Annotated in this window: 51 protein-coding genes, 2 pseudogenes and 1 riboswitch (1 of these 54 only partly in view); of the genes and pseudogenes, 33 read left to right on the forward strand and 20 right to left on the reverse strand. The window is 63.8% G+C overall.

Annotated features, from left to right (window positions below; all coding sequences use genetic code 11):
• Window positions 1-365: 365 nt before the first annotated feature.
• Window positions 366-480: riboswitch (guanidine-I (ykkC/yxkD leader) on the forward strand.
• 99 nt (window positions 481-579) lie between these two features.
• The 6 genes from AC0L2V_RS15620 to AC0L2V_RS15645 all read left to right on the forward strand — a co-directional run bounded on the left by AC0L2V_RS15620 (window position 580) and on the right by AC0L2V_RS15645 (window position 5,770).
• Window positions 580-1,638, forward strand: a complete 1,059-nt coding sequence (locus AC0L2V_RS15620) for a putative urea ABC transporter substrate-binding protein (RefSeq protein ID WP_473520550.1) — start codon at window positions 580-582, stop codon at window positions 1,636-1,638.
• A 105-nt stretch (window positions 1,639-1,743) separates the two neighbouring features.
• Window positions 1,744-2,556, forward strand: coding sequence for an ABC transporter permease (locus AC0L2V_RS15625; protein WP_473520551.1), 813 nt, complete (start codon window positions 1,744-1,746; stop codon window positions 2,554-2,556).
• Window positions 2,553-3,362: an ATP-binding cassette domain-containing protein gene (locus AC0L2V_RS15630; RefSeq protein WP_473520552.1), complete on the forward strand. Its 810-nt coding sequence runs from the start codon at window positions 2,553-2,555 to the stop codon at window positions 3,360-3,362. The genes AC0L2V_RS15625 and AC0L2V_RS15630 overlap by 4 nt, the downstream gene beginning before the upstream one ends.
• A 12-nt stretch (window positions 3,363-3,374) precedes the next feature.
• A complete protein-coding gene (locus tag AC0L2V_RS15635) occupies window positions 3,375-4,583 on the forward strand; it encodes an agmatinase family protein (RefSeq protein ID WP_077381532.1) in 1,209 nt (402 codons plus the stop codon).
• A 2-nt stretch (window positions 4,584-4,585) separates the two neighbouring features.
• Entirely contained in the window at window positions 4,586-5,113 is a 528-nt protein-coding gene (locus tag AC0L2V_RS15640) for a hypothetical protein (RefSeq protein WP_473520553.1), read from the forward strand.
• 81 nt (window positions 5,114-5,194) lie between these two features.
• The gene (locus AC0L2V_RS15645) at window positions 5,195-5,770 is read left to right on the forward strand and encodes a HupE/UreJ family protein (RefSeq protein WP_473520554.1); all 576 of its coding nucleotides are present in this window, start codon (window positions 5,195-5,197) and stop codon (window positions 5,768-5,770) included.
• A 156-nt stretch (window positions 5,771-5,926) separates the two neighbouring features.
• Here the strand turns inward: AC0L2V_RS15645 and AC0L2V_RS15650 are convergent, their stop codons facing one another.
• On the reverse strand, window positions 5,927-6,640 hold the full coding sequence (locus AC0L2V_RS15650) for a GntR family transcriptional regulator (protein ID WP_473520555.1): 714 nt from the start codon (window positions 6,638-6,640) through the stop codon (window positions 5,927-5,929).
• Window positions 6,641-6,900: 260 nt separating this feature from the next.
• Between AC0L2V_RS15650 and AC0L2V_RS15655 the strand changes: the two genes are divergently transcribed.
• The 6 genes from AC0L2V_RS15655 to AC0L2V_RS15680 all read left to right on the forward strand — a co-directional run bounded on the left by AC0L2V_RS15655 (window position 6,901) and on the right by AC0L2V_RS15680 (window position 12,835).
• Complete coding sequence (locus tag AC0L2V_RS15655; RefSeq protein ID WP_473520556.1) at window positions 6,901-7,989, forward strand: ABC transporter ATP-binding protein; 1,089 nt, start codon at window positions 6,901-6,903, stop codon at window positions 7,987-7,989.
• A gap of 33 nt (window positions 7,990-8,022) precedes the next feature.
• Window positions 8,023-9,312, forward strand: a complete 1,290-nt coding sequence (locus tag AC0L2V_RS15660) for an ABC transporter substrate-binding protein (protein ID WP_473508929.1) — start codon at window positions 8,023-8,025, stop codon at window positions 9,310-9,312.
• Between the two features lie 223 nt (window positions 9,313-9,535).
• Window positions 9,536-10,420, forward strand: a complete 885-nt coding sequence (locus tag AC0L2V_RS15665) for an ABC transporter permease (protein ID WP_473508976.1) — start codon at window positions 9,536-9,538, stop codon at window positions 10,418-10,420.
• 4 nt (window positions 10,421-10,424) lie between these two features.
• Entirely contained in the window at window positions 10,425-11,243 is an 819-nt protein-coding gene (locus AC0L2V_RS15670; protein WP_023800164.1) for an ABC transporter permease, read from the forward strand.
• A complete protein-coding gene (locus AC0L2V_RS15675; protein ID WP_473508927.1) occupies window positions 11,215-12,000 on the forward strand; it encodes an aspartate/glutamate racemase family protein in 786 nt (261 codons plus the stop codon). The genes AC0L2V_RS15670 and AC0L2V_RS15675 overlap by 29 nt, the downstream gene beginning before the upstream one ends.
• Window positions 12,001-12,004: 4 nt before the next feature.
• A complete protein-coding gene (locus tag AC0L2V_RS15680; protein WP_473520557.1) occupies window positions 12,005-12,835 on the forward strand; it encodes a GNAT family N-acetyltransferase in 831 nt (276 codons plus the stop codon).
• Between the two features lie 10 nt (window positions 12,836-12,845).
• Here AC0L2V_RS15680 and AC0L2V_RS15685 read toward each other — a convergent pair whose 3' ends face one another.
• Window positions 12,846-13,385, reverse strand: a complete 540-nt coding sequence (locus AC0L2V_RS15685) for an Lrp/AsnC family transcriptional regulator (protein ID WP_123146884.1) — start codon at window positions 13,383-13,385, stop codon at window positions 12,846-12,848.
• A gap of 48 nt (window positions 13,386-13,433) precedes the next feature.
• Here AC0L2V_RS15685 and AC0L2V_RS15690 point away from each other — a divergent pair, with 48 nt between their 5' ends.
• Window positions 13,434-14,609: an MFS transporter gene (locus tag AC0L2V_RS15690; RefSeq protein WP_473508921.1), complete on the forward strand. Its 1,176-nt coding sequence runs from the start codon at window positions 13,434-13,436 to the stop codon at window positions 14,607-14,609.
• A gap of 125 nt (window positions 14,610-14,734) precedes the next feature.
• Entirely contained in the window at window positions 14,735-15,160 is a 426-nt protein-coding gene (locus AC0L2V_RS15695; protein WP_473508919.1) for a GNAT family N-acetyltransferase, read from the forward strand.
• Here the strand turns inward: AC0L2V_RS15695 and AC0L2V_RS15700 are convergent, their stop codons facing one another.
• Together AC0L2V_RS15700 and murQ are read right to left on the reverse strand one after the other, a co-directional pair.
• Window positions 15,161-16,291: an anhydro-N-acetylmuramic acid kinase gene (locus AC0L2V_RS15700; RefSeq protein ID WP_473508974.1), complete on the reverse strand. Its 1,131-nt coding sequence runs from the start codon at window positions 16,289-16,291 to the stop codon at window positions 15,161-15,163.
• 164 nt (window positions 16,292-16,455) lie between these two features.
• Window positions 16,456-17,379, reverse strand: coding sequence for an N-acetylmuramic acid 6-phosphate etherase (gene murQ / locus AC0L2V_RS15705; RefSeq protein ID WP_473508917.1), 924 nt, complete (start codon window positions 17,377-17,379; stop codon window positions 16,456-16,458).
• Between the two features lie 170 nt (window positions 17,380-17,549).
• Here murQ and AC0L2V_RS15710 point away from each other — a divergent pair, with 170 nt between their 5' ends.
• Together AC0L2V_RS15710 and AC0L2V_RS15715 are read left to right on the forward strand one after the other, a co-directional pair.
• Window positions 17,550-18,659 carry a carbohydrate kinase gene (locus tag AC0L2V_RS15710; protein ID WP_473508915.1) on the forward strand — a complete coding sequence of 370 codons (1,110 nt, stop codon included), beginning with the start codon at window positions 17,550-17,552 and terminating at the stop codon, window positions 18,657-18,659.
• Between the two features lie 31 nt (window positions 18,660-18,690).
• On the forward strand, window positions 18,691-19,617 hold the full coding sequence (locus AC0L2V_RS15715; protein WP_473508913.1) for a pseudouridine-5'-phosphate glycosidase: 927 nt from the start codon (window positions 18,691-18,693) through the stop codon (window positions 19,615-19,617).
• An 83-nt stretch (window positions 19,618-19,700) separates the two neighbouring features.
• Here the strand turns inward: AC0L2V_RS15715 and AC0L2V_RS15720 are convergent.
• Window positions 19,701-20,048: pseudogene (locus AC0L2V_RS15720) on the reverse strand (VWA domain-containing protein); the annotation flags it as partial.
• Window positions 20,049-20,193: 145 nt separating this feature from the next.
• On the opposite strand from AC0L2V_RS15720, the gene AC0L2V_RS15725 reads away from it, so the two are divergent.
• The 10 genes from AC0L2V_RS15725 (at window position 20,194) to AC0L2V_RS15770 (ending at window position 32,005) form a co-directional block, all read left to right on the forward strand.
• Window positions 20,194-21,168, forward strand: a complete 975-nt coding sequence (locus AC0L2V_RS15725; protein ID WP_287341386.1) for a sugar-binding transcriptional regulator — start codon at window positions 20,194-20,196, stop codon at window positions 21,166-21,168.
• 44 nt (window positions 21,169-21,212) lie between these two features.
• Window positions 21,213-22,658 carry an ABC transporter substrate-binding protein gene (locus AC0L2V_RS15730; protein ID WP_128167495.1) on the forward strand — a complete coding sequence of 482 codons (1,446 nt, stop codon included), beginning with the start codon at window positions 21,213-21,215 and terminating at the stop codon, window positions 22,656-22,658.
• A 198-nt stretch (window positions 22,659-22,856) separates the two neighbouring features.
• The gene (locus AC0L2V_RS15735) at window positions 22,857-23,780 is read left to right on the forward strand and encodes a carbohydrate ABC transporter permease (protein WP_091599904.1); all 924 of its coding nucleotides are present in this window, start codon (window positions 22,857-22,859) and stop codon (window positions 23,778-23,780) included.
• Between the two features lie 9 nt (window positions 23,781-23,789).
• Complete coding sequence (locus AC0L2V_RS15740; RefSeq protein WP_023800184.1) at window positions 23,790-24,647, forward strand: carbohydrate ABC transporter permease; 858 nt, start codon at window positions 23,790-23,792, stop codon at window positions 24,645-24,647.
• A 6-nt stretch (window positions 24,648-24,653) separates the two neighbouring features.
• Window positions 24,654-25,772 (forward strand): ABC transporter ATP-binding protein, encoded by a 1,119-nt coding sequence (locus tag AC0L2V_RS15745; RefSeq protein WP_473520558.1) that lies wholly within the window; start codon window positions 24,654-24,656, stop codon window positions 25,770-25,772.
• Window positions 25,769-26,893, forward strand: coding sequence for an ABC transporter ATP-binding protein (locus AC0L2V_RS15750; RefSeq protein ID WP_473520559.1), 1,125 nt, complete (start codon window positions 25,769-25,771; stop codon window positions 26,891-26,893). Before AC0L2V_RS15745 ends, AC0L2V_RS15750 begins: the two co-directional genes overlap by 4 nt.
• On the forward strand, window positions 26,893-28,446 hold the full coding sequence (locus AC0L2V_RS15755; RefSeq protein ID WP_473508909.1) for an FGGY family carbohydrate kinase: 1,554 nt from the start codon (window positions 26,893-26,895) through the stop codon (window positions 28,444-28,446). The genes AC0L2V_RS15750 and AC0L2V_RS15755 overlap by 1 nt, the downstream gene beginning before the upstream one ends.
• 10 nt (window positions 28,447-28,456) lie before the next feature.
• On the forward strand, window positions 28,457-29,497 hold the full coding sequence (locus AC0L2V_RS15760) for a 2-hydroxyacid dehydrogenase (RefSeq protein WP_473520560.1): 1,041 nt from the start codon (window positions 28,457-28,459) through the stop codon (window positions 29,495-29,497).
• A gap of 49 nt (window positions 29,498-29,546) precedes the next feature.
• The gene (locus tag AC0L2V_RS15765; protein ID WP_473520561.1) at window positions 29,547-31,064 is read left to right on the forward strand and encodes a glycerol-3-phosphate dehydrogenase; all 1,518 of its coding nucleotides are present in this window, start codon (window positions 29,547-29,549) and stop codon (window positions 31,062-31,064) included.
• Window positions 31,064-32,005, forward strand: a complete 942-nt coding sequence (locus AC0L2V_RS15770; protein WP_473508903.1) for a sugar phosphate isomerase/epimerase family protein — start codon at window positions 31,064-31,066, stop codon at window positions 32,003-32,005. Before AC0L2V_RS15765 ends, AC0L2V_RS15770 begins: the two co-directional genes overlap by 1 nt.
• 170 nt (window positions 32,006-32,175) lie before the next feature.
• On the opposite strand, the gene fba is transcribed toward AC0L2V_RS15770, so the two are convergent.
• The gene (gene fba / locus AC0L2V_RS15775) at window positions 32,176-33,240 is read right to left on the reverse strand and encodes a class II fructose-bisphosphate aldolase (RefSeq protein WP_473508901.1); all 1,065 of its coding nucleotides are present in this window, start codon (window positions 33,238-33,240) and stop codon (window positions 32,176-32,178) included.
• 291 nt (window positions 33,241-33,531) lie between these two features.
• Between fba and AC0L2V_RS15780 the strand changes: the two genes are divergently transcribed.
• The 3 genes from AC0L2V_RS15780 (at window position 33,532) to derI (ending at window position 35,920) form a co-directional block, all read left to right on the forward strand.
• Window positions 33,532-34,299, forward strand: coding sequence for a DeoR/GlpR family DNA-binding transcription regulator (locus AC0L2V_RS15780; protein ID WP_023800192.1), 768 nt, complete (start codon window positions 33,532-33,534; stop codon window positions 34,297-34,299).
• A 143-nt stretch (window positions 34,300-34,442) separates the two neighbouring features.
• Window positions 34,443-35,228: a triose-phosphate isomerase gene (locus AC0L2V_RS15785; RefSeq protein WP_473520562.1), complete on the forward strand. Its 786-nt coding sequence runs from the start codon at window positions 34,443-34,445 to the stop codon at window positions 35,226-35,228.
• Between the two features lie 248 nt (window positions 35,229-35,476).
• The gene (derI, locus tag AC0L2V_RS15790) at window positions 35,477-35,920 is read left to right on the forward strand and encodes a D-erythrulose-4-phosphate isomerase (RefSeq protein WP_027152577.1); all 444 of its coding nucleotides are present in this window, start codon (window positions 35,477-35,479) and stop codon (window positions 35,918-35,920) included.
• A gap of 112 nt (window positions 35,921-36,032) precedes the next feature.
• Here the strand turns inward: derI and dhaL are convergent, their stop codons facing one another.
• The 8 genes from dhaL to oiaX all read right to left on the reverse strand — a co-directional run bounded on the left by dhaL (window position 36,033) and on the right by oiaX (window position 45,583).
• Window positions 36,033-36,671 carry a dihydroxyacetone kinase subunit DhaL gene (gene dhaL / locus AC0L2V_RS15795; RefSeq protein ID WP_473520563.1) on the reverse strand — a complete coding sequence of 213 codons (639 nt, stop codon included), beginning with the start codon at window positions 36,669-36,671 and terminating at the stop codon, window positions 36,033-36,035.
• Between the two features lie 12 nt (window positions 36,672-36,683).
• Complete coding sequence (locus AC0L2V_RS15800; protein WP_473520564.1) at window positions 36,684-37,691, reverse strand: dihydroxyacetone kinase subunit DhaK; 1,008 nt, start codon at window positions 37,689-37,691, stop codon at window positions 36,684-36,686.
• Window positions 37,692-37,864: 173 nt separating this feature from the next.
• Window positions 37,865-40,150 carry a xanthine dehydrogenase family protein molybdopterin-binding subunit gene (locus AC0L2V_RS15805; protein WP_473520627.1) on the reverse strand — a complete coding sequence of 762 codons (2,286 nt, stop codon included), beginning with the start codon at window positions 40,148-40,150 and terminating at the stop codon, window positions 37,865-37,867.
• A 9-nt stretch (window positions 40,151-40,159) separates the two neighbouring features.
• Complete coding sequence (locus AC0L2V_RS15810; RefSeq protein WP_473520565.1) at window positions 40,160-41,146, reverse strand: FAD binding domain-containing protein; 987 nt, start codon at window positions 41,144-41,146, stop codon at window positions 40,160-40,162.
• A 3-nt stretch (window positions 41,147-41,149) separates the two neighbouring features.
• Window positions 41,150-41,803 (reverse strand): 2Fe-2S iron-sulfur cluster-binding protein, encoded by a 654-nt coding sequence (locus AC0L2V_RS15815; protein ID WP_473520566.1) that lies wholly within the window; start codon window positions 41,801-41,803, stop codon window positions 41,150-41,152.
• Between the two features lie 137 nt (window positions 41,804-41,940).
• Window positions 41,941-42,825, reverse strand: coding sequence for a helix-turn-helix domain-containing protein (locus tag AC0L2V_RS15820; RefSeq protein ID WP_473520567.1), 885 nt, complete (start codon window positions 42,823-42,825; stop codon window positions 41,941-41,943).
• Window positions 42,826-42,993: 168 nt separating this feature from the next.
• Complete coding sequence (locus AC0L2V_RS15825) at window positions 42,994-44,328, reverse strand: four-carbon acid sugar kinase family protein (protein WP_473520568.1); 1,335 nt, start codon at window positions 44,326-44,328, stop codon at window positions 42,994-42,996.
• A gap of 4 nt (window positions 44,329-44,332) precedes the next feature.
• Window positions 44,333-45,583, reverse strand: coding sequence for a 3-oxo-isoapionate-4-phosphate decarboxylase OiaX (gene oiaX, locus AC0L2V_RS15830; RefSeq protein ID WP_473520569.1), 1,251 nt, complete (start codon window positions 45,581-45,583; stop codon window positions 44,333-44,335).
• Window positions 45,584-45,724: 141 nt separating this feature from the next.
• On the opposite strand from oiaX, the gene AC0L2V_RS15835 reads away from it, so the two are divergent.
• Window positions 45,725-46,435, forward strand: coding sequence for a transcriptional regulator NanR (locus tag AC0L2V_RS15835; RefSeq protein ID WP_473520570.1), 711 nt, complete (start codon window positions 45,725-45,727; stop codon window positions 46,433-46,435).
• An 18-nt stretch (window positions 46,436-46,453) separates the two neighbouring features.
• Here AC0L2V_RS15835 and apnL read toward each other — a convergent pair whose 3' ends face one another.
• From apnL to AC0L2V_RS15865, 6 genes are all read right to left on the reverse strand, one after another.
• On the reverse strand, window positions 46,454-48,292 hold the full coding sequence (apnL, locus tag AC0L2V_RS15840) for a D-apionate lactonase (protein ID WP_473520571.1): 1,839 nt from the start codon (window positions 48,290-48,292) through the stop codon (window positions 46,454-46,456).
• A complete protein-coding gene (locus tag AC0L2V_RS15845) occupies window positions 48,289-49,323 on the reverse strand; it encodes a Gfo/Idh/MocA family protein (protein ID WP_473508886.1) in 1,035 nt (344 codons plus the stop codon). The genes apnL and AC0L2V_RS15845 overlap by 4 nt, the downstream gene beginning before the upstream one ends.
• Window positions 49,324-49,326: 3 nt before the next feature.
• Entirely contained in the window at window positions 49,327-50,391 is a 1,065-nt protein-coding gene (locus tag AC0L2V_RS15850; RefSeq protein WP_473508884.1) for an ABC transporter permease, read from the reverse strand.
• On the reverse strand, window positions 50,384-51,940 hold the full coding sequence (locus tag AC0L2V_RS15855; protein ID WP_473508882.1) for a sugar ABC transporter ATP-binding protein: 1,557 nt from the start codon (window positions 51,938-51,940) through the stop codon (window positions 50,384-50,386). The genes AC0L2V_RS15850 and AC0L2V_RS15855 overlap by 8 nt, the downstream gene beginning before the upstream one ends.
• On the reverse strand, window positions 51,937-52,611 hold the full coding sequence (locus AC0L2V_RS15860; protein ID WP_473520572.1) for a DUF2291 family protein: 675 nt from the start codon (window positions 52,609-52,611) through the stop codon (window positions 51,937-51,939). The genes AC0L2V_RS15855 and AC0L2V_RS15860 overlap by 4 nt, the downstream gene beginning before the upstream one ends.
• Window positions 52,612-52,704: 93 nt before the next feature.
• Window positions 52,705-53,646 (reverse strand): D-ribose ABC transporter substrate-binding protein, encoded by a 942-nt coding sequence (locus tag AC0L2V_RS15865; protein ID WP_031255363.1) that lies wholly within the window; start codon window positions 53,644-53,646, stop codon window positions 52,705-52,707.
• A gap of 654 nt (window positions 53,647-54,300) precedes the next feature.
• Between AC0L2V_RS15865 and AC0L2V_RS15870 the strand changes: the two are divergent.
• The 3 genes and pseudogenes from AC0L2V_RS15870 to AC0L2V_RS15880 form a co-directional block, all read left to right on the forward strand.
• Window positions 54,301-54,579 (forward strand): annotated as a pseudogene (locus AC0L2V_RS15870) (polysaccharide biosynthesis/export family protein); the annotation flags it as partial.
• Between the two features lie 591 nt (window positions 54,580-55,170).
• Window positions 55,171-56,007, forward strand: a complete 837-nt coding sequence (locus AC0L2V_RS15875) for a hypothetical protein (RefSeq protein WP_473508978.1) — start codon at window positions 55,171-55,173, stop codon at window positions 56,005-56,007.
• Window positions 56,008-56,069: 62 nt separating this feature from the next.
• On the forward strand, window positions 56,070-56,277 hold the 5' end (the start) of the coding sequence (locus AC0L2V_RS15880; RefSeq protein ID WP_473508880.1) for a hypothetical protein. 551 nt of this gene lie beyond the right edge of the window; the window shows 208 of its 759 coding nt (coding positions 1-208); the start codon lies at window positions 56,070-56,072; its stop codon lies off the right edge, out of view.

A 56,277-nucleotide genomic window follows, 5' to 3' on the forward strand; every position in this document is an offset into this window, starting at 1 on the left:
CCCTCAATGCGAGCGCGACGTCCGGTTCGTGATCTCTACCTCACCCCACGCGCCCATCCCGCGCAGCGGGTTCGTTCTTCGGCCCCACACAGGTCGTTCCATAACAGCGGCTTGAAGGATCACTCCTGGCGCACACGCGCCGTCGGAGAGCTGGTGAGTTAGGTGTCTCCTTCCCACCCTGAGGGGCTAACGGCCCCGGAAGCAAGCGTCAGATTTTGACCACGAGCGCTCAGGCAAACTGCCCAATCCGTCGGCGATGCGATGATTTTTGCGTCACTAATGCGAGTGCTCGAAGCCGCACTGTCCGCAAATGCCGGCCTTTGTGGCCTGTTCGGCATTGGCATGCTCCTTGCTTCGTTGGTGATGTGCAGAGCGTCTAGGGTTCCGGCCGCAACGCAGCGGTGCTGGTCCAAGAGATGCGACCGCCAGGGATGCACTGAGGCATCCGGCGGAACACGGCGGGCCAAAATCCCGGGAGAACCCTGCACGGGTTTGCTGGCGCGAACCTCTCCCGGATGCGCGCTCGCAAATCCCAACATTAAGTCCGGTCGCAATCCGGATCGCGAACAGGGGTACGCAATGCTTCGCAAGCTGGCCGCAATCATCCTAGCCGCATCACTTCCCATCGTTTCCGCCGCCGGCGCGGCGCCCAAGAAAGACTTCAAGATATGCTGGTCGATCTATGTCGGCTGGATGCCGTGGGGCTATCTCTCCGATAGCGGCATCATGAAGAAATGGGCCGACAAAAACGGCATCAATGTCGAGATCACCCGCATCAACGACTATGTCGAAAGCATCAACCAGTACACCGCCGGCGGTTTCGACGGCTGTTCGATGACCAACATGGACGCGCTGTCGATCCCCGCAGGCGGCGGCGTCGACACCACCGCCTTGATCATCGGCGACTTCTCCAACGGCAATGATGCGGTGATCCTCAAGGACAAGGCAGCGCTCGCCGACATTGCCGGCCAGAAGGTCAATCTCGTCGAGCTCTCCGTCTCGCATTACCTGCTGGCGCGGGCGCTGGACACGGTCAAGCTCGCCGAGAAGGACATCACCGTCGTCAACACCTCCGACGCCGACATGGTCGCCGCCTACGGCACCAGCGACGTCACCTCGGTCGTTACCTGGAACCCGCTGGTTTCCGAGATCGTCGCCATGCCGGGTGCGAAAAAAGTTTTCGATTCGTCGCAGATTCCCGGCGAGATCATCGACATGATGGTCGTCAACACCGAGACGCTGAAGGACAATCCGGCATTGGGCAAGGCGCTTGTCGGCGCGTGGTACGAGGTGATGGAGCTGATGACCTCCGACACGCCGGAAGGCAAGGCAGCCAAGGAGGAGATGGCCAAGGCGTCCGGCACCGACCTCGCCGGCTTCGACGCGCAGCTTGCCTCGACGGCAATGTTCTTCGACCCCGCCAAGGCGGTCGAGTTCACCAATGGCAGCGAATTGCCGAAGACAATGGATCTTGTCCGCAACTTCCTGTTCAGCCACGGCATTCTCGGCACCAATGCGACGAGTGTCGACGTCGTCGGCATGAGCTTTGCCGATGGATCGACGCTGGGCGACGCCAAGAACGTCAAGCTGCGTTTCGATCCAGCGTTCATGGCCGAGGCGGCAACCGCAACGCCCTGACCCGACATGCTGGCCAGGGGAATGAGTGCCAGGGGTGAAGCCTCCGCGACGGGCGGGGAGGGCATTAAGCGTCCTTCCCGGCCAAAGCCGAGGGTGCGCCTTCGCATGATCAATGCGAAGGTTTCGCGCGGCGGCGCCTTGTTCCTCGGCGGCTTGCCATTCCTGTTCGTGGCAATCGCCTATCTCTTCGCTTCGGCGCAACGACTGACGGTCAATCCCAGCGACAAGCTGCTGCCTTCGCCGGTACAGATGTGGTCGGCCTTTCTTGACCTTGCCACGGTGCCGGACAAGCGCTCGGGCGACCTCATCCTTTGGGTCGACACCTATGCCAGTCTCCTCAGGCTGTTCGCGGGCGTGGGCGTTGCCACGGTCGCCGCGCTTTCGCTCGGCATTGCCATCGGCTTCATCCCGCGGGTGCGGGCGTTCCTGCTGCCCTTCGTCACCGTCGTTTGCGTCATCCCTCCGCTGGCGCTGCTGCCGATCCTGTTCATCGCGCTCGGCCTCGGCGAAACGGCCAAGATCACGCTGATCGCCGTCGGCGTCGCGCCGGTGATGGTGCGCGACATCGCCAACCGGGTGATGGAACTGCCACCAGAGTTGGTGGCCAAGGCGCAAACGCTTGGCGGCAACAGCTGGACCATGGTCTTGCGGCTGGTGCTGCCGCAGATCATGCCGCGCCTCCTCACTTGCGTGCGGCTGGCGCTCGGGCCGGCCTGGCTGTTCCTGATCGCCGCCGAAGCCATCGCCTCGACCGAAGGGCTGGGTTACCGCATCTTCCTCGTCCGCCGCTATCTCTCGATGGACGTCATCCTGCCCTATGTCGCCTGGATCACGCTGCTTGCCGTGATTACCGACTGGCTGCTGGTGCGGCTGTCGCGGGCAATCTCCCCTTGGGCGCATCCGGTGGAGGCCAGATGAGCCGCATCGTCGTTCACGGGCTGGAAAAGAGTTATGGCGATGCCCGCGTGCTCGAGCGGGTCAACGTCACCGCCGAGGCCGGCGAATTCCTGTCGCTGGTCGGCGCCAGCGGCTGCGGAAAATCGACGTTCCTGCGCATCCTGCTCGGCCAGGAGCAGCAGAGCAGCGGCGTCGTCATCGTCGGCGATGGCCCGATCGTGCCCGAGCCGACGCCGCAGCGCGGCATCGTCTTCCAGCGCTATTCGGTGTTTCCGCATCTGACCGCCATCCAGAACCTGCTGCTGGTCGAAGACTTTCGCTCGGGCGGGCCGTTTGGCCGCGTCTTCGGCGCCAGGCGCAGAAACGCCAGGCAACAGGCCGAGGCCATGCTGGCGCGGGTTGGCCTTGCCCATGCGCGCGACCTCTATCCGGCATCGCTCTCCGGCGGCATGCAGCAGCGGCTGGCGATTGCGCAGACCTTGCTCGGCCGGCCGCAGATCCTGCTTCTCGACGAGCCGTTCGGGGCGCTCGATCCGGGCATTCGCGTCGAGATGCACGAACTGCTGACCGAGCTGTGGACCGAGCATGGCATGACGGTGGTGATGGTCACCCACGATATCGGCGAGGCCTTCAAACTCGGCACCCGCGTGCTGGTTTTCGACAAGGTGCGCCACGATCCGCAGTTCCCGTCGGCTTACGGCGCGACGATCACCTACGATCTGAGGCTCGATCGCAAGACCCGGGCTTCCTCTCATCACTTGGCCAAGGTGGCCGCGATGGTCGGGACGACCCGGCCGGATACAGCAATGGCGACGACGGCGTCGTAACGGAGAGCTTGAATGTCCAGAAATATCCCCGAACGCAGCCACCGCCGGGCAGGGCTCGTCGCCCGGGCGGCCAGGGAGCGTTTTCACCACCCCGATTTCGACGCCCGCGGCACGCAGGGCTGGAAGTCGATCGAGGCCGAGGGCAAGCTGCCGGAAAGCGGCTGGCGCAAGGAGCAGCAATGGGCGCTCGACATGGGCCTGCCGGGGTCGGAGTCGATCGTCGACAAATCGATCCCGACATTCGCGCGCGGCGAGCTGCCGCATTTCGCCGGCATCAACACCTTCCTCAAGGCGCCCTATGTCGAGAACGTCCGCGATGTCGGCAAATATGATGCTGCCGTCATCGGCATTCCTTTCGACAGCGGCACCACTTACCGGCCGGGAACCCGCTTCGGGCCGCAAGGCATTCGCCGCATCTCGGCGCTGTACACGCCGTACAACTATGAGCTCGGCGTCGATTTGCGCGAGCAGATGACGCTGTGCGACGCCGGCGACGTCTTCACCATTCCCGCCAACCTGGAAAAGAGCTTCGACCAGATCACCAAGGGCGTCAGCCATGTCGCTTCGTCCGGCGCGCTGCCGATCATGCTGGGCGGCGACCACTCGATCGGTTTCCCTTGCGTGCGCGGCATCGCCGACGTGACCTCGAAGCGCATCGGCATCATCCATTTCGACCGCCATATCGACATCCAGGAAAAGGATCTCGACGAGCGCATGCACACCACGCCCTGGTACTGGGCGACCAACCTGCCGAACGTCTCGGCGACCAATCTCGTGCAGCTCGGCATCGGCGGCTGGCAGGTTCCCCGCTACGGCGTCGCCGAGGCGAGGAAGCGCGGCACCAACGTGCTGACCATTGCCGACATCGAGCAGATGGGCCTCGAGAAGGCGGCGGAAATCGCGCTCGAACTCGCATGGAAAGATACCGACGCCGTGTACATCTCCTTCGACGTCGACAGCCTCGATTGCGGTTTCGTACCCGGCACGGGCTGGCCTGAGCCGGGCGGCTTCCTGCCGCGCGAGGCGCTCAAGCTGCTTGGGCTGGTGACGGCGCCTGGCATTTGCGGCCTGGAAGTGGTCGAGGTCTCGCCGCCCTACGACACGTCGGACATCACCGCACTGTTCGGCGTGCGTGTCGTCGTCGAAGCGCTCGGCTCGATGGTCGCCCACGGCAATCTCGGCAAGCACAAATCGATCATCGACAAACCGGTGAGTTTTTGACCATGCACGACGATCATCACCACAGTCATGGCCATGGCGACGGCCACCACGGGCCGAACGGTCATCATGACCATCCGCACCCCCCCGGCCACAACGGGCCCGCTGGCAAGCCGCTGCAATGGCAGACGCCGCATCTGCCGGACCAGGCTCACGAGTTGCCGGTTGATCCCGCATCGGTCGATCTCGACCTGGTCGAAACCGCCTTCCTCGAAGGCTTTGCGCGGGCGCCGGACCCATCCAGCTTTCTGCGCCTGGCCGGCATACCCTTTGTCGGCGAGAGGGCCGACGGCGTGCGGCTTCATCTCTTGCGCGTCGAAACCGAGGATCTGGTTGACGTCGGCGCGGTCATGCCGCTCGTCGGCGGCACCGGCGTCGCCTATCACCCGCTGCCGGCGCGCCTGACATCGCACCGCCGCCGCCTCGCTTTCATCTATCACGATGGCGCTGAGCAAAAGCCGCTCGGCTTCGCCGCGGCGCGCGCCCTTGCGGACCGTTCCGCCGCTTCGCAATTCACCGTTCCCGGGCATTGAAACCAAACCCGTCACTCTCATCGAGCAGGTACAACCATGAAAACATTGGCAAGCATGAAAACATTGGCAAGCATGAAAACAATGGCAAGATTTGGCACCCTTTCAGCTCTCGCCGCCGTCACACCGTCGCTGGCGTTTGCCCATAGCGGCGGCGCTCACGTCCACGGCTTTTTCGCCGGCCTCGAACATCCGCTGTTCGGCATGGATCACCTGCTCGCAATGGTTGCAGTCGGCATGATCGGCGCCCGTGCCGGCGGGCGCAGCATTGTCCTTGTGCCGCTGTTCTTTGTCTCGGCCATGGTCGCCGGGGCCTTGCTCGGCATGGCCGGCATCGGCCTGCCTTCGCTTGAAACCGGCATCGCGCTGTCGCTTGTGGTCTTCGGCGCGATGGTCGGCCTCGTCAGCCCGCTGCCACTGGCCGCCGCGGCGGCACTGGCGGTCCTGTTCGGCCTCTTCCACGGCAACGCCCACGGCCTTGAGAGTCCCGAGAGCGCCGGCGGCATCGCCTACGCCGCTGGCTTCATGCTCGCCACGTCGATGCTGCATGCAATCGGCATTCTGTCCTCTGTCAAGCTGGCTCGTTGGCCGACGACGGTCCGCACCGCTGGAATCGCCACCTCGCTGGTTGGAATGGCCATCGCGGCCCAAGCTTTTTGAGACGTAGGCAGTCGGCGAACAGAACTGGAAAGCAGATGAGCCAGAAGTGGTCGATGAGGCTGCGGCGCGTCCGCGATTTGCTGTACCAGATCCTGAAGGTCCGAGCCCAACGGCTTTGAGGGCGCGGCATTCGCGTCCCTCCGGTCGAATTGAGCGTCAGAACTCGAGCGCCTGCCTGAGCGCCGGACCGCTCCTGACACGCAGATCGAGGTCGGCCTCGATATGGTCGATGTGGTGCAGCATCAGGGCGCTGGCGCGTTCGGAATTGCCATTTTCCAGCGCCTCCAGGATAGTCATGTGTTCGCTATGGCCGCAGCTCGAGACGCCCGAGCGGCCGTAGAGCGCGATCACCAGCGATGACCGCGCCACCAGTTCTTCCATGAAGCGCTGGAGGATGGCGTTTCCGGCAACCGAAGCCAGCAGCAGGTGAAAATCGCCCGAAGCCTTGATTTCCGAGCGTCTTGCATTTGGTCCGCGTTCGGCAATGAAGCGGCCCTCTTCATCGAGCTGCGCCTTGAAGGCAGCGACATGGTCCGGCGTCATCCGCCCGGCTGCGGCAATCGCTATGCCGGGCTCGATCAGCCTGCGCGAAGCGAAGACCTGACGCGCTTCCTCCGGCGACGGGTTGGCGACGAAGGCGCCGCGATTGCGCTCGGTCCGCACCAGGCCTTCGAAGGAGAGCATCTGCAGCGCCGCGCGCGCCACGGTGCGGCTGACATCGAATAAAGTGCCGACCTCGCCTTCCGACAGCTTGGTCCCGGGCGCCAGCCGGCGATCGACGATCGCGTCGCGCAACTGGTCGCGGATCGCCTGGGCGCGATCCTCGTTGGCACTGTCGACAGCAGGGAAAGTCTGGTCGGCTATATTCATGATGGTGGTCCCTGCGCCTTTCTACCCTGAATCGGGTCGCTTGCACGAGGGGCAAAGTGAATACGATGCCGGAAAAGATTGCATACGATTGTTGCGAGAATCGCTAGCGATCGCCTATAATTTGTGCATTCTCAGGCATGCCGTTTCGAGGGGCAGCCGGAGGCAATTCTGATTTTCCCAAGGAATCAGCCGTTTGAGGCCGATCTGGGGCAACTGGCATGCATGATGCTTTGCTTAAGTTGATTTAGAGAGGAAGCCGGATGTCCAAAGCCGCCGAAATCGACATCGTGTCCGTTTCGAAAATCTATGGCGCAACGACCGCCGTCGAAGACATCAGCTTGAAAATCCCCGCGGGAACCTATTGCTGCCTGCTCGGGCCGTCCGGCTGCGGCAAGACCTCGACGCTGCGCATGATTGCCGGGCACGAAAGCATATCGAGCGGCGACGTGCGTCTCGGCAACACGGTGGTCACCGACCTGCCGCCGGCCAGGCGCGGCACCGCCATGATGTTCCAGTCCTACGCGCTGTTTCCGCATCTCGACCTGATCGACAATGTTGCGTTCAGCCTCAAGATGAAGGGCGTCGGCAAGGAAGAGCGCCGCGCCAGGGCGCTCGATATGCTGAAGCTGATGCAGATGGAGGGCTACGCCGGCCGCCGCCCGGCGCAGCTTTCGGGCGGACAGCAGCAGCGCGTCGCTCTGGCCCGCGCGCTGATCACCGACCCCGAAGCGCTGCTGCTCGACGAGCCGCTATCGGCACTCGATCCATTCTTGAAGATCCGCATGCGGGCGGAACTGAAGAAGCTGCAGACGTCGCTCGGCATCACGTTCGTCCACGTCACCCACAGCCAGGAGGAGGCGATGGCGCTCGCCGACCTGATCGTGGTCATGAATGACGGCCGTATCGAGCAGGCGGCGCATCCGCGCATCGTCTTCGAGCGGCCGGCCACCGCGTTCGTCGCCCGCTTCATGGGCGATCACAACGTCGTCTCCGGTCGCGTCAGCGGCAGCCGCGACGGCATGGTCGTCTTCGATGTGCCGGGTGGGGCCTCGCTTGCGGCCAGCGGCCAGGGCAGGGCGATCGGCGAGCCGATCGATATCGCCATTCGCACCGACCATGTGCGGATCGGCGACCCACTGGCCACCGGGCTCGGCTTCACCGGCATCGCTTCCAACGTCGAATATCGCGGCTCGACCGTAAAACTCTCGGTCAATGGCGCCGGCATTGAGGATTTTACCGTCATCGTCGACGACACCAGCTTCTTCGCCAAGCCGGTCGCCGTCGGTGACGCGGTACCGATCGCCTGGGACGCCGAGGACGCGATCGTCCTTGGTCGTCTCGATTCCTGAACCAGAACCATCAATCAAAACAGGGGAACTGACATGACCAACACCACCGACAACAAGACAGGAATTTCCCGCCGCTCGCTGCTCAAGACCGGTGCTGCCGCCGTCGGTCTTGCCGCCGGTTCGGGTGCCATATCAGGGTTTCCGACGATCTGGGCGCAGAACCCGATCACGCTGCGCCAGTTCGGCACCGGCGTGTCGAACCTCAACGCCATTGCCGACAAGTGTAAGGCCGACCTCGGCATCACGCTGGAAATGACCGCGACCGATTCCGACGCCGCCGCCCAGCGCGCGGTGACCCAGCCGGACAGCTACGACATCGCCGACATCGAATACTGGATCGCCAAGAAGGTGTATCCGTCCGGCGTGATGCAGCCGATGGATGTCAAGAAGCTGAAATATTACGACAAGATCGTGCCGCTGTTCATCACCGGCAAGCTGACGCCCGACAGCGTCATCGCCCAGGGCACCGCGCCGCATACCGTCGGCTTCGTCGAGGCGCAGGACGCCAAGACCTTCGCCAAGCAGCCGACCCAGTGGATGACGATGGTTCCGACCATCTACAACGCCGATACGCTCGGCATCCGCCCCGACCTTGTCGGCCGCGACATCACCACCTGGGCCGACATCATGGATCCGGCCTTCAAGGGCAAGGCCGCCATCCTCAACATCCCGTCGATCGGCATCATGGATGCGGCGATGATCATGGAAGCCATGGGCAACGTCAAATATGCCGACAAGGGCAACATGACCAAGGAGGAGATCGACAAGACGATCGACTTCCTGATCAAGGCCAAGCAGGACGGCCAGTTCCGTGCCTTCTGGAAATCGTTCGACGAGAGCGTTAATTTGATGGCTTCGGGCGAAGTGGTCATCCAGTCGATGTGGTCGCCGGCCGTCGCTGCGGTGCGCTCCAAGGGCATCGCCTGCAAGTACCAGCCGCTCAAGGAAGGCTATCGCTCGTGGGGCGGCGGCCTTGGCCTGGCGGCGCACCTCAAGGGCGCCGAACTCGACGCCGCCTACGAATACATCAACTGGTACCTCTCCGGCTGGGTCGGCGCCTACCTCAACCGCCAAGGCTACTACTCGGCCGCCATGGATACGGCCAAGCAGTTCATGTCCGAGGACGAGTGGGGCTACTGGGTCGACGGCAAGCCGGCCAAGGGCGACATCATGGCGCCGGACGGCAAGATCATGGAGAAGGCAGGCGCGGTGCGTGACGGCGGCTCTTTTGTCGAGCGCATGGGCAAGGTCGCCTGCTGGAACTCGGTCATGGACGAGGACCGCTACATGGTGAGGCGCTGGAACGAATTCATCGCGGCGTAGCGCCTTCTTGCCTTCTCCCCTTGTGGGAGAAGGTGGCCGAGCGAAGCTCGGTCGGATGAGGGGTGTTGGACGGATCGCCAACGCTGAGTTTCTTCCAACACCCCTCATCCGTCTTGCCGCTGCGCGCCAATCCACCTTCTCCCACAAGGGGAGAAGGGACGCAGCTCCGGCCGCCTCGCAGCCTACCGAGATGTTGATGACAGCAGTGCTCGAACGTCCTGGAATGATCAAGGCCAAACCGGCCAAACGCCGCCGCCTGTCTCTTGCCCGCCTCGTCCCCTACCTCCAGGCGGCGCCGCTGGCGCTGATCCTCGGCGCGTTCCTTTTGCTGCCGATCCTGATGATCGCCGTGGTCTCCTTCTGGGACTACGATTTCGCGGCGATGTATCCGGATTTCCTGACCATCAACTACGCCGACACGCTCGGCTCGTGGGTGACCTGGAAAACCTATCTGAACACGCTGAAATACGCTGGTATCGTCTGGGCACTGACGCTGTTCGTCGGCTTCTGGGTCGCCTATTTCCTCGCCTTCCATATCAGGACCACCGCCATGCAGATGGTGCTGTTCCTGGTCTGCACGGTGCCGTTCCTGACATCCAACATCATCCGCATGATCTCGTGGATTCCGGTGCTTGGCCGCAACGGCCTGGTCAACTCGACGCTGGTTGAGATCGGGCTGATCTCGAAGCCGATCGAATGGCTGCTCTATTCCGAATTCGCCGTGGTGCTGGCCATGGTGCATCTCTACACGCTGTTCATGGTGACACCGATCTTCAACACGCTGATGCGCATCGACAAGTCGCTGATCGAGGCTGCGCGCGATGCCGGCGCGTCCGGCTGGCAGGTGTTGTGGAACGTCGTCATCCCGCTTGCCAAGCCCGGCATGGCAATCGGCACCATCTTCGTCGTCACGCTGGTGATGGCCGACTTTTCGACGGTGCAGGTGATGTCCGGCGGACAGAGCGCATCCGTCGCGCTGATGATGAAGAACCAGATGTCGCTGCTGCAATATCCGGCAGCGGCCGCCAACGCGGTCGTGCTGCTGGTGCTGGTGCTGCTGATGGTCGCCGGCATCCTGCGCATCGTCGACATCCGCAAGGAGCTGTGAGGCGATGAGCCGGGACAAGCGCACCCTCGAATTCTACGTGCTGGCGGCCTTCTTCGCCCTTTTCGTGCTGTTTCTCTACGGCCCGCTCTCGGCGATCCTGATCCTGTCCTTCCAGGGCGAGAATGGCGGGCTGACCTTTCCGCTGAACGGCGTTTCGCTGCACTGGTTCGCCAATCTGTTCGAACGCCAGGCGGTCGGTGATTTCGGCGGCAGCTTCAAACGCTCCTTTATTCTTGGCCTGATGGTGATGATCGTCACCGTCGGCGTGTCGCTGCTTGCCGGTCTTGCCTTTCGGCAAAAATTTCGCGGCGCCACCGCATTGTTCTATCTGGCAGTCGCCAGCCTGGTCGTGCCGTCGATCATCATCTCGCTCGGCATCGGCGTCGTCTTCCAGCAGATCGGCTTTCGTCCCGCCTGGTACACCTCTGCTTTTGGTGCCCATCTGACCTGGACCTTGCCTTTCGGCGTGCTGATCATGTTCGCGGTCTTCAACCGGTTTTCGCCGGCCTATGAGGAAGCTGCGCGGGACTTGGGCGCGACCTCCTGGCAGACCTTCGCGCATGTCGTGCTGCCGATGATCGCGCCCAGCCTGATCGGTGTCGGCCTGTTCGGTTTCACCCTGTCCTATGACGAGTTCGCCCGCACCCTGATGACCTCGGGCACGTTCAACACGCTGCCGCTCGAAATCTACGGCATGACGACGAATGTGACGACGCCAGTGCTCTATGCGCTGGGCACCGTGACCACGGTATTTTCCTTCCTGGTGATTTTGGCGACGCTCGGCGCAATCGCCTATGTCGGTGGCCGTCGGCCGCGAGCTTGAGAGAACCGCAGTGCAGATCCTCGTCGTCAATCCGAACACCACCGCCAGCATGACCGAAACCATTGCAGCGGCGGCGCGGCTCGTCGCCGCCGCCGGAACGGAGATCGTCGCCGTCACCTCGTCGATGGGACCTGTGTCGATCGAAGGCTACTACGACGAGGCGCTTGCCGTGCCGGGCTTGCTGGTCGAGATCGCCGCCGGCGAACGCTCGGGCGCGCTGGCTGCGATCGTCGCCTGTTTCGACGACACCGGCCTGGATGCGGCGCGCGCCATGGCCAACATTCCGGTCATCGGCATCTGCGAGGCAGCGCTCAGCACGGCGTCTTTCATCGCCCAGCGCTTCACCGTCGTCACCACGACCGAGCGCTCGCGCGTGCCGGTCGAAGCGCTGGTGCAGCGCTATGGCATGGCGGGACGGGCACGCGTGCGCGCTGCCGACATTCCGGTTCTTGCGCTCGAAGACCCAACCTCCGATGCGATCCTGAAGCTGCGCGGCGAGATCGCGCGCGCGCTCGACGAGGATCGCGCCGAGGCCATCGTGCTTGGCTGTGCCGGCATGGCCGATCTCGCCGCCGCGCTGCGGCGGGAGTTCGGCGTTCCGGTCATCGACGGCGTCGGCGCCGCGGTCAAGCAGGCCGAGGCACTGATCGCGCTTGGCCTGTCGACGTCCAAGCGTGGCGCCTATGCAAACCCGCTGGCAAAGCCCTATCTTGGCGCATTGAAGTCCTTCGCCCCCGGTACCGTAGCCGCCGAGTGAGGCAATGCGCCGAACGATCAGAACGCTCGCACTTGAAGACGTAAAAATCCTTGTCGACTGGGCGGCAGCGGAGGGCTGGAATCCGGGCCTCGGCGATGCCATGGCGTTCCATGCGGCGGATCCGGACGGCTTCATCGGCGCCTTTGTCGATGGCGAGATGGTGGCCGGTATTTCGGCCGTCGCCTATGGCGACGATTTCGGCTTCATCGGTCTCTACATCTGTCGGCCGGACAGGCGCGGCGAGGGCCATGGCAAGGCGGTCTGGGATGCCGGCATGGGGCGGCTCGGCGACCGTACGGTCGGCCTCGATGGTGTCGTCGAACAGCAGGCCAATTACCGCAGCATGGGTTTTGCGCCGGTCTACCGGACGATCCGGTTCGTCGGATCGCCGAACGGTCCGGCAACTGCCGACAGCGATATTTGCGTCATAGGCCCGGAAGCCGATGTCCTGGACTACGACAGCCGGTTCTTTCCCGCTCCGCGGCGATCCTTCCTGGAACACTGGCTGCGCCCGCCGCACGTCGCGCTTGCGATCGTCAGGGATCGCGCCATCGAGGGGTATGGCGTCGCGCGCCGCTGCCGTGACGGTTGCAAGATCGGGCCGCTCTTTGCCAACAGCCTGGACGTGGCAAGTCGCCTTTTCACGGCGCTCGCCAACGCTTCCAGACCCGGCAATGTCCATCTCGACGTTCCCGAGACCAGCGGGCAATTTGCAGCCAGGCTGACGTCCGCTGGCCTTCAACCGGGCTTCGAGACGGCTCGAATGTATAGGGGAAAAGCGCCGCAGCTTACGCAGTCAGGTGTCTTTGCGATAACCACCCTGGAGCTTGGTTGACCGGACGGCGCTAATACAGCGGCTTAGCCATGTGCCGGGGCGCTGGCCATTCGGTCGTGATCCCGGGCTGCACCGGCCGCTCGAGATAGGTCGACAGAACCACATAGCTTCGCGTCGAGGTCACGCCAGGCGTTTCGTAAAGCCGCGACAGCAGCCCTTCGAGCGCCCTTGTGTCCTCGGTGCGGACCTTGATCAGCATGCATGTGTCGCCGGCCACCGAATGGATCTCCTCGACTTCGGGGTGCTCGGAAATCGCCATCAGTTCGGGGGTTTTTCCCCAGCCCTTGGTGTCGATGTGCACGAAGGCAAGCAGCGGCTTGCGCACCGCCTTGGGATCGATGATCGCCGCTGTGTTGCGAATGGCGCCGCTGCGCCGAAGCCGCTTCACCCGTTCATGCGCGGCCGGCGGCGACAGGCCGACACGATCGCCGAGCTCGGCATAGCTGACCGTGGCGTCGTCGACCAGAACGCCTAATATTTTTCGGTCGGTCGCGTCGACATCGCGGGCAGCAGGCCTGTTCTGCAGAATGCCATCTGTTTCTTCATCCATGGTGAAATTCCTTATTGATACAGAATTTAATACGGCGATTATCGGCATATGTCGAACAGTGATCAAGTCGCAACATTTACGGCAAGGCCGCCTATCCCGGCGCTCGCCTATCTCTTGACCGGATGCATCGCGGTGATCGGCTCGAACTCGCTGGTTCTCGGTCCGATAGCGCCGGCGGTGGCCGCGTCGTTTGCGACGAGCGTGCCGGCCGTCATGATCGCGTCCGCTGCGTTCGGGCTTGGCACGTCGGCAAGCGCCCTGTTCCTGGCCCGCCATATCGATCGGCTCGGCGCCCGCCGCATGCTGCAAGGGGCGTTGCTGCTGCTGGCGATCGCGCTTCTCGCCAGCGCCGCCGCGCCGACGGTAACGATGCTGGTTACGGCCCAGCTTGTTGCCGGCATCGCCGCCGGTATCGCCATGCCGGCAATCTATGCCAGCGCCGCGGCGATCGCGCCGCCTGGCCGCGAAAGTGGAACCATCGGTGTCGTGCTGACCGGATGGACCCTGAGCATGGTCGCCGGCGTCTCATTGTCGGCGGTGCTTGCCGATCTGGTGCATTGGCGCGCCGTTTTCGCAGCGGTTGCGGTGCTTGCGGCGCTCGCGTTGACCGGCCTTACGCTGACGTCGTTGAGCAACGTCAGGAAAAGCGGCCCGGCGCCGACGCCGCTCGGCGCCTTGGCCGTTCCCGGCATAGTGCCGCTCCTGGTCGCCTGCGGCGCCTTCATGACCGCCTTCTATGGCGTCTATGGTTATCTTGGCGATCACCTTCACAACGGCTTGGGACGGCCGGTCAGCGCCAACGGCTTGGCGGCGCTCGCCTATGGCGCCGGCTTCGGCATGGCGGCACTTCTGGACGGCGTGATCGATCGGCTTGGCGCGCGACGTGTCATGCCGTTCGCCTATCTCCTCGTCGCGGCCGTCTATGTCGCGCTCGCCGCGGCAGGCAGCAGTTTCCATCTGACCATCGCAATGATCGCGGTCTGGGGCCTTGCCAATCATTTCGGGCTGAACGTCCTGGTGATGCGCCTCTCGGCGCTCGATCCTGCGCGGCGCGGCACGATCATGGGCTTGAACAGCGCAGTGACCTATCTCGCGGTGTTTGTCGGCACCACCGCCTTCGGACCGCTTTATTCCAGCTTCGGCTTTGCGGCATCTGCAATGGTCGCCGCGCTGCTCATGCTGGTTGCCGCTTCGGCGGCGTGGCATTCGCCGCGGCCCGTGTAGTCGCGGAGCCACGCGGCGGCAGAGCTTGCGCTCCCCGCCTTTCCTTCGATAAATGCAAATGAAAGTGCCACGCGTCCGGAAGCGCTGTATACCGGTATCCGGCTGTGAGCCTGTCTGGACAAGCGATGAACATGACGCTTGAAATCACCGCCGACCCTTCGCCGAAAGAACTCGCTTTTCTCGCGGAGCGGCTCAGCGCGTTCAACGACGGCGAAGTCGGTCCGGCCAACAGGAAGGTGCTCGCCGTGTTCGTGCGCGACGAGCACCGTGCGGTTGTCGCCGGCATCTCGGGATACACCGCCTGGGGCTGGCTCTATGTGCAGTGGCTGTGGGTTGATGAGCGGCTGCGCGGCCAGCGCATGGCCGGCAGGATGCTGGACGCAGCCGAACAGGAGGCCGTCGCACGCGGCTGTCATGGCGCCTTGATCGACACCTTCAATCCCCAGGCGGCCAAGGCCTATGAGCGTCAGGGGTATCGGCTGTTCGGCGTGCTTCCCGATTTTCCCGCCGGTCGCAGCCGCGTCTTCCTGCAGAAAAAACTGCTGACTTGATCAGCCGGCAAGGCGCCCGCCGCGCATCGGCTGTGGCACACCGGTGGTGGTCGGAAAACTGATCGGCAGGCCCCTGAGCACGCGAACCGCCAGGAAGGCAAAGCACTCCGCCTCGACCGCGTCACCCTTCCAGCCGAGCGCCTCCGCCGGCACCGCTTCGACACCAGCGCGGCTGGCGAGCATGGCCATGATCGTCGGGTTGTGGCGGCCGCCGCCGCTGACCACCAGCCGCTTTGGCCGGTGCGGCAGGAGGTCGAGCGCCTTGCCGACGGCTGCGGCGGTGAAGGCCGTCAGCAGTGCGGCGCCATCCTCAGCGTTCATCCCATCCGCCATGGCCGCGCCGAAATCGAACCGGTCAAGCGACTTTGGATAGGGCTTGGCCAGGTAGGGATGCTGCAGGAGCTTGGCCAGCCGGTCTTCGTCGACGGTGCCGGTCCGCGCCAGCGCGCCGTCGCGATCCATTTCGCCCAGCCCTTTCGCCTTGATGAAATCGTTCAACGGCGCATTGGCCGGTCCGGTGTCGAAGGCGACGACATTGTCCTTGCCGTCCCACCAGGTGATGTTGGCGACGCCGCCGAGATTGAGCACCGCCGTGTCGCCGCTGATATCGGCATCGCGAAGCAGCGCGGCGTGGTAGGCCGCGGACAGCGGCGCCCCTTGCCCGCCGGCGCGCATGTCGGCCGAACGGAAATCATAGGCGACCTTGGTCCCCAGTATGGCATGCATCAAAGCCCCATCGCCGAGCTGGCGGGTCTGGCCGAGCCGGCCGGTTTGTGGGGCGCGATGCAGCACGGTCTGGCCATGGAAGCCGACGACGCCGATATTGGCCATCGTCAGCCCGTAGCTTTCGACCAGGTCCTTGACGGCTACTGACTGGGCGCGCGTCAGCGCTTGTTCAGCTTCGCGAAAGATCGCCGGCTCCGGTCCGGCAAAATTCCACGCCCTGGCCTGATCCAGCGTCTCCTCCAGCAGCGTCCGGATCGAGCCGGGGTAAGGCGCCAGCGTATAGGTGCCGAAATCCTCGATCCGCTCGCCGTCGGTCTTGATCAGCGCAACATCGATATTGCCGTCCAGCACGGTGCCGGTCATCAGGCCGACGGCCCAGATTGGTTCGCCACTTTTCGCAATCATCATTTGATAGGCTCCGTTGACGCGATCGCCGACCGATTGGCGAATCTCGATAATCCCGCTGTCGAAATGATGTGTCGGATGGATCCGTTTGGTGAGCAAGGTCCCATGCCTTGCCTTTGTCGAAGTCGATCCGCCCTGTATACTGGTATACCGGCATCCAGGGTTCACAGCGTCTTTTCGCCGATCGCCTTTCGCAAAAACCCGCCCGCATTGTCGAGCGCCTTGCGCGCCTCTTCGATGCCCATCCCGGTGATTGTCACCAGTATCGCCAGCTTGACGTCTTTGCCGGTCTGGTCGAGCGCCCGTCGTGCCTGCTGCGCTGTGCAGCCGGTGGTCTGCATGACGATCCCGACCGCCCTGGCGACAAGCTTCTTGTTGCTGGGATTGAGGTCGACCATCAGGTTCTGATAGCTCTTGCCGATCCGGATCATGCTGGCTGTCGTCAGCATGTTGAGAACCAGCTTTTGCGCGGTTCCCGACTTCAGCCGGGTCGAGCCGGCGAGAACCTCGGGACCGACAAGCGGAGAGATGGCAATGTCGGCAATTCCGGCAATGACTGACCTGGGGTTGCAGGAAAGCGCCACCGTCGTTGCTCCGACCTGCCTTGCATAGGTCAAGCCGCCGATGACGTAGGGTGTGCGGCCGCTGACCGCGATGCCGACCACCACATCGTCGGCGGTCAACTTGATGCCCTGCAGTGCCTTGATGCCTTGTTGCGGATCGTCCTCGGCGCCTTCCACAGCCCGCACCAGCGCTTTGGGGCCGCCGGCGATCAGGCCGAGCACCATGTCCTCGGGCACGCCGAATGTCGGTGGACACTCCGAGGCGTCGAGGACCCCCAGCCGGCCGCTCGTGCCGGCGCCCATATAGACAAGCCGCGCGCCTTTTTGAAACGCACTAACGATCCGGTCTACCGCGGCAGCAATTTCCGGAATGACCTTCTCGACGGCGGCCGGAACGCCGCTGTCCTCGTCATTGATCAGGCGCAGGATCTCAATGGTCGGCAGCAGGTCGATATCCATCGTCCTCGGGTTCCGATCCTCGGAAACCAACCGCTCCAGCTCCGACATCAACTCCTGTTCGTTCATCCGCCTGCTTTCAAACTTCTTGCCATCGGCAACAAGTAATGTGATGCGGCGCCGGGCGTTGACCAGTACCAGCGACTAGCATCGACAGGCTCGCCAGCCAAACAAATGTTGACAACATCATCTGTTGTTGTTCAAAGTTCAGCATGAATTGCGCGGACCGGGGTGAGGCGATGGACGACCTTGGAGCACAGGAACAGGCAGTGCTGGATCTCATTGCGGCGAACCCGTTCGCCGGCCAGCAGGATATAGCGACCGCGCTCGGCATTGCCCGCTCGACCGTCGCGGCCCACATCGTGCAGCTCGTCAACAAGGGCTACATTCTTGGCCGCGGCTATGTCTTGCCGGCGTCCAAGCGCATGATCTGCATCGGCGGCGCCGTCCTCGACCGCAAGTACCACGCCAGGAAGGATCTGATCTTCGGGACGTCGAACCCGGTCGCCGGCTACCGCAGCTTCGGCGGCGTCGCCCGCAACGTCGCCGAGAACCTCGTCCGCCTCGGCGTCGACATAAGCTTCGTTTCAATTGTCGGCGACGACGAGACCGGCCGCTCGCTGGTGCGGCATCTGCGCGACCTGGGCGCCGACGTCAGCCAGGTCATCACGTCAACGGAGCGGCCGACGGCGGAATATGCAGCGATCCTCGACCTCAATAACGATCTCGTGCTCGGCATCGCCGACATGGAGATCTTCGATCTGTTTTCGCCATCCTGTCTCGACCGTTTCTGGCCGCATCTGGCTTCGGCGACTTGGGTGTTCATCGACTGCAACCTGCCGGCCGCGACGATCGCGGCGCTGATGTCACGCAAGCAGGGCGCGCGCTTCAAGCTCGCCGTCGACACGGTGTCGTCGCCGAAATCGGCACGCCTGCCCAAGGACCTGTCCGGCATCGACCTTTTATTCACCAACCATGACGAGGCCAATACGATGCTTGGCATCACGGATGCCGACAAGCGGCTGAAGCCGAAAGAGGCCGCGGCGGCGCTGCGCGCGGCCGGCGCCAGCGAGGTGATCGTGACCATGGGCGCGCACGGATTTGCGGTCGCGACCGAAGGCGGCGTGGCAACGATGCGTTCTGTCCCGGCCCGCGCCGTCGACATCACCGGAGCCGGCGACGCAATGATTGCCGGCACCATGTACAAGGTGCTTTCGGGCGATCCCGTGCTCGACGCAGCGCGCACCGGCGCACTGCTCGCCACGCTGACCACCGAGAGCGAATCCAGCGTCCATCCCGATCTGTCGCCGCGCTTCCTCACCGCCGGCATGTACCGCATTCCCGCCTGAAAGCCAGACGACCCCTGAAAGCGAGATGACTATGAAACCTTCCCTTCTCCACCTGAACGACGAAGTCGCTGCAGCGCTTCGTGATGGCCGCGCGGTGGTGGGGCTGGAATCGACGATCATCACCCATGGCATGCCTTTTCCGGCCAATCTGGAGACTGCCCGCGGCGTTGAAACCGTGGTGCGCGAGAACGGTGCGGTGCCCGCCACGATCGCGGTGGTCGCCGGCAAGATCAAGGTCGGGCTCGATGACCGCGAGCTGGAGCAGCTGGCAGCGGCAAAGGACGTGGTCAAGGCGTCCGGGCGCGACCTCGCCGCCATTATGGTGGGCGGCGGCTCGGCCGGAACCACGGTTTCGGCGACGATGCGGATCGCTGCATTGGCCGGCATCGGTATTTTCGCGACCGGCGGCGTCGGCGGCGTGCATCGTGGCGCCGAGGCCAGTTTCGATATCTCGGCCGACCTGACCGAACTCGGCCAGACCGGCACGACCGTCGTCTGCGCCGGCGTGAAATCGATCCTCGATATTGCAAAAACGCTGGAATATCTGGAGACCCAGCGCGTGCCGGTGATTGCCTACCAGAGCGACGACTTTCCGGCTTTTTATACGCGCTCCAGCGGACTTAAAGCCGATCATCGCCTCGATACGCCGCAGGACATTGCGCAGGCCATGCTGCTGCACGAGCAGATCGGCTCGGGCACAGGCATCCTCGTCGCCAATCCAATTCCGCAACTGGATGCGCTCGATCCAGCCTTCATCGATGGCACGATCGCCGCGGCGGTGGCGGAAGCCGAAAAACGCGGCATCGGTCGCAAGGAACTGACGCCGTTCCTGCTCGCCCGCATCAACGAGCTTTCGCAGGGCCGCAGCCTGAAGGCCAACATCGCGCTGGTCCGCAACAACGCCGCGCTTGCCGCTCGCATCGCAGTGGCGCATGCGGGATTGAAGGACATGAAATAGCGGAACTGCCGGCCACAATCGCTGACCTGTCCAGCCGCTTTCCAGCCGCGACAGGGGTTCGGCAATCCTCTGGAACATGGGGCTCAGTCGTCCGCCCTGGCAGCCTCGGTCTCGGCGCGAACCAGCTTGATGTCGGCGCCCGCCGCCCAGGCACCGATATCTTCCCGGCGCAATGCTGCCGCCATCATGTCCGGGAACAAATCCGGCGTGCAGGCGAAGACCGGAATGCCAAGTGCTGCGACCGAACCTGCCATTGCCGGATCGTAGCCGGGCCGGCCTTGGTCGGTCAGTGCCAGAAGCACGACGACATTGACGCCGGATCGAACCAGCGCCGCCAGCCGCCGCAGCAATTCCTGGCCATTGCCGCCCTCGTAGAGGTCGGTGATCAGCACCAGATGCGACTTGGTTGGCCGCTCGATACGGTCGGCGCATTTCAGACTGGCACCGCCCTGCACGATGGCTGCTTCAGCAGGCCTTTTTTGCCCTCTCAAGGTGATTTGAACGCTGCGGCGCTTGACTCCTGCGACACCTTGTGAAAAATTTTGCATCACCTGATAAAAATATCTTAGGGCGGAAATGGTTGGTTTTGGAAACGGCCTCCTGCGCGACGATGAAACCAGTATGGCGACGCGCGCCGCCTGGCTCCATTATGCTGGCGGCCTGACCCAGTCGGAGGTCGCCAAGCGGCTTGGCCTGACCAGCCTCAAGGCGCATCGCCTTATCACCAAGGCCAATCAGGAAGGGCTGGTCAAAGTCTATATCGACGGCGAAGTGTCGGAATGCGTCGCGCTTGAGGACGATTTGTCCAGCCGCTACGGCCTCGATTATTGCGAGGTCGTTCCCGACTTCGATGGCGAGGACTTGCCGCTCAAGGCGCTCGGCATCGCCGGCGCGCAGTTCCTCAAACGTGAGATCGAGCGCGGCGAGGATACGCTGATCGGCGTCGGCCATGGCCGCACGCTCGCCGCCTGTGTCGAATATCTGCCGCGCATATCGGCCGAAAAGACCCGATTCGTCTCATTGCTCGGCGGCCTGACGCGCAAGTTCTCAGCCAATCCGCACGACGTCATTCACCGCCTGGCCGAACGGACCGGCGCCGAAGCCTATGTGATGCCGGTGCCGATGTTCGCCAACACGGTCGAGGATCGAACCGTGCTGCTCGGGCAGAAGGGCATCAGCGAGGTTTTCGATCTCGGCAAGTCCGCCGACCTGCTCATCGCCGGCATCGGCACTGCCGAGCGCGAGGCGTCGCTGGTCGCCACCGGCATGATCGAGAAGGGCGAAATGGAGGAGATCCGCCGCAACGGCGGTGTCGGCGAACTGCTCGGCCATTTCTTCGACGATGCTGGAAAGGCAGTCGAGACGACGCTTTCCAACCGCGCGCTGGCGCTGGCGCGCGAAGACATCAGCAATCGCAGGATTGTCGCCGTTGCCGGCGGCAAGGTGAAGGTTCGTGCCATCAAATCGGTGTTGGAGGGCCGCTATCTCAAGGGCCTGGTCACCGATGAGCGGACGGCGCGAAAACTCGTGGAGCAGACGCCGGTCGGGTAGCCGGCAGCCATTCGATTGAAACTACCCTGTGGAGGAGAAGACAAATGCATGAGAAAGAAAAAGACCTGATCGACGCGTTCCTGCGCGGACAAGTCGATCGTCGTGGGCTGATCAAGGGCCTTGGCGCGATGGGCCTTGCCGCCGGCACGGCCGGAACGCTGCTCAATCTGGGGCAGACCCGTGCGCTGGCGGCGGACTTCGACTGGCAGGCGCACAAGGGCAAGACCATCAAGCTCTTGCTCAACAAGCATCCTTACGCGGATGCGATGATCGCCAACCTTGAAAACTTCAAGAAGTTGACCGGCATGGAAGTCGTCTACGACGTCTTCCCGGAGGATGTCTATTTCGACAAGGTCACCGCTGCGCTGTCGGCCAGCTCGCCTGAATACGATGCCTTCATGACCGGCGCCTACATGACCTGGACCTACGGCCCGGCCGGCTGGATCACCGACCTCAACGAATGGATCAAGGATCCGACCAAGACCAATGTGAACTATGCCTGGGACGACTTCCTGCCCGGTGTCAGGAAGTCCTGCGCCTGGAACGGCCAGCCCGGCGGCGTGCTCGGTTCCGACGACGCCAAGCAGTGGTGCATTCCGTGGGGCTTCGAACAGAACAACATCACCTACAACAAGGGCATGTTCGACAAGGTCGGGGTCAGCGTTCCCGGCAATATGGACGAGATGGTCGCTACGGCGGCCAAGCTCACCAAGGATGTCGGCGGCGGCGTCTACGGAATCGGCGTGCGCGGCTCGCGCTCCTGGGCGACGATCCATCCCGGCTTCCTGTCGGCTTATGCCAACTTTGACCAGAAGGACCTGAATGTCTCGGCCGACGGCAAATTGTCGGCCGCGATGAACACCGCCGAATCCAAGGCCTTCCACAAGCAGTGGGTCCAGATGATTCAGGAGAGCGGCCCCAAGGACTGGTCGACCTACACCTGGTATCAGGTCGGCACCGATCTTGGCGCCGGCGCCTCGGCGATGATCTTCGACGCCGACATCCTCGGCTATTTTATGAATGGCGGCGACAACAAGATGGCCGGCAAGCTCGCCTTCTCCGCCTTCAAGGCCAATCCCGCCGCCAAGGCTCCGACGCCCAACATCTGGATCTGGTCGCTGTCGATGTCCAATTTCTCGAAGGACAAGGACGCCACCTGGTACTTCATGCAATGGGCATCCGGGCCCGAGCATGCACTGTTCGGTGCGACTGAGATGGACTTCGTCAATCCGGTGCGTCAGTCGGTCTGGAACGACCAGATGTTCCGCGAGAAGCTGAACAAGAGCTATCCGGGTTATGTCGAGATGTTCGACGTTTCGGCGCCCGGCGCCAGCATCAAGTTCACCCCGCAGCCGCTGTTCTTCGATCTGACCACCGAATGGGCGGCGACGCTGCAGAAGATGGTGGCCAAGGAAGTGCCGGTCGACGAAGGCCTCGACATGCTGGCCAGCAGCGTCGACGGCCAGCTCAAGGAAGCCGGGCTCGGCTGAGTCCTGGCGGCCGGCCGGCCCGCTGCTGCGGGCCAGCCGGCCATTCCACTGCGAAGCGGCGCCTGGAGCATCGGACCCAAATCGGTTTTGGGAAATTCCGATGTTCAAACAACGGCGGTGCCGCCACTCGCCCAACCGGCCGCCTAGCTCCCTGGGCGGCCGGCAGGGCGAAGCAACAGAGATGACGGGTGAGCCACGATGACTACGGCGACAATGCAAAGAAACAGGCCTTCCGGCTTCAGGATCAGCAAGAAAGTGCTGCCCTATGTGCTCAGCCTGCCGGCCTTGCTCGTCTGCATCGGCATCCTGATCCCGTTCTTCACGTCGGTCGTCTACTCGTTCCAGCGCTACCGGCTGAGCCAGCCCTGGGCGCGGCAGTTCAACTGGGGCGACAACTACATCTCGTTTTTCACCGACCCGAGGTTCTGGAACACGCTGGAGATATCGCTGCTCTATGCCGGCATCACCGTGCTGCTTGAACTGCTTCTCGGTCTCGGCATCGCCATGCTGCTGCAGAAGCGCTCGACGCTGAACAACTTCATCTCGATCATGCTGTTGATGCCGCTGATGACGGCGCCGGCGCTTGCCGCGCTGATGTGGAAGCTGATGACCAATCCCGGCTTTGGCGTCCTGAGCTACCTCGCCAGCCTGATCGGATTGCAGGATTTCCGCTGGGCTTCGTCGCCGTCGACCGCGCTTTTCACGGTGGTGCTTGTCGATATCTGGGTCTACACGCCCTTCATCATGATCCTGCTGCTTGCCGGCCTGCGCAGCCTGCCGACGCAGCCCTTCGAGGCGGCGGCACTTGACGGCGTGCCGCGGAGTTTTGTGTTCTTCCGCATCACCTTGCCGATGCTGACGCCCTACATCCTGACGGCGACGCTGTTTCGCCTGCTGGATTCCATCCAGCAGTTCGACATCATCTATGCCATGACCCAAGGCGGTCCGGGCGACACGCTGACCGTCTTCCAGGTCGAGGCCTACCTCAACTTCTTCCAGTCGACCAATGTCGGCCGCTCGGCGGCGCTGATGATCATCCTGTGGGCGATCACCTATTTCCTCTCGAACATCTTCATCAAGAACTGGCTGCGGCTGCGCGAACGCGCCCGCGGCCTGGCATAGGAGGCCGGGATGGAACACACCTCGCTTCTCGAACGCATCCTGCGTGGCATAGCGCTGACGCTGGTCGTGATCTTCTTCATGTTCCCGATCGTCTGGATCCTCATGATGTCGTTCCAGACCAACGAGACCATCCTGCGGATTCCGCCGCAGCTTGTCTTCAAGCCGACGCTGGCCAACTACACCGCGCTGATCACCGGCAAGCTGACCACGGCGGCCGGCACGCTCGACATCGCCTTCATGCGCAACCTGTGGAATTCGGTGTTCCTGTCGGTCACCTCGGTCGCCGTCGCGCTGCTGCTCGGCGTCCCCGCCGCTTACGCCTTTGCCCGGCACAAATTCCGCGGCTCGGAGGACATCGCCTTCACGCTGCTGTCGTTCCGGTTCGCGCCGGCGCTGCTGGTGCTGCTGCCGCTCACCCTCTATTTCCAGAAGCTTGGACTGGCCAACACCTATATCGGGCTGATCTGGGTCTATCAGCTGATCTGCCTGCCGCTGATCCTGTGGATCGTGCGCGGCTATTTCGAGGACATCCCGGCCGATATCGAATACGCCTATCGCATTGCCGGCCATTCCTGGTTCGCCACCTTCCGCAAGATCGCGCTGCCGCTCGCCGGCCCCGGCATCGCGGCTGCCGGCCTGCTCGCCTTCATCTTCGCCTGGAACAATTTCATCTTCGCGCTCGTGCTCGCTTCGGCCGACAAGCAGCCGGTGACGGTCGGCGCGCTCGCCTTCATCACCTCCTCCGGCATCCAGTACGGCCAGATCTCGGCAGCGATCGTGCTGTCGATCACCCCGACGCTGGCGCTCGCCCTTTACGCGCAGCGCTATCTCGTCGAAGGCCTGTCGCTCGGCGCGGTGAAAGGATAGCTCCCGATGGCCAGCCTCGAATTGCGAAATGTCGTCAAGCACTACAAGAGCCAGACTGTGCTCGACAATCTGTCGTTGAGCGTCGCCGACGGCGAAACCCTGGTCCTGTTCGGACCGTCCGGCGCCGGCAAGACGGTGCTGCTGCGGCTCGTCGCCGGCGTCATCGACCCTGATGAGGGAAAAATCTTCATCGGCGGCGAGGACATGACCGAGCTTGACGCCGAGTTCCGCGGCGTCGGCATGGCATTCCAGAATTTCGCGCTGTTTCCGCACATGACCGCCTTCGACAACATCGCCACGCCGCTTCAGGCCAAGCGATCGTCGCAAAGCGCGATGAAGGCGGGTGTCGAGAGCGTCGCCAAGCTGCTGAAGATCGGCCACGTGCTCAGCCACAAGCCACGGGCGCTGTCCAACGGCCAGAAGCAGCGCACCGCGCTCGCCCGCGCTCTGGTCGGCTCGCCGCCGGTGCTGCTGCTCGACGATCCGCTGCGCAACGTTGATGCCAAACTGCGCTTCGAGATGCGGCTCGAACTGCCGAGGCTGCTGGCAGATCGCGGTGCGACCGTCGTCTACGTCACCCAGGACTACAAGGAGGCCATGGCGCTCGGCGATCGCATCGCGGTGATGTCGCAAGGCGTCATCAAGCAGCTCGGCACGCCCGAGCAGATCTATCGCGAGCCGGCCAACATCGAGATCGCGCGGCTGTTCGGCGATCCGACAATCAACCTGCTCGACGTCAAGCCGTCGCGGGATGCCAAGGGCATCTATGTCGGTCTGTCGAATGTCCAGGTCCATCTGACCGGCGCCTATGACGCCACGGTCGGCCGCGATTGCGTGATCGGCTTGCGGCCCGAAGCGCTGCGCTTCGTCGACGAAGGAACACCCGCGGCCATTCCGGTGACCGTCGAGGCGGAGACGCCGCTCAACGAAAAGATCGTCACGCTGGTGCGCACCGTGCGCGGTCGCGAAATCCTGGTCTCCCGGCCGGCCGGAACAGCGGGTCAAACCGAGGGCAGGGCCCATATCGCCGTCGACGGCAAAAGCGCCCTGCTGTTCGATCGTGCCAGTGGCGACCGCATCGGCTCGAAAAACGTCGTCAATTTGCGCAGCGGAGAAGCGGCATGAGCCAGAGCGCACTCACCATTTCCGGCGTCGACAAATTCTACGGCCCGATCGACCGAGGTGTGCACGCCGTTCAGAATCTGACGATGGAAATCGACAAGGGCGAGATCGTCGCACTGCTCGGCTCGTCCGGCTGCGGCAAGACTTCGACATTGCGCATGATCGCCGGCTTCGAAGAGGTCTCGCGCGGCAGCATTTCGGTTGCCGGCCGCAAGGTGCACACGCTGCCGCCGGTCAAGCGCAATGTGGCGATGGCGTTCGAGGGCTATTCGCTGTATCCGCCGCTGACCGTGCGCGAGAACATGGCGTTTGCGCTGAAGGCGGCCAGGCTGCCGAAAAGTCAGGTCGACGCGAAAGTTGCCAGCATCGCCAAGCTGCTCGAGATCGAGGACATTCTTGAGCGCTATCCGAGTTCCATCTCCGGCGGCCAGCAGCAGCGCGCCAGCCTCGGCCGGGCACTGATCCGCGAGGCCGACCTGCATCTGCTGGACGAACCGATGGGCCAACTCGAGCCGCAGCTTCGCGCGGTGCTGCGCGGCCGCATCAAGCACTTCATCAAGGAGCGCGGCTTGACGGCGATCCTGGTCACCCACGACCAGACCGAGGCCAACGCGTTGGCCGACCGGATCGCGGTAATGGAAGGCGGCGTGCTGCAGCAGTTCGATACGCCCGATATGCTCAAGCAGCGGCCGGCCAACCTGTTCACCGGCACGTTCGTCGGCGAGCCCCCGATGAATGTCTTCGAGGCCTATGTCGGCACGGCCGCCGACAAGATCAATCTGCGGCTGCCCGACGGACTTTCACTCGACTATGACAAGGACGCGTTCAGCGGCTCGGTTCGCGACGAATTGCTCAAACGGCAGCGGGTCGTCATCGGTGTCAGGCCCTATGCGGTTCGCCGCACGAAGGACGGCGTGCCGGCGACGGTTTCGGCCAACCAATGGCTCGGCGACCAGACCCATATCGCGGCGGATTTCGCCGGCGGCTCGCTGGTCCTGGTCGAACATGACCGGACCCGGCTGGAGCTTGGCGCGCCGATCAACATAAGCATCGATCCGAAAAATCTGCACGTCTTCGATCAGTCCAGCGGCATGGCCATTTCGCACGGCATGGAGCTTGCCTGATGCGGGATGTGCTGATCGGCATCGACGCCGGCACGTCTGTCATCAAATCCGTCGCCTTCGACACGGCGGGCCGGCAGCTCGCGGCCGCGGCGGTACCGAACCGGTACGAGACCTTGCCGGGCGGCGGCGCCGAGCAGGATCTGGCACGCACCTGGACCGATACGGCGACCACATTGCGACAGCTTGCCGACAAGGTGCCGGACCTCGCCAGCCGCATCATTGCGATCGCCGTGACCGGGCAGGGCGACGGCACCTGGCTGATCGACAAGGACGGTGAGCCGGTCGCCAAGGGCTGGCTGTGGCTCGACGCGCGCGCTGCCGCCATCGTCGAGGAGATCCGCGCGCGCCCCGATGACCGGCTTCGTTTCGAAAAGACCGGCAGCGGGCTCGCCGCCTGCCAGCAGGGGCCGCAGCTTGCCTTCATGAAGCGCAACGCGCCTGACAGGCTTGCCGGCGCCGCGACAGCGTTCCATTGCAAGGACTGGCTCTATTTCAACCTGACCGGCGAACGCGCCACCGATCCTTCCGAGGGCACCTTCACCTTTGGCGACTTCCGCACCCGCGGCTATTGCGACGAGGTGCTTGAGGTGCTCGGCGTCGCCGACCTCAGGCATCTGCTGCCGCCGATCGTCGACGGCACCAGGCATAGCGCCGGCCTGTCGGCGGCGGCTGCTGAAGCGACCGGGCTGCTTTCCGGTACGCCGGTGGTGCTGGCGTATGTCGACGTGGCCTGCACCGCGCTCGGCGCCGGCCTGCTCGACCGCGAGCGCAAGCCTGGCTGCTCGATCATCGGCTCCACCGGCATGCATATGCGGCTTGCTCAGACGCCGGACGAGGTGCTGCTCAACGAGGCCCGGACCGGCTACACGATGACGATGCCGGCGCCCGGCGTCTTTGCGCAGATGCAGTCGAACATGGCAGCGACGCTCAACATCGATTGGATCCTTAGCCTCGCCTCCGGCATACTCGCCTCGCAAGGCATCACCCGCAGCAATGGCGAGATGATCGCGCTGGTCGACGAATGGATATCGTCATCGGAGCCGGCCTCGCTGCTCTATCAGCCCTATGTGTCGGAGGCCGGCGAGCGCGGGCCGTTCGTCGATGCCAGTGCCAGGGCCGGTTTCGTCGGCATTTCGTCGCGGCACGGTTATGCCGATATGGTTCGCGCTGTTTTTGAGGGGCTGGCATTCGCGTCGCGCGATTGCTACGCCGCCATGGGGCCGCTGCCGAGCGAAATCCGGCTGACCGGCGGCGCCGCCAGAAGCCCGGCTCTGCGCAAGATCCTCGGCGCTGTCGTCGGCGCCGACATTCGCACCAGCCAACGCGAGGAAGCCGGTGCCGCGGGCGCCGCAATGATCGCTGCGGTCTGCGTCGGCCAATACAGTTCGATGGACGAATGCGTCGGCGAATGGGTCACGCCGCTGCTGGGCGCGGCGGAACCGAGCGACCGAAAACTTGCCGCGATCTATGAGCGGGCGGTTCCGTCCTACACATTGGCGCATGAGGCGCTGCGGCCGGTCTGGCGGTCGATGGCCGCATCCAGGGCAAACTGAGAAGTCGAGCATGCGTAAGAAGATTGCAATCATTGGCGACCGCTTCATGCTTCCCGAGGTCTTTCGCGAGAAAATCGAGAAGGCCTGCGGCGCCGATCTCGACATTCGCACCCTTGAGGCGGCCTGGCCCGACGAGCCGATGGAATTCGGCAATGCAGCGCTCGGCCTCGACAAGGTGAAGGAGTATCTTGGCGATCCGGACGAGGTGGTCGATTTCATTGGCGACGCCGAGATCTTCGTCACCCAGCTTGCGCCGCTGTCCGAGACCATGATGCAGCGTCTGCCTGCGCTGAAGCTGGTTGCGGTCTCGCGCGGCGGCCCGATCAACATCGACATGGTTGCCGCCAGGGCCCACGGCATCACCGTCGTCAACGTGCCCGGCCGCAATGCAAGTGCTGTGGCCGAGTTCACCATCGGCGCGATCCTTGCCGAGACGCGGCTGATCCGGGTCGGGCACGAGGCCTTGCGCAAAGGGGAATGGCGCGGCGATCTCTACCGGGCCGACCGCACCGGCCGCGAGCTCAACGAAATGACCGTCGGCGTCATCGGCTACGGCAATATCGGCACCAAGGTTGTCCGCCTGCTGCGCGCCTTCGGTTGCCGCATCCTGGTCACCGATCCCTATGTGCAATTGAGCGCCGAAGACCGCAATGCCGGCGCCGAACTAGTCGCACTGGACGATCTCCTGTCCCGCTCCGACGTGGTCACGCTTCATCCCCGGGTGACCAAAGAGACCCGCGGCCTGATCAACAAGGACACCATCGCTCGGATGAAGCCGGGGGTGATTTTCGTCAACACCGCGCGCGGGCCGCTGGTCGACTACGACGCGCTCTACGATGCGCTGGTCCCTGGCCATATCGGCAGCGCCATGCTGGAGACGTTTGCGGTCGAGCCGGTGCCTGCCGACTGGCCGCTGCTGCAGCTTCCGAATGTCACCTTGACGCCGCATATCGCCGGCGCTTCCGTGCGCACGGTGACCTATGCGGCCGAGCAAGCGGCCGAAGAGGTGCGCCGCTTCATCGTCGGGCTCCCGCCGGTCAACCCGTGCTGAAGGTCGCGGCAGCCATGAAACGCAATCTAGGCATAGAGGATCCGGCGAGATGAGCGGCGCCACTGAAATCGTCGATCTGTTCGTCATCGGCGGTGGCGTCAATGGCGCCGGCATCGCGCGCGACGCAGTCGGCCGCGGGCTTTCCGTCATCCTGTGCGAAAAAGACGATCTCGCCGAAGGCACCAGTTCGCGATCGGGAAAGCTCGTCCATGGCGGCCTGCGCTATCTCGAATACTACGAATTCCGGCTGGTGCGCGAGGCGCTGATCGAACGCGAAGTGCTGCTTGAATCGGCGCCACATATCATCTGGCCGATGCGCTTCGTGCTGCCGCACAGCCGGGACGACCGGCCGGCCTGGCTGGTCAGGCTCGGTCTGTTCCTCTACGATCATCTTGGCGGCCGCAAGCGGCTGCCGGGCACCCGCACGCTCAACCTGCGCACCGCGCCCGAAGGCGCGCCGATCAAGGATGCGTTCAAGCGCGGTTTCGAATATTCCGATTGCTGGGTCGACGACGCCCGTCTCGTCATCATCAATGCGCTCGACGCTGCGGAACGGGGAGCCAGGATCTTCACCCGGACCGCCTGCACCGCCGCCCGCCGTGAAAACGGCCTGTGGTCGGTCGAGATGCGCGACAGCCGAACCGGCGTCAGGACCACGGTTCGGGCGCGTGCGCTGATCAACGCCGCCGGTCCCTGGGTCAACGACATCATCAACCGCGTGGCTGGCCAGAACTCCAAGCGGAATGTCCGGCTGGTCAAGGGCAGCCACATCGTCGTGCCGAAATTCTGGGAAGGGCGGCAGGCCTATCTGGTCCAGAACAGCGACAAGCGCGTGATCTTCATCAATCCCTACCAGAACGATCTGGCCCTGATCGGCACTACCGATATTCCCTATGAGGGGCGGCCGGAAGACGTGGCGGCGGATGCCAGCGAGGTCGACTACCTGATCAAGGTGGTCAACCGCTACTTCAAGCGCGAACTTGCCCGCGACGATGTCATCTACTCGTTCTCGGGTGTCAGGCCGCTCTATGACGACAACGCCGACAATCCGAGCGCGGTGACGCGCGACTATATTTTCGAACTCGACGCATCATCCGGGCAGGCGCCGCTGCTCTCCGTCTTCGGCGGCAAGATCACCACCTTCCGCAAGCTGGCCGAGCATGCGCTGGACCGGATCGCGCCGTTCTTTCCGAAAATGGGCAAGCCGTGGACGTCGAAAGGACATCTGCCGGGCGGCGATATCGCCAACGCCGACTTCGAGCAGTTTCTCGGCGACCTCGGCCGCGAATATCCCTGGATGCCGGCATCGCTGGTCAAGCAGTATGGCCGGCTCTACGGCACCAGGACGCGCGTTCTGGTCGGTGCGTCCAGGTCGCTCACCGAACTGGGCCGGTGCTTCGGCAAGGATTTTTTCGAACGCGAAGCCAGTTATTTGTTCGAGCATGAATGGGCGCTGACCGCTGCCGATATTCTCGAACGGCGCACCAAGCACGGCCTGCATCTGTCCGCCGCGGAAAGAGCCGCCTTCGAGGACTGGTGCGTTGGCCGACTGGTGAGGGCAGGCTGATGACTTTTACGCTTTCCCTCAACACCAATCCGCTGGTCAACCGTTTTGCCGAACCGGACGATCTGATCGACGCGATCGCCTACGACATCGGCATCCGGGACGTGCAGCTCACGCATGAATTCGTCAATCCCGGCTGGCCGGCGGCGACGATCTCGAAATTCGTCCGCCTGTTCCGCACGGCGCTCGACCGCACCGGCGTGCGCGTGACGTCCGGGATGACCGGCCCTTACGGGCGGCTCAACCATTTCGGCCATCCCGACGCCGACGTGCGCCGCTACTACGTCGATTGGTTCAAGACCTTTGCCGACATTTCGGCCGAGCTCGGCGCCAGCGGCATGGGCACGCAGTTCGCGATCTTCACGCACCGGGATTTTGACGATCCCGAGCGTCGCGCGCGGCTTTTCGACATCGCGCTGGAATGCTGGCGCGACGTCGCCGAGCACGCCAGGGCGGCCGGTTTGACCTATCTGTTCTGGGAGCCGATGTCGGTCGGCCGCGAATTCGGCCATACGATCGAGTGCTGCCGGTCCCTGCACAACGAGATCGAAGCGGCCGGCATGGCCATCCCGTTGAAGATGATGGTCGATATCGACCATGGCGACGTCACCTCGAGCAACCCGGCCGACATCGATCCCTATGCCTGGGCCGAAGCCTTTCCCACGGTATCGCCGATCATCCACATCAAGCAGTCGTCGATGAACAAGGGCGGCCATTGGCCGTTCATCGCCGCCTACAACAAGGACGGCCGCATCACGCCGGAAAAATTGTTGGAGACGGTTCGCCGCGGCGGCGGCGTCGACAACGAGATCTGCCTCGAACTGTCGTTCCGCGAACGCGAGCCGGTCGACCACCAGGTCGTCGCCATGATCCGCGAGTCGGTCGACTACTGGGCGCCGTTTATCGAGACCGGCAGGGCGGCGATTTTGCCGCGAACAGGATAGAACCGGCGGCGAGTCCCCCTCACCCGGATTGCCAACCGAATTGCAAAGGGCAATTCGGGGCAATCCGACCTCTCCCCGAGGGGAGAGGAGATCGCCAGCGTTGGCGCTAAGCCTCTTCTCCCCAGGGGGAGAAGGTGGCCGCGAAGCGGCCGGATGAGGGGGAGCCTCACTCAGCCGAATTTCGGGTCGAGACTGCCCGACTTGTAGCGCTTGGCCATTTCCGAGACCGGCAGCGGCTTGATCCTGGGGGCGTTGCCGGCGGTGCCGAACTGCTCGAAGCGCTCCTTGCACAGCTTCCTCATCGCGGCCATTGCCGGCATCAGATATTTGCGCGGGTCGAACTCGCTCGGGTTCTCGGTCAGCACCTTGCGGATCGCGCCGGTCAGCGCCATGCGGTTGTCGGTGTCGATGTTGATCTTGCGCACACCGTGCTTGATGCCGCGCTGGATCTCCTCGACCGGCACGCCCCATGTCGGCTTCATCTGGCCGCCATATTTGTTGATGATCTCCTGCAGCTCTTCCGGCACCGAGGACGAGCCGTGCATGACCAGGTGCATGTTCGGCAGGCGGCGGTGGATCTCCTCGATCACGTTCATGGCGAGCACCGCGCCGTCCGGCTTGCGCGAGAACTTGTAGGCGCCGTGGCTGGTGCCCATTGCGACGGCCAGCGCATCGACATGCGTGTCCTTGACGAACTGCACCGCCTGCTCCGGATCGGTCAGCAGTTGGTCGTGGCTGACGGTGCCCTCGACGCCGTGGCCGTCTTCCTGTTCGCCGCCCCCCATCTCCAGGGATCCGAGAACGCCGATCTCGCCTTCCACCGACACGCCGCCCCAATGCGCCATGTCGACGACGCGTCGCGTGATGCCGGAATTATAGTCGTAATCGGCCGGCGACTTGCCGTCCTCCTTCAGCGATCCGTCCATCATCACCGAGGTGAAGCCGTACTGAATCGCGGTCACGCAGGTGGCTTCGTTGTTGCCATGGTCGAGATGCATGCAGACCGGGATATCGGGATGGATCTCGACCAGCGCGTCGATCAGCTTGGCCAGCACGACGTCGTTGGCATAGGCGCGGGCGCCGCGGCTCGCCTGCAGGATAACAGGCGATTTGGTCTCCTCGGCCGCCTCCATGATGGCAAGGCCCTGTTCCATATTGTTCATGTTGAAGGCAGGCACGCCATAGCCGTGTTCGGCGGCATGGTCGAGCAATTGTCTCAATGTGATGCGAGCCACCCAATGGTCTCCCGTATTTGGTTTCAAGCCTATGGTTTGCGAGCTGTCCGGTCGTCATTCAGCCCATTGATGCTTCTGGCCGGATTTCCGGAGAACCGCAACCTCTGGCCATGCCGGCGAGAGCAATTCTTGTTACAAGGCAGCGATCAGAAGCAACGAACATCCCAGGGAAACATAACACCATCACAAAAAATTTGGCATGCATGCGATTTTATCTGTTATAATAGCTTCTGTCAGCCGTTTCTGCCACGGCGGACGCGGCGACGCGAATTAAAGGAAACAGGCTGGACGATGAAGAGCGACGGCCGGCGGCAAGGCATCATGGATTTTCTGATGGACACCGGCACGGCCAGTGTCGATGACCTTGCCTCGCGCTTCGGCGTGTCGAAGATGACCGTCCATCGCGACCTCGACGAGCTCGAGGAAAGCGGCTTCCTGCGCAAGATACGCGGCGGCGCCTCGATTCAGCCGAGCGGCCTGTTCGAAAGTGATTTCCGCTACCGTCAGAAGCAGGCCGCCGAGGAGAAGCAGCGCCTGGCGGTTGCCGCCGTGGCTGTCATCGAACCGGGCCAGACGGTGATCATCGACGACGGCTCGACGGCGGGCGGCATTGCGCGCCACCTTGCGGATCTGCGCCCGCTGACCGTGATCTCCAACAATCTGGCCGTGATACAGGATCTGGCCGGCGTTGCCGGTATCACCCTGATCGCGCTCGGCGGCCAGTACAGCAAGAAATTCCACGGTTTCTTCGGCCTGCTTGCCGAGGACACGCTGAGATCGTTGCGCGCCGATGTCGCCTTCCTGTCGTCGTCGGCCATCCACGGCGTTTCCGCCTTCCACCAGGACCAGGAAGTGGTCCATACCAAGCGGTTGATGATGGCCGCGGCCGCCCGCAAATATCTGCTGGTCGATCACGGCAAGTTCGGCCGCACCGCCCTGCATTTCCTGACCGATCTCAAGGCGTTCGACGCCGTCTTCACCGGTCGAGAACTGGGACCGCAGATGCGCGAGGCGCTGGATGGCGCCGGCGTTTCGCTGACACTGGTCGAGAAGGACTAGACCATGATCCCGAAAAGTGGGAACCGGTTTTCGGAAAAGATCATGGTCAAAGAAGAAGATAGAACCATGATCCCGAAAAGTGGGAACCGGTTTTCGGAAAAGATCATGGTCAAAGAAGATAGAGCCCCATCCCGCCTCGCGGGATGGAACAGGCTCTAGAAGGAGGACGCGTGGTCTACTGGGTCGGCACGAGCTGGAAAATGAACAAGACGCTTGCAGAAGCGACTGACTTTGCCAGGGCGCTGGCGGGGTTCGTCCCCGGTTTCGACGACCGTATCCAGCCCTTCGTCATCCCGCCCTTCACGGCGGTCCGCGAGGTCAAGAAAGCGCTGGCATCGACACGGATCAAGGTCGGTGCCCAGAACATGCACTGGGCCGACGCCGGCGCCTGGACCGGCGAGATCTCGCCGGTGATGCTGACGGACTGCGGGCTCGATCTCGTCGAGCTCGGCCATAGCGAACGGCGCGAGCATTTCGGCGAGACCGACAATACGGTTGGTCTCAAGACCGCAGCGGCGGTGAAGCACGGGTTGGTGCCGCTCATTTGCGTCGGCGAGACATTGGCGCAACGCAACAGCGGCCAGGCCGATGCGGTGCTGGCCTTGCAGGTGCACGGCGCGCTGCAATACCTCGAAGGCCAGGCCAAGGCGGCGACGATCCTGTTTGCTTACGAACCGGTCTGGGCGATCGGCGACAAGGGCATTCCGGCAAGTGCCGACTACGCCGACAGGCAGCAGACGCTGATCAAGAAGATCGCCGGCGATCTTCTGCCGGCCATGCCGCCGGTGCTTTATGGCGGCAGCGTCAATCCGCAAAATGCCGCCGAGCTGATCGGCCAGCCTCATATCGACGGGCTGTTCATCGGCCGCTCCGCCTGGCAGGCGGAAGGCTATATCGACATCCTCGAACGCGCCTCGGCGGCGATCTAGAGCATGATCCCGAAAAGTGGAATCCGGTTTTTCGGAAAAGATCATGCTCAAACAAAAGACAGCATGATCCCGAAAAGTGGAATCCGGTTTTTCGGAAAAGATCATGCTCAAACAAAAAGATAGCATGATCCCGAAAAGTGGAATCCGGTTTTCGGAAAAGATCATGCCCAACAAAAGTTAGAGCCCCATCCCGATGCCATCGGGATGGAACAGGCTCCAGAGCAATCGAACAGGAAAGGACAGAAAAAATGAAAATAGCCATTGGGGCCGACAGCGCCGGCAAGCCGCTGCTCGACGTCATTGCCGCTCACCTGGCCACCAAGCCCGGCCTCTCCGTCAGCGACGTCAGCCAGGCCGGCTACTATGCCGACCTGTCGCAGAAGCTCGCCCAGACCATCCTCGACGGCGAAAACGATCGCGGCATCTTGTTTTGCGGCACCGGCATCGGCGTTTCCATCTCGGCCAACAAGGTGCCCGGCATTCGCGCCGCACTCACCCATGATACCTATTCGGCGGAGCGCGCGGCGAAATCCAACAATGCCCAGATCATCACCATGGGCGCCCGCGTTATCGGCCCGGAACTGGCCAAGTCGATCGTCGATGCCTGGCTCGCATCGGAGTTCGACGAAAACGGGCCATCGGCCGGCAATGTCCAGGCGATCGACAGGCTCGACGCGGCGAAGCTGGGCTAATGCATGTCGCCCAAAAGCATGCCCTCGGGCGTGAACCGAGGGTGCGCAGCGGTTTTGGGATAATTACATGTATAAAACAGGAGCTTAAGCGCGTCGCATTGATGCGATGCGCTTAAGCCAGGCTTTTTCGCATCGCGCCGATAACGGTGACCGCCGACGCCGCGCCGGGGTCGATGTGTCCGAGCGACCGCTCGCCGAGCCGCGACGAGCGGCCCTTCGCGGCGATCATATCCTTGGTCGTCTCGGCGCCCCGTTCGGCTGCTTCGAGGGCGGCTGCCAGGCTTTCGGACAGGGTCTTGCCGTCGGCATGGGCAGCGGCCGCGGCTTGCGCCGCCGGCAGCCAGGCGTCGACCATCGTCTTCTCGCCGATCTCCGCCTTGCCGCGATCCTGGATGCCTTGCGCCATCGCCTGGAACAGGGCAACGACATCGGCGCCCGCCAAGGTCGCCTTGCCCTTGACGGCAGCCGCACCACGCATGAAGGCCGTCGCGTAGAGCGGGCCCGACGAGGCGCCGACGGCGTTGAGGAACGACTTCGCCGCAGTGTTGAGGAGAACAGTCGGCTCGGTTGCCGTGAGCTCCAGCGGCGCCAGCGCATCGCGCACCGCCCCAAAGCCGAGCGCCATGGCGATGCCATGATCGGCGTCGCCGATGACCCCGTCGAGCTGACAGAGCCTGTCCTTGTCGGCTTCGATCGCCACCGCGATCGCATCGAACATTCTTTTCAGATCGGCTGCATCGATGGATGTCATGGATGCACCCTTTCAGCCGGCGCGGAACATGGCGCAGTCGCAAGGATGGTCGAGCATCGTCTGCAATTCGGCGTCGAGATGCATCAGCGTCACCGAGGCGCCGGCCATTTCGAGCGAGGTGCAATAATTGCCGACCCAGGTCGCGTGAACTGACACGCCGATGTCATCGAGCCGCTGTTTGACGCGCCGGTTCATGATGTAGAGCTCCATCAGCGGCGTCGAGCCGAGCGAATTGATGAGCACGGCGACCTTGTCGCCGCGTGACGGCGCCATCTCGTCGACGATCTTGTCCAGCATCTCGTCGGTGATCTCGTCGGCGGTTTTCAATTTTCCGCGGGCGATGCCCGGCTCGCCATGGATGCCCATGCCGATCTCCATCTCATCCGGTCCGATCTCAAAATTCGGCCGGCGGGTCTGCGGCAGCGAACAGGGCGACAGCGCCACGCCCATGGTGAAGGTGTGATCATTGGCCTTCCTGGCGATACGCTCGCATTCGTCGAATGACAGCATCCGCTCGCAGGCGGCACCAGCGGCCTTGAAGATGAAGAAATTGCCGGCGACACCACGGCGCTTTTGCCTCTGGTCGCGCGGCGCCGATGCCACGTCGTCGGTGGTCAGCACGGTGCGCACTTCGATGTCATCCATCGCCGCCATCTCTGCGGCCATGTCGAAGTTCATCACGTCGCCGGCATAGTTGCCATACATGAACAGCACGCCGGCGCCGCCGCTGGCCGCCTTGGCGCATTCAAGGATCGGGTCCGGCGGCGGCGAGGCAAAGACATTGCCGATCGCCGCCGCGTCGGCCAGCCCCTTGCCGACGAAACCGAGGAAGGTCGGCTCGTGGCCGGAGCCGCCGCCGATGACGAGGCCAACCTTGCCCAGGCGCGGTCCATCGCGGGCGACAATCGAGCGTGGGCTGCCCTCCGCGCTTTTGAGATGGCGGGGATGCGCGGCCAGAATGCCTTCCAGCATCTCGTCGACAGTGCGGTTGCCGTCGTTGATGATCTTCTTGGTCTGCACCGGCAGCCTCCCGATTTCGGTAATTTCGCAGATAGTACAGCGTGTTACCGGAATTTCCACCCGGGGAGGGAGATTTCACGCGGCAATATGTTCCGGCGCGGCCAGGACCTGCACGCAGGGATTGGCAGCCGCTTTGTCCTTGAGCTTGAAATGCCCGAACAAGACTTGCCGCGTCAAATGGCGATCACCGGCAAGGCAGGCAGCAGCTTGTCCAGGGTGATGGGAAAGTCACGCACCCGCACGCCGGTCGCGTTGTAGATGGCGTTGGCAACAGCTGCCCCCGCACCGCAGACGCCGAGTTCGCCGATCCCCTTCGCGCCGAATGGATTGGCCTTGTCGTCATGTTCCTCGAGGAAGACGACCTCCATCTCCGGGACGTCGCCGTTGATCGGGACGTGATACTCGGCAAGATCGTGATTGACGAAGTTGCCGTAGCGCCGGTCGAGCACCGTCTGCTCCATCAGCGCCGCACCGATTCCCCAGGTCATGCCGCCGATGATTTGCGAGCGCGCGGTCTTGGGGTTGAGGATACGGCCAGCGCCCATCACCGCCAGCATCCGGCGCATGCGGATCTCACCGCTATCGCAATCGACAGCGACCTCGGCGAAATGCGCGCCATAGGAATGCTGCGAGTAAGCCTTGTATGACGGGGTGGCTGCGCCGGCGGCTACGGAACCCTCGGCCTCGAACCCGTCGGGAGCGATCCGCCGGACGAGGTCGGCCAGGCTTACCGAACGCTGGCCGAGCCTGACCTCGCCGTCGGCAAAGCTCGCTTCGGTGGCGCCAGCGCCGCGCAACGGCGAGGCTTCGCTCGACCGCGCCGCCTGCAATATCCGTTCCCTAAGGGCGTTGCAGGCGTTGTGCAGCGCCGACCCTGCACTTGCCGCGCCCCAGGACCCGCCGGAGCCGGCGGTACGCGGGAAGCGGCTGTCGCCAAGCTCCACTTTGACGGACGAGATCGGCACGCCGAGGCTGTCCGCGGCGATCTGGGTCAGGATCGTATAGGTGCCGGTCCCGATATCGGTCATGTCGAGCCGCGCCGTCACCCGACCGTCGCGGTCGATCGCAACCCGCGCCGTCGCCGCGCCGATGTAGTTCGGACGGATCGCCGCCGCCATGCCGTAGCCGATGAGCTTGCGGCCCTCTCGGGCGCGGCCCGGCGTCGGGTTTCTTCGCTGCCAACCGAAACGGCGGGCGCCTTCCTCCATGCAGGCGACGAGGTTGCGGGTGGAGAACGGCACGCCGCGCTCGGGATCCTGGGCCGGTTCATTGCGGATCCTGAGTTCGATCGGGTCCAGTCCGAGCCGCTCGGCGAGTTCATCCATGGCGCATTCGAAGGCCAGCATGCCGGGGGCTTCGCCGGGCGAGCGCATCCATTCGCCGCGGTTGATATCCAGCGGGACCAGGCGATGGCGGGTGACACGGTTCGGCGCCGCATAGAGCGAGCGGGCAAAAACTGCCGTTTGCTCGCAGTACTCCTCGAAGCTGGACGTTGCCGACCAGACGTCGTGCGCGATCCCGGTGAGCCGCCCGTCGGTGTCCGCGCTGAGACGCACCTGTTGGATCATCTCTGCGCGATGACCGGCATTGGCGAACATCTGTTGTCGCGTCAGCGCGATCTTGACGGGACGCTGCAGGACCTTTGCCGCAAGCGCGGCCAGGATCGTATCGGCATGGGCAATCAGCTTGGAGCCGAAGCCGCCGCCGATGAACGGGCTGATGATGCGCACACGCTCGGGCGGGATGCGGAGTGTGCTGGCGACCCCCGCCCGGAAATTCGCCAGGGTTTGCGCCGATGTATGGATCGTCAACTCGTTGCCTGACCAGGCGGCGAGCGTCGCATGGGGCTCCATCGGATTGTGATGTTCGAAGGGCGTCCGGTAAGTGGCATCGACCTTGACCGGAGCTGCGGCAAAGGCGCTCTCGAAGTCGCCGATCACGCTGTCGGTCTCGAAGCCGGCATTGGTCCGCTTTGGTGCGTAGGCGTCGGCCACATGTCCCGACAGATCGTAGAGTCCCGGCTCCTCGTCGTAGCGCACTTTGATGAGGCCGGCGGCAGCACGTGCCGCCTCGAACGTCTCCGCAACGACCAGCGCGACGGGCTCGTCGTAATAGCGCACCCGCTCGCTGTTGAGCGCGGGCCGGGCGCGCGTGAAGACCTCCGGCACCGTCGGCGTGACCGCCGGGCCGAAATCCGGCTGGGCCGGCGCATTCCGGTGCGTCATGACGAGCAGCACTGCCGGCGCCCGTTCGGCTTCGGCCGTGTCGATCTCGGCAATGCGCCCCTTGGCGACGGCAGCGCCGAGAATATAGCCAAAGGCTGTACCCTCCAGCGTATTCTCGTAGGCGTAGGTGGCATCGCCTCTCACCTTGAGCGGACCATCGATGCGATCGAATGGACGCCCGATGATGCCGCTGCGTGTTTCGCGAGGACGGCTTGAGGTCTTCGTCTCTGTCATCATGTCACCTCATGCACTCTCGGCGGCAGCAGCGAGCGTGTGGCGCATCGTCCGTTTCGCCAGCGGGATCTTGAAATCATTGCCGCCATATCCGACGGCTTCGGCGAGCGCGGCTTCGGCCGCGTCGGTAAAGGCGCCGTCGGACGCCGCCGCTCGAGCGAGGGTGCGCTCTGCCTCCGTCGCGCGCCAGGGCTTGGCGGCCACGCCGCCCATGGCGATCCGAGCGCTTTGGATACGATCGCCGCTTTTCTCGACGACTGCCGCCACCGATACCAGCGCGAAGGCGTAGGAGGCACGGTCGCGCACCTTGCGGTAAACCTGCCGGCCGGGCGGTGGCGGCGGCAGGGTGACGGCGGCGATCATCTCGCCGTGGTCGAGCACGGTTTCCACATGCGGCGTCGCCTCAGGCAATTGATGGAGATCGCCAATCGGAATCGTGCGGGTCCCGCCGCCGGGCGATATGGTCTCGATCCTGGCGTCGAGCCCGGCCATGGCGACCGCCATGTCGGAGGGATGGACCGCGATGCAGGCCTGGCTGGCGCCGAGCACGGCGTGCATGCGATTGAAACCCTGCAGCGCCGCGCAGCCCGAACCTTGCTCGCGCTTGTTGCAAGGCATGTTGCGGTCGTAGAAATAGGGGCAGCGCGTGCGCTGCAGGAGATTGCCGCTGGTCGAGGCCTTGTTGCGTATCTGGCCGGACGCTCCCGCCAGCAGCGCTTGCGTGAGCATCGGATAGCGCGATCTCACCCGCGGATCGGCGGCAAGATCGCTGTTGCGGACCTGGGCGCCAACCCGAAGCCCGCCTGCCGCCGTCTCCTCGATCCGATCGAGCGGCAGCCGGCTGATGTCGACGAGATGCGCAGGGCGCTCGATCTCGAGCTTCATCAGGTCGAGCAGGTTGGTGCCGCCGCTGATGAACTTGGCGTCCGGCCGCTCCGCGACCGCGGCGGCTGCCTGCTCGGCACTTGCCGCACGTTCATAGGTGAAGGATTGCATTGCTCACGCCCCCTCTGCCGCGTCGCGGATTGCAGCGACGATATTCGGATAAGCGGCACAACGGCAGATGTTGCCGCTCATCCGCTCGCGGATCTCGGCATCGGTGAGAGCGACGGGAACCGCTGCCACGTCGGCGCTCGCATGGCTCGGCCAGCCGGCCCTGGCCTCGCCCAGCATACCGACCGCCGAGCAGATCTGGCCCGGCGTGCAGTAGCCGCACTGGAAGCCGTCGCGGGCAACGAATGCGGCCTGCACCGGATGCAGCCGGTCGCCCTCGGCAAGACCCTCGACCGTGGTGATCTCGTCGCCTTCATGCATTGCCGCAAGCGTCAGGCAGGAATTGATCCGGCGCCCATCGACCAGCACCGTGCAAGCGCCGCACTGGCCGTGGTCGCAGCCTTTCTTCGAGCCGGTGAGGCCAAGATGGTTGCGCAGCGCGTCGAGCAGCGTCGTCCGCGGATCGAGTTCGACGGCAAAATCCTTCGCGTTGATCCGCAGGGACATTGGCATCGTCGGCGCCGGCGATGCGGCCGCCGCAACGGCGCCGGCCGGCTCCGCGTATACCGGTATACCGGTAGCCAGGAGCACGCCGGTCGCCACGCCGCCCTCCAGCACCGCTCGGCGCGTCGGCCCGTTTCTGTTGTCAGTTTCGGCCATGCATGATCTCCCAGTCGCAATGACAAGAACGGAAGACGGCGACTTGACCCGATGGCGTACCGTCGGGGTCTGTCACTCATCGACCTTGGAGGTGGGGAGGCGCGCGGCGGCTTTCTTTCAAGAAACCGGCGGATATATCAGGATTCCGGAGAAGAATTCACCCGATAGGCCCGAGGCGTCATGCCCCTGAGACGCCGGAATGTCGTGGTGAAGTGGCTCTGGCTTGAAAAGCCGAGCCGAAAGGCAATGCTGCCGATCGACAAACCCGTTTCGCTCAGCAGTATCTCGGCTCGCCGCACGCGTTCCTCGATCACATAGGCATAGGGTGCAAGCCCGGTTGTCGCCTTGAATCGGCGCGCAAAACTGTCGACGGCCATATCAGCGACGGCAGCCAACTCGCTTAGCGAAACGTCGGCATACATATGGGCATCGATGTAAGCCCGAACGCGCCCAAGCGCGCGACGGCTGAGACAGCCGTGACGCACTGACGGGTGTTGCTCCCGGTTCAGGGTGGCCACGCGGAGGCTGACCAGGGCGACCAGATGCTCGATATAGGCAGTGTCCGGCTGGTGGCCGAGTGCCATCTCGTCGCGAAGCGAACTCAGCAGCGTGGCGATCACCACGTCTTTCCTGTTCACCAGGATCGGCAGCTCTCTCAGGCGTTCGCAGCCGGGAAGCCTGATATCGGGATCGATCCACAGGGCTGAGTAGGAGAGGTCTACATCGCGATAGAAGCCGTGCCGCTCAGCGCCTGCGGGGACGAAGGTGAGGGCTCCGGGACGGTCCATTCCGTCGTACAGCGATTTTGCCTCGTGCCGGATAGATGTATGGGAAGTTCCGCCTTCTTCGGTCAGCACGATCAGATGATGAGGGGCTGTCCAGCGCAGTTCCGCCTCGCGGCACGCCCACCGCCGGTTGTCGAAAACGATCGAAGAGCTGGCCCATGACGCGGTTTGCAGGGGCTCCGACTTCTCCTCCTGGCTCCGAACCCGTCCGTCACCAAGCAATGGTCTGAATGACATCGCGGCATCCCGCTGGTTCATTCGCGGAGCCGTGATCCAGCCCCGCTTGAGCGTTTACGCCGCCCCGCCGCTGCGCGTACGGCGCCTTATGTGGGGCAGCTATCGTGTGTTGGTAACCGCGCCGTGTTCAAGAAGTCGTGAGATCAGGCAAATCCAGCGCGCCTGCTGTCACCCGCCGAGCCCATCGCGGATGGCGCAGAAATAGCGATCGGTACCGACTTGCCCGCCCTTGAGCGCAATCTCCAGTCCGTCGATCGCCTTGACGCGCGAGTGGGCGACGCAAAGCGGCGAGCCCGGCGAGGCGGGCAGCGGCATCCTGACCGTCAGCGCATCGACGCCCATCTGGCCGAGCGCATGGCTCGACGTATCGCCGCCGGCAATGACCACGCGCTGCAATTTTTGTTCGATCGTCAGCTCGCGAAGAAGTTCGCCGAGGCCGCGGCCAAGCTTGTGGCGGGCGCCTTCCTGCCGATCGATCTCGGCGCCCCGATCGGCTGTGGGGCCGAGGGCGGTGTAGAGGACGACGCTGCGACCGGCTTCGAGGCTGGCACGCCCGCTTGCTGCCGCGCGCGCAATCGCATCGCTGGAGGCCTCGGAAACCAGTTCGACAGGGTCCACCTCGACCCCGTCGAAACCGTCCGTCAAAGCATGCCGGATCTGTCGTTCCGTCGTCGGCGAGCAGCTGCCCGAGACCACTGCGATCCGGTCGGCCGTACCCGGCGGCGAAAAGCTGGGCTCGGCACGGACGGTCCGGTTGGCGGCCCATTCGGCCAGCAGCGCATATTCGATGCCCGAAGAGCCGACGACGAACGTGCCGCCCGGCCGGCGAACGCGCCATATCTCCTTGCCGGCAAACGCCTGACTTTCCAGGCTGTCGACATCCAACAGCACGATGCTGGTGCCATCGCCGAGCAAGCGATCGAGCGCTTCCGATCGGGACGCTGACTGCAGCGTCGCCAAGTCGACCAGCCCCGAGGTGAGGTCCGTCTGGCGCGACAGATGGATCAGCAGGTCGGATTCATCCATTGGCGTGGTCGGGTGTCGGCTCATCACCGGGTGGCGGTCGATACGGAAATATTTGTCGCGGTAAGCAGCAAACAGATGGCCGAAGGCGGTGTAGCGCTTGAGCTGCGGCGCGCCGACCACCAGCGGCACGCTGTCCTGGCTAAAAACCGAGCGGCCGATCTCGATAGCCCGGCCGATGCTGCCGATCGCCGGGCTGGAATCGAAGGTCGAGCAGACCTTGTAGTGGCAGATCTCGGCGTTCAGGGTGTTCAGCCAGGCAAAGGCGCGGTTGAGGTGCATGTCCATCCACTGCGGCGTCTCGCTTCGGCTGGTGCCGGCCAGGCCGATGGCACGGCAATGCCCGAACTGCGAAAGCATGGCCTCGTCCGGCTGACGCATGAACAGCACGGTCGGCACGCCGCCGAGCTCGAGCGCCTCCATGACGTCGGTCGAGCCGGTGAGATCATCGCCATAATAGCTCAGAAGCAGGCTTTGCATGGCGTCAGGCCGCTTTGCCGTCGCCGAATTTCTCGATCGACCGCGCCAGTTCCGGGTGGCTCAGGGCGAAGTCCGCCAACGGTATGCCATCGACGGCCGCCTGCCAGGCTTGCTGCACGGCGCGTACGCCGGCGCCCGGTCCGTCAGGATGGCTGACGATGCCGCCGCCGCAGAGATAGAGAAGATCGACCGTTCGGCCGGTTCGCCGGTAGGTTTCGGGGGCTTGTCCACCCCATTGGCCGGAGCCGGCGACCGGCAGCGCGCAATCCTCCGGCGAAAAGATCGGCGTGGTCACCGCCTCGAAGGAACTGATGAAGGACCAGTCCGGCTCCCAGTATTTCGAGGCGATGCCGTTGATCTGGAACTGGTCGACGCCGAGCAGCCGCCAGAACTGCTGCCAGACCTTGAAGTCCATGCCCAGACCGGGGTGGCGGGTGAGGATATCCCAGCCGTTGCGGTGGGCATGGAGCACCAGGCTGGAGCGCTTTCTCAGGTAAGCCATGCCGCCGAAGCCGACGGAATTGATGTTGACCACGGCGCAATTGCCGCCGGCCTCTACCACCAGATCGTGGTTGCGCATCATCTCGTCCGGGTCGGCGTGCGAGATGCCAAAGGCATACATCACCTTCTTGCCGGTCTTCTGCTCATGGTCGAGAACGAGCGGCATGATCGCCTTCACCCGTTCCGACAGCGGCGAATAGGCCGGGCTCATCAGCTTCTCGTCGTCCTTGATGAAATCGACGCCGGCAGCGATCAGTTCACCGACCATTTCCGCTGTCTCTTGCGGCCGCAGGCCCAGCGCCGGCTTGACGATCGTTCCAATGATCGGGCGATCCCTGACGCCGGTCAGCCGGCGGCTGCCGGCGACGCCGAATTGCGGCCCCGGATGCGCGCCCCGGTATTCCTCAGGCAGCTTCATATCGACGACGCGGATGCCGGACAGGCCCTTGATCGAAAAGGCGCCGCCAATGGCGATGGTCATCAATGCCGAAAGATCGGTACCGATGGCATCGATCGGAAATGCGATGTCGACATCCGCGCGCTTGAAGGGCCCGTCGCCGGCTTCGGGAAGGGACGGGCGATCGGCGTCCGGCAGATGCCTGATCGCCAGAACCCGCGCCGCCACCCGCGCCTTGAGCTCTTCGGTCTCGCCGGCCAGCGCGACGAAGGTTCCGGTCGATTGGTCGCTGGCGATCTTTGCCGCCAGCGCCTCGATGCTGCCAGTGGTTTCGATCCGATAGGTGAGGGTGATCATAGTCCGAAAAAAGTTCCCTGATCCTCGGAATCTGGTATAATGAGTACATAAGTATTGCAAGCGATATCCTGCTCGGCCGAGCATTCCGGGAATCGTGTTGGCAATGCTAAACAGAACCGGCCAAGGGAGTGATTCGCGACGATGAACCGTTCGGAGCCGATCGTCCGGCGCAAACTGTCCGACGAAGTGTTTTTGCGACTGAAGCGCTTGATCACCAGCGGCGAATTGCAGCCGGGCGATGACATGCCTTCGGAGCGCGAGCTGATGGAGCGCTTTGCGGTCGGCAGACCGGCGATCCGCGAGGCGATGCAGGCGTTGAGCAATATGGGCCTTGTCGCGATCTCGCATGGCGAGCGGGCGAAAGTGCTGCAACTGACCGCCAAGTCGATCATCAAGCAGGTCGACGGCGCCGCCAAGATCATCCTGGCGTCATCGAAGGACACGCTGGAGCACCTCAAGAATGCGCGCATCTTCTTCGAGCGCGGCATGGTCCGGGAAGCCGCCGAAAAGGCCACCGCCGAGGACGTGCAGCGGTTGCGGGCAACAATTGCCGAACAGCGCAGCTTTCGCGGCGATTCCGAAGCCTTCATATCCGCCGACATGAAGTTTCATACCCAGATCGCGGCGATATCCGGCAACCCGATCTATGTCGCGGTCAGCGAAGCAATGCTTGGCTGGTTGAAGGAATATCACACCGAAATGCTGATCTGGACCGGCAAGGAAAATTTCACGCTGCTCGAGCACGAAGAAATCATCAGGCGCATCGAGCAGAAGGACGCGGACGGCGCCGAGAAGGCGATGATCAAGCACCTCGAGCGCTCGCGCGCGCTCTATGTGATGAATTCCGGATGATGAATTCCGGCAGCTGATTCACCCGATCCGGGTGATCGCGTAAGGCGTCATCACCAGGCGGCGTCGCTCGAACCCGGTAATATCAACCGTCACTTCGCTCGCCGTCAGGTTCGCCAGCCACATGACGGTCTGGCCCGCGGCAGAACGGCCGGCCAGCGTGAGCACCCGCGTCTCATCGCTCGTCCTCGCCGCCACTTGTCTGAAGCCGGCCAGTTCGCAAAGCCCCTGCACGGCCTGGAAGATCGGCCGGGGTTCACCTTCGCCGACAGGTTCCCCGGATGCCGCCAGCACGCCGAACGGTCCGCTGAAGCTGGACAGCGTGAGCATCTCCAGCCCGGCCGGCGCGACCCGCGCGCCATAGCCGATCGTCCATGCTGCCGCGAACAGCCCGGCATGGCGGGGATCCCGGTCGGCCATGGCGATGCGCTGATTGTGCGGGTTGGCCTTGGTCGCGCCGCCATAGGGGTTCTGCCGCATGGCGATGGTCGACGGGCCGATCCGGTAGGGTTTTGCCCCGAAGATCGCTCGCGCCGATCGGGTGATGAACGGCAGCGCCTCCAGCGACTGCATGACGCTGAGATCGTCGGCGGCGTGCACGATCGGGCAGGTGCAGTGGCTGACGAAATCGAGCAGATCGGCGGGAACGCGCTTGCGGTTGAGTTCGGTGAAATAGCTGAACATGCCGCCGCCGAGGCGGATGTCGGGAAAGGCGCGGCGCGCCGCGGCATAGACATCTTCAAGCGGCGGACATTCAGGCCATGCGCTGCCCGGCGGCGTCGACTGCCGGTCGACCGAAGGCGAGACGGCAATAGCCGAGAGTTTCAGCCCGGCCTGACGCACCATGCCGGCGACGCCTGGGAGCTCGGCATCGAGATCGCCAACGCAGGAAACGACGCATTCGAGCGTGGTCTCGACCGGGAAGGCTGCGGCGAGCCGGGCAAAGGACCGCAAGGCGTCGAGGCCATGGCCCCGCGTTGGATCGTAATGGAACATCAGCTGCTGCGGGCCGAGCGCGGACAGTGTCGGCAGGTTTGCCAGCGCCGTCTCGACCTCGTCCGGATAGATGATCACGCCGATATCCGGCAGCAGCGGTCCGGTTTCGCCGAGTTCGACTCGGACCGGCTCGGCGGTTGCTGCGGCAGCCGGCACCCTGCCGACGCCGGTCACACGCAGCCTGATCGTCTGGCGCACAGTCTGGCCAGCGGGCAGCATGTAGGGCCAAGGCAGCGCCAGCGGCCGGACATAGGTCTTGTAGGACGCGTCCGACCAATTGCGCTGGTCCTCCATCTCGAACGCATCGCCTTCCATCCGGCATTCCGCGGTGACGCCGGGCCGGACCTCATGCGTGATCGCCCGCAGATCCTTGAAAGGCTGCCAAGGGTCGATCAGCTCAGGAAGTTTCGTTGCGACGACGCTGCCGTCGGTGTGCTCGACAGTGACCGGGCTGCCAGCCAGGCCGGCGATCGGGTGCAGGATGCAGAAGCCGCAGCGATTGGTCTCGAAAGCGTTTTCGGGAAGCGCGCTCACGTCGAAAACCAGCTGGCCGTCGGCGGAACCTTTGATCGTCGCGCGAAAGTCGAGCCGGCTTCCTCCCGGCCCGACACAGCTTGCCGAATAGCTGACAGTGAAAGTGTCGGCGCCCTGGTCGATGACCAAATCCGTCAGCGCCGGCTCGTAGGTGCCCCAGTCGCGATCCCTGACGATGTAGGCGATGGCGCGCAGCACCTCGATGCCGCCATGGCGGATGGTGCGCAGATTGCCGTTGACGAAGTCGGCGCTGAGCGCGCCGGCGCGCAAGCTGACTGGCTCGGTCTCGACCGCGTGTGTGCCATAGAGGAGGAAGGCATCCGCGGTCATCTCAGCAAAGCGTCGAGCTGCACCGGTTCACCGCTTGCAGCACCGGCATAGGCGGCCTCGACCAGCGCCAAGGTCCTAAGATTGTCGGCGCCCGAGGTTGCCGGCTCGGTCCCATTCGCCAGGCAGGCGACCCAGTGCTTTTGGATGGCGACGACGCTTTCCTGGATGTTGTGCCACGGCCGCGATGCCCAGGGCAGCAGCGGCGGCGAGACGTCGCTCACCGCCGTTCCGTTCCTGCCGGTGACGGTGAGCCGGTAATCCTGCTCGAGCCGGATCGTGCCGTCGCTGCCGTCGATCTCGACCAGCGTCTGCGGAAACGGCTCGGTCGCGAGCTTGGTCGCATAGCTGCAGTCGACCACGGACGTTGCACCGCTCTTGTGGTCCATCAGCATGGTAGCGACGTCCTCGCCGGCAATGTTGGGGTTGATGCGAGCGGTTCGCGTCGTGATCGTCGAAACGTCGCCCAGCAGGAAGCGGGCTATGTCGAGACTGTGGATGCCGAGGTCTTCGATGATGAAGCGCTTTCCCGTCGCCAGATAGGGCTGCCCGGAAAACACGTCATAGGCCGAGCGGAACGAGATCCGGCCGAAGAAGGGCGTGCCGATGTCGCCGCTGTCGAGCACCGCGCGCACCGCCTGGATCGGCGACTGCCAGCGAAAATTCTCATGCACCATCAACGCCACGCCGGCATCGCTGCATGCCTTCACCATGGCCTTGGCGTCGGCAAGCGTCGGCGCAAACGGTTTTTGGCAGATCGCCGGAACGCGGTTTTGTGCCGCCATCTCGACAAGCGAACGATGGCTCGGCGCGGTGGTGGCGATATCGACGAAATCCAGGCTTTCGCCGGCAAACAGTGCCGCCGCGTCTGTGTAGCGTCGCTCAATGCCGAACTGGTCGCCGAGCACCTTGAGCCGTTCCGGGTCGCGGTCGCAGATGGCGACGATCGAGGCGCTGTCGATGTCGCGCCAGGCATGCATCTGGTTGACGGCAAAGAAGCCGCAGCCGATCAGCGCTCCTCGCAGTTCCGCCACGGGTCAGCCCGCCTTTGCCATCTGCATCAGCGTCACCCGGCTCTGCAGCCGGCGCTGCGCCTGGTCGACGACGACGGCGACGATGATGACCAGGCCCTTGATCACCATCTGCCAGAACGAGCTCACCCCCATCATCACCAGCCCGTCGGAAAGGATGCCGATGACGAAGGCGCCGACGATTGTGCCGCCGATCGTGCCGCGGCCACCCGACATCGAGGTGCCGCCGAGCACAGCCGCGGCGATGGCGTTGAGCTCGAAGCTTTCGCCGGTCGCCGGATGCGAGGCCATCAGTTCGGACGAGATGATCAGCCCGACGACCGCCGCGCAGAAGCCGGAGAACATGTAGACGAACATCTTCACCATATTGACCCTGACGCCCGAAATCCGCGCCGCCCGTTCGTTGCCGCCGACGGCGAAGATGTGGCGGCCGAGCGGGGTGTATTTGGCGAGATAGGCCGCCCCAACTGCTACGAGGACAAGAATCCATATCGAGACCGGCAGGCCGAGCAGCCGGCCGGCGCCGAGGAAGCCGAACCCGGTCGTGCCCAGATCGGGCTTGCCGACGAGGTTCGGAAAGGTGCGACCATCCGACGACAGCAGCGCCAGGCCGCGTGCGACATAGAGCACGCCGAGCGTGGCGATGAACGGCGCGACATTCAGCCTGGTGATCAGCAATCCGTTGACGGCGCCGATCAATATACCGACCGCCAGCGTGATCAGTGCGATCTCGAAGACGTTGAAATAGATCGTGTAGCCGACCTGCAGGTCGATGCCGTTGAGCACGAGATAGCCGGCGACCATGCCGCACAGGCCGACAATCGAGCCGACCGAGAGGTCGATGCCGCCGGTGATGATGACGAAGGTCATGCCCATGGCGAGGAAGGCGTTCAGCGCGACGTGCTTCGACATCAGGATCAGGTTGGCGGCCGAAAGGAAATTCGGCGCCGCGATCGAGAAGAAGATCAGGACGGCGATCAGCGCAATGAACGTCCTCGCCTTCATCAGCGTCAGCAGCACGGAGCCGCTCGAGGCGGAGGCAACCGAAGCCTTGGCCGGGATGTCAGTCATGGGCGTGGCTCTCCATGTGCGGGACCGGCCCGTGGCCAAGCGCCGATGCGGCGACAAGTGAAGCCTCCGTCGCCTCGGCGCGATCGAACATGCCGGTCAGTTTTCCATTGCTCATCACCGCGATGCGGTCGGACAGCGCCATCACCTCGTCGAGATCGGAGGTGGCGAACAGGATGCCCAGCCCGTCGCGGGACAGTTTGCGCATGGTGCGAAAGACGTCGGCCTTGGCGCCGACGTCTATGCCGCGGCTTGGCTCATCCATCAGCAGCACCTTCGGTCCGGTGAGCAGCGCCTTGCCGATCACCACCTTCTGCTGGTTGCCGCCCGACAGCGACGAGACCTCCTGTGCCGGATCGGCGACCTTGATCGCCAGTTCCCGCACCATCTGCGTCACCGCCTGGTTCTCCTTGGCGCCGCCGATATGGAACACGCGGACAAACCGCGACAGGCTGGCCAGCGTCAGATTGCTGGCGACCGAGAGGATCGACACCAGCCCTTCGCGCTGGCGGTCCTCGGGGATCAGCGCCAGCCCGCGCCGGATGCGCCGCGTGGTGTCGCGTTCCCTGACCTTCTTGCCGGCAATGAAGATCGCCCCGGTGGCATGGCCGTGGCGCCCCATGATGCAGTCGAACAGCTCGCTGCGTCCGGCGCCCATCAGGCCGTATATGCCGAGGATCTCGCCGGCACGCAGCGACAGCGAGACATGATCGACCGCAAGCCCGCCGGTCACGCGCGGCAGGCAGATATCCTCGGCGCGGAAGATCTCTTCGCCCGGAACATGGCCGTCGGGCTTGGCGAAGTCCTTGGCGTCGGAGCCGATCATCTGCCGCACGATCCATTGCGTGTCGACGTTTTTCATCCTCTCCTGGCCGGTGATGCGGCCGTCGCGCAGCACGGTGATGTAGTCGCCGATGCGGATCAGCTCCTCGAGCCGGTGCGAGATGTAGACGATCGCCACGCCGCGCGCCTTGAGGTCGGCGATCACCTTGAACAGGATCTCGACTTCCGCCGCACTCAGCGCCGAGGTCGGTTCGTCCATGATCAGGATGCGCGCATCGAGCGAAACCGCCTTGGCGATCTCGACCAGTTGCTGCTGGCCGATGCGCAAATCCTCGACCAGCATGTCCGGCCGGATGCCGGCCTGCAGGCGCTCGAGAAATTCCGCCGCGCGGCGCTCCTGTTCCCGGCTGTCGATCTTGCGGAACCGGTTGGTGATCTCGCGGGTGGCGAAAATATTCTCGGCCACCGTCAGGTTGCCGAACAGGTTCAACTCCTGGAACACCATGCCGATGCCGCGGTTCACCGCGTCGCCGGATGAGGAGAAGGAAACCTCTTCGCCCTCCAGGAGAATGCGGCCGAGCGTCGGCTGTTCGACGCCGGCGATGATCTTCATCAGCGTCGATTTGCCGGCGCCGTTTTCGCCGACCAGCACGTTGACCGCGCCCTTGCGCACTTCGAAATTCGCGCGCTTGACCGCGACTGTCCCCGAATAGACCTTGGAGACGTCTTCCAGCTTCAGGATGACATCACGATCGCCGGCGGCAGTCATGGCTTCGGCCCCACCTCTGCCTCCGCCGGGGTCACCAGCGGCAGGTCCTGGCCGCTGCTCATGACATAAGCGCCGACGACCCTGGCGCCGCGGCCCTCCAGCGCTTCGCGCGGCAGCTTGGAGAGCACCGTCTTGTCGGCATGGATGTTGAACGCCTTGCCGAACTGGGCGAAGTCGATCTGATTGGTGAAATCGTTGAACTGGATGAAGTCGAGGCTGTCGCGCAGCGCGGTGCCACGCATCGCGGGTCCGATCTGCACCCGTGCATCCGCCTTGCCGTCACCGTCGGCATCGACATCCATGGTTGCCGCGCGTGATTGTGTGTTCGCCGCAATAATCTTGCCTTCGAGGCGAACCGCGAAGGTCCACGGCGAATTCGCCTGCTTCTTCGGATTGCCATACTTGGCGCCGGCAGCCGCAGGATCGGCTTTCGCCAGGGCGTGAACCTCGGGAAACGATCCGGCCTTCTGCTGGAGATACGGCAGCATTTTGGCAGCCCAGATATCGCCGACCATCTTGTCCGCATTGAAGGCCGGTGCATTGCCGCCATTTTCCGCGGACGGTGTCGGCAGGATCTTGCAGGCAGTCAGGCTGATGCCAAATATCACGGCAACGGTCCCCCAAGCGAGGGTCGACCAGGCAACGGTCGGCCAAGTCAGCTTTTTCAACATGTCGGCTTGTTCGGCATGGCGGTCAGGGCACCCGGGAAATGGAAGCAAGGGACGAGCCGGAAGCTCGTCCCTTGCGATTGATGTCACACCGGCTCAGTTGGTCAGCGCGAAGGTTTCCAGCTTGGCGGCATTGTCGCCATTGATCAGGACGCAGTCCATCAGCTGCTTTTCCTCGGCCGGAGACTTCTTGTTCTTGATGAAGTCGTTGGCCTGCTCGACCGCCATCTGCGCCTGCGCATAGGCCGGTTGCAGGACCGTGGCCTTGATGCCGCCAGAGGCGATCGAGTCGCGCACGTCATTCGATCCGTCGAAGCCGACGACGATGACGTCCTTGCGGCCGGCGGCGGCAAGGGCGGCATGGGCGCCCATCGCCATCGTATCGTTGCCGGAGATCACGCCCTTGATGTCCGGGTTGGCCTGGAGGATCGATTCCATCTTGGCATAGGCCTCGGTCTGGCTCCAGTTGGCCGATTGCTGCGCCACCATCTTCAGGTCCGGATAGTCGTCGATGACGTCGTGATAGCCCTTGGAGCGGATGCCGGCATTGGTGTCGGATTCCTTGCCGACCAGCTCGACGTAATTGCCTTTCTCGCCCATCAGCTTGACGAACTCCTGCGCGCCAAGCTGGGCGCCCTGGTAGTTGTTGGAGACGATCTGCGCGACGGCGACGCCGGTGGCGTTGATCTCGCGATCGATCAGGAACGACGGAACGCCCGCGTCCTTGGCCTTCTGCACGGCGGCGACCGAGGCGTCGGCGCCGGCATTGTCGAGGATGATCGCCTTGGCGCCGCGGCCGATCGCCGTGTCGATCAGCTCGGACTGCTTGTTGGCGTCGTCGTCATGGACCAGAACCAGCGTTTCATAGCCGAGTTCCTTGGCCTTGGCTTCCGCGCCGACGGCTTCGGCCTTGAAGAATGGGTTGTCGTGCGAGGGCGTGATGATGGCAATGAGATCCGCCGCATAGGCGGGTGCCGCGGTGCCCAGCGCCAGCATGCCGGCAAAAGCCGCAAATGTCATTCTGCGAGTGAGTTTCATGAATTTCCTCCCATTTGAAAAAGCCTGTGCTTCCGCGGCCCCGGCTGAAATGCATTCCAGTTTGTCAGGCGGATCGCGTCCGGTGTCGCGGATCGGGTCATTTGCCGGCTCACCCGGGGCGGATCATCCGGCTCGGTCCCGTCTTCAGCTTGCCCCTCCACCTGCCGCCTGCCCAATTTTCAGCCCGGCCCCGGCTGGCCAAAGCCAATCCAACAGCTAAGCCAACTGGTATAATGAGTCAACCACAAATTCAGATGATATGTATCTGATGAGCAGCAAGCGCCACCGGAGAGTCATCCCACCAAGAGCGATACTTCGTTCCCTACGATGCGCCTGCAGCTGGCCAGGTCAGAGAACCACCACCTTAAGCGGTACGATACGCGGGCGAGCGCGCAATAAGTAAGTAAGGAGGAGACATTCCTAAGCCTTATTCGGTGCTCAGCGCTACGCGCAGGCTTTGCTAGTATCGCCTACTGGTTGTGGAATTTCTCCGCGGCCCCAGCCTGCGCGCGGTTTTTCTAAAAAATCCGTTCGCGGCAAGGGTCGCGTTGCCGGTGAGGTTCAGCTATGACTTTTGTGCAGAGTTTCAGGCCGCCATCCTGCAGCCCCGCGCCAAGCTTTGCTGACCGACGGCATTCGGCTTCATTGCGTGGCATGTGCGGCAGGAGCTGCAGCGCCGTGCTGTGCCTCATTTCGTTGTGTATCATCCTGCTGCTGGGATCTGCGGCACACGGTCGGCCGCAGGCTGACGACAGACTTGCTCCGCGAGACACGATCGAACTGCACGTTTGGCAATGGACTGCCTTGCGTGATGGCGTTCTGGAGGCGCTGCAGCTCAACCATAGTTTCACCATCGACTCGACTGGCACGCTTGACCTTCCATTGATCGGGAGCATTGCCGCGGCAGGTCTGCGTGAGGAGGAATTGGCAAAGCTGATTTCCGATCGCTTGCAAGCCAGGAGCGGCCGTCAGGAACGGGCTGACATAACCGTCAAACTGATACAAAGTTCGCCCTCGGACCTCACAGCTTCGGTGGAGGTCAAACAAGAAGCGCCCGAACCGCCGGCGAACGCAGCCAGCGACGGCTCTTCGGCCGTGGCTTCGGAACGCGCCAGTGTCGAGAACGGCCAGGCCGAGGCGCAGCCGGGCGTGCGCGGCCCCCACACATCTCGGCAGCCTGCTGCGGAGCAGCAGCAAACTCTGCAAGGGGCATTGCTGAATGAGCTAGCCGCAGCTCGCATGGAAATTGCGGCAGCGCGCGCGGAAGCACTTGCGGCTCGCCGGACTGCTCGCAACGATGCCGCGCGACACAATCAGGACCTTGCGACGGCGCGTCAACGGGCTGACGCCTTGGTGCGGGAACTCGATGCGATGCGGACTGGCCGCGGTACGCTGGAACAAAAGCTCTTTGCGGCGCTAAGGGAAGTCGACGCGCTCAGGAAGAGCGTGCAGCCGGCTCGCGGTGACCCGGCTCGCGCTGACCATGACGGCCGCGATTTGGCGGCGGCGCGAGCCGAACTGGCCGTGATGCAGCGCGGCGCCCGCGATGCCAGTGCGCAGGCGCGTGCGGTAGCCGACATGATGGCTGAACAAGCACGGGCGCTAAAACAGCAGCGGCGAAAAGCCGGAGAGCTCGCGCTCGATCTGGAAGTGGCGCAAAGCCAAGTGAAAGGCTTGAAGGCCAAAGCCACTCTCGCCGATCACGAGAAGGCCGCCATGCTTGAAGCGCGTCACTCCCTGGCGGCCTCTGCGGCAGAGGCGCAGCGAGCGCTGGATGAGGAGCGGCACAAGGCTGAGCGCTTCGGACGCGAACTCGCCGCGGCGCGCCAGACCATCGACGCGCTTAAGACAAGCGCGGATCTGGCTGCGGCTGCGCGGACCGACGCCATCAGGGAACGACAGGTGGCCGAGGCGGCTTTGAAGCGAGCTGGCGACGCACTCGAACTGGAGCGCGAACGGGCAGATTCAGCTGCTCGTGATCGCGACAGCGCCCGCCGGGAACGCGACGCGGCAAGGCAGGAAGCGAGCCGCGTCTCGATGGAGCTGAGCGTGGCGTTGGAGCAAGAGCGCAACAAGGCCGTCGGCCTGGCCCGCGAGCTCAGCGCCGCTCGAAAGGCGAGTGACGTTGAAAAGGCCCGGGATGAGCGTCGCAGCGAGCGTATCAACCGCGTTCCGAAAGCGCGTGCCGTCGCAGCTTCGCGTGCAGATGTGTCCGTGCGCTCGCGACCAGCCCGTAAATCGGGGTTGCGGGAAAACCACAAAGTGAAGGCCAAAAAACCATCGCGACCTGTTCTGGTGGCGACCATCGCGCTTCCCGACGCGTTGCTCCCGACGCGACCGCCGAAGCTCGGCGCTCCCTAGCGAGGGGTGATCGTGAAGGGCATTTCGGTGGGCCGAATCCATGCCGCAGGAGGAATATGGTGATGAACAAATACGTCGCAGCCGCATTGACCGTCGCGATCGCAATTTGCCCTGCCTCGGCTCTTGAGGCGGGGCTTGGCGGCAAACTTGGCGGTGTCGGGGTCGGTGCTGGCCTTAGCGCCGGCCCGAAAGGCGCCTCGGTGGCGGGCGGCTCGAGCGTCGATGGAGTAGGGGGAGCAAGCCTTGGCGGATCGCTCGGCGCGGGCAAGG

This window comes from Mesorhizobium sp. WSM4814 (genome assembly GCF_055811595.1).

Bases quoted from the DNA above. Each gene is read 5' to 3' on its own strand.
- AC0L2V_RS15675 (WP_473508927.1), top strand. From the start codon at position 11,215: ATGTCGGTGGCCGTCGGCCGCGAGCTTGAGAGAACCGCAGTGCAGATC.
- AC0L2V_RS15820 (WP_473520567.1), bottom strand. From the start codon at position 42,825: ATGTCATTCAGACCATTGCTTGGTGACGGACGGGTTCGGAGCCAGGAG.
- AC0L2V_RS15860 (WP_473520572.1), bottom strand. From the start codon at position 52,611: ATGTTGAAAAAGCTGACTTGGCCGACCGTTGCCTGGTCGACCCTCGCT.
- AC0L2V_RS15740 (WP_023800184.1), top strand. From the start codon at position 23,790: ATGGAACACACCTCGCTTCTCGAACGCATCCTGCGTGGCATAGCGCTG.
- AC0L2V_RS15780 (WP_023800192.1), top strand. From the start codon at position 33,532: ATGAAGAGCGACGGCCGGCGGCAAGGCATCATGGATTTTCTGATGGAC.
- AC0L2V_RS15835 (WP_473520570.1), top strand. From the start codon at position 45,725: ATGAACCGTTCGGAGCCGATCGTCCGGCGCAAACTGTCCGACGAAGTG.
- AC0L2V_RS15635 (WP_077381532.1), top strand. From the start codon at position 3,375: ATGTCCAGAAATATCCCCGAACGCAGCCACCGCCGGGCAGGGCTCGTC.
- AC0L2V_RS15760 (WP_473520560.1), top strand. From the start codon at position 28,457: ATGCGTAAGAAGATTGCAATCATTGGCGACCGCTTCATGCTTCCCGAG.
- AC0L2V_RS15750 (WP_473520559.1), top strand. From the start codon at position 25,769: ATGAGCCAGAGCGCACTCACCATTTCCGGCGTCGACAAATTCTACGGC.
- AC0L2V_RS15810 (WP_473520565.1), bottom strand. From the start codon at position 41,146: ATGCAATCCTTCACCTATGAACGTGCGGCAAGTGCCGAGCAGGCAGCC.
- AC0L2V_RS15710 (WP_473508915.1), top strand. From the start codon at position 17,550: ATGGACGACCTTGGAGCACAGGAACAGGCAGTGCTGGATCTCATTGCG.
- AC0L2V_RS15680 (WP_473520557.1), top strand. From the start codon at position 12,005: ATGCGCCGAACGATCAGAACGCTCGCACTTGAAGACGTAAAAATCCTT.
- AC0L2V_RS15695 (WP_473508919.1), top strand. From the start codon at position 14,735: ATGAACATGACGCTTGAAATCACCGCCGACCCTTCGCCGAAAGAACTC.
- AC0L2V_RS15815 (WP_473520566.1), bottom strand. From the start codon at position 41,803: ATGGCCGAAACTGACAACAGAAACGGGCCGACGCGCCGAGCGGTGCTG.
- AC0L2V_RS15685 (WP_123146884.1), bottom strand. From the start codon at position 13,385: ATGGATGAAGAAACAGATGGCATTCTGCAGAACAGGCCTGCTGCCCGC.
- AC0L2V_RS15805 (WP_473520627.1), bottom strand. From the start codon at position 40,150: ATGACAGAGACGAAGACCTCAAGCCGTCCTCGCGAAACACGCAGCGGC.
- AC0L2V_RS15645 (WP_473520554.1), top strand. From the start codon at position 5,195: ATGGCAAGATTTGGCACCCTTTCAGCTCTCGCCGCCGTCACACCGTCG.
- AC0L2V_RS15670 (WP_023800164.1), top strand. From the start codon at position 10,425: ATGAGCCGGGACAAGCGCACCCTCGAATTCTACGTGCTGGCGGCCTTC.
- AC0L2V_RS15850 (WP_473508884.1), bottom strand. From the start codon at position 50,391: ATGACTGACATCCCGGCCAAGGCTTCGGTTGCCTCCGCCTCGAGCGGC.
- AC0L2V_RS15620 (WP_473520550.1), top strand. From the start codon at position 580: ATGCTTCGCAAGCTGGCCGCAATCATCCTAGCCGCATCACTTCCCATC.
- AC0L2V_RS15865 (WP_031255363.1), bottom strand. From the start codon at position 53,646: ATGAAACTCACTCGCAGAATGACATTTGCGGCTTTTGCCGGCATGCTG.
- AC0L2V_RS15855 (WP_473508882.1), bottom strand. From the start codon at position 51,940: ATGACTGCCGCCGGCGATCGTGATGTCATCCTGAAGCTGGAAGACGTC.
- AC0L2V_RS15765 (WP_473520561.1), top strand. From the start codon at position 29,547: ATGAGCGGCGCCACTGAAATCGTCGATCTGTTCGTCATCGGCGGTGGC.
- AC0L2V_RS15715 (WP_473508913.1), top strand. From the start codon at position 18,691: ATGAAACCTTCCCTTCTCCACCTGAACGACGAAGTCGCTGCAGCGCTT.
- murQ (WP_473508917.1), bottom strand. From the start codon at position 17,379: ATGAACGAACAGGAGTTGATGTCGGAGCTGGAGCGGTTGGTTTCCGAG.
- AC0L2V_RS15770 (WP_473508903.1), top strand. From the start codon at position 31,064: ATGACTTTTACGCTTTCCCTCAACACCAATCCGCTGGTCAACCGTTTT.
- AC0L2V_RS15665 (WP_473508976.1), top strand. From the start codon at position 9,536: ATGATCAAGGCCAAACCGGCCAAACGCCGCCGCCTGTCTCTTGCCCGC.
- AC0L2V_RS15655 (WP_473520556.1), top strand. From the start codon at position 6,901: ATGTCCAAAGCCGCCGAAATCGACATCGTGTCCGTTTCGAAAATCTAT.
- AC0L2V_RS15825 (WP_473520568.1), bottom strand. From the start codon at position 44,328: ATGCAAAGCCTGCTTCTGAGCTATTATGGCGATGATCTCACCGGCTCG.
- oiaX (WP_473520569.1), bottom strand. From the start codon at position 45,583: ATGATCACCCTCACCTATCGGATCGAAACCACTGGCAGCATCGAGGCG.
- apnL (WP_473520571.1), bottom strand. From the start codon at position 48,292: ATGACCGCGGATGCCTTCCTCCTCTATGGCACACACGCGGTCGAGACC.
- AC0L2V_RS15730 (WP_128167495.1), top strand. From the start codon at position 21,213: ATGCATGAGAAAGAAAAAGACCTGATCGACGCGTTCCTGCGCGGACAA.
- AC0L2V_RS15660 (WP_473508929.1), top strand. From the start codon at position 8,023: ATGACCAACACCACCGACAACAAGACAGGAATTTCCCGCCGCTCGCTG.
- AC0L2V_RS15755 (WP_473508909.1), top strand. From the start codon at position 26,893: ATGCGGGATGTGCTGATCGGCATCGACGCCGGCACGTCTGTCATCAAA.
- dhaL (WP_473520563.1), bottom strand. From the start codon at position 36,671: ATGACATCCATCGATGCAGCCGATCTGAAAAGAATGTTCGATGCGATC.
- AC0L2V_RS15745 (WP_473520558.1), top strand. From the start codon at position 24,654: ATGGCCAGCCTCGAATTGCGAAATGTCGTCAAGCACTACAAGAGCCAG.
- AC0L2V_RS15690 (WP_473508921.1), top strand. From the start codon at position 13,434: ATGTCGAACAGTGATCAAGTCGCAACATTTACGGCAAGGCCGCCTATC.
- derI (WP_027152577.1), top strand. From the start codon at position 35,477: ATGAAAATAGCCATTGGGGCCGACAGCGCCGGCAAGCCGCTGCTCGAC.
- AC0L2V_RS15630 (WP_473520552.1), top strand. From the start codon at position 2,553: ATGAGCCGCATCGTCGTTCACGGGCTGGAAAAGAGTTATGGCGATGCC.
- AC0L2V_RS15625 (WP_473520551.1), top strand. From the start codon at position 1,744: ATGATCAATGCGAAGGTTTCGCGCGGCGGCGCCTTGTTCCTCGGCGGC.
- AC0L2V_RS15735 (WP_091599904.1), top strand. From the start codon at position 22,857: ATGACTACGGCGACAATGCAAAGAAACAGGCCTTCCGGCTTCAGGATC.
- AC0L2V_RS15650 (WP_473520555.1), bottom strand. From the start codon at position 6,640: ATGAATATAGCCGACCAGACTTTCCCTGCTGTCGACAGTGCCAACGAG.
- AC0L2V_RS15725 (WP_287341386.1), top strand. From the start codon at position 20,194: ATGGTTGGTTTTGGAAACGGCCTCCTGCGCGACGATGAAACCAGTATG.
- AC0L2V_RS15640 (WP_473520553.1), top strand. From the start codon at position 4,586: ATGCACGACGATCATCACCACAGTCATGGCCATGGCGACGGCCACCAC.
- AC0L2V_RS15700 (WP_473508974.1), bottom strand. From the start codon at position 16,291: ATGATTGCGAAAAGTGGCGAACCAATCTGGGCCGTCGGCCTGATGACC.
- AC0L2V_RS15785 (WP_473520562.1), top strand. From the start codon at position 34,443: ATGGAACAGGCTCTAGAAGGAGGACGCGTGGTCTACTGGGTCGGCACG.